This is a genomic window from Halomonas stenophila (assembly GCF_014192275.1).
Classification (GTDB): domain Bacteria; phylum Pseudomonadota; class Gammaproteobacteria; order Pseudomonadales; family Halomonadaceae; genus Halomonas; species Halomonas stenophila.
On sequence record NZ_JACHXR010000003.1, the window covers coordinates 198105 to 253720 of the forward strand.

At 68.9% G+C, this 55616-nt stretch carries 53 protein-coding genes and 1 tRNA gene (1 of these 54 only partly in view); 25 read left to right on the forward strand and 29 right to left on the reverse strand.

The window, feature by feature from the left end; genetic code table 11:
- Window positions 1–53: 53 nt before the first annotated feature.
- Window positions 54–269 carry a PA3496 family putative envelope integrity protein gene (locus tag FHR97_RS07445; RefSeq protein WP_183383138.1) on the reverse strand — a complete coding sequence of 72 codons (216 nt, stop codon included), beginning with the start codon at window positions 267–269 and terminating at the stop codon, window positions 54–56.
- 235 nt (window positions 270–504) lie between these two features.
- On the opposite strand from FHR97_RS07445, the gene hexR reads away from it, so the two are divergent.
- From hexR to FHR97_RS07460, 3 genes are all read left to right on the forward strand, one after another.
- A complete protein-coding gene (hexR, locus tag FHR97_RS07450; protein ID WP_183383139.1) occupies window positions 505–1368 on the forward strand; it encodes a transcriptional regulator HexR in 864 nt (287 codons plus the stop codon).
- Between the two features lie 67 nt (window positions 1369–1435).
- On the forward strand, window positions 1436–3640 hold the full coding sequence (gene uvrD / locus FHR97_RS07455) for a DNA helicase II (protein ID WP_183383140.1): 2205 nt from the start codon (window positions 1436–1438) through the stop codon (window positions 3638–3640).
- Window positions 3641–3757: 117 nt separating this feature from the next.
- Window positions 3758–4843 carry a TRAP transporter substrate-binding protein gene (locus tag FHR97_RS07460; RefSeq protein WP_183383141.1) on the forward strand — a complete coding sequence of 362 codons (1086 nt, stop codon included), beginning with the start codon at window positions 3758–3760 and terminating at the stop codon, window positions 4841–4843.
- Window positions 4844–4893: 50 nt separating this feature from the next.
- On the opposite strand, the gene FHR97_RS07465 is transcribed toward FHR97_RS07460, so the two are convergent.
- Window positions 4894–5301 carry an acyl-CoA thioesterase gene (locus FHR97_RS07465; protein WP_183383142.1) on the reverse strand — a complete coding sequence of 136 codons (408 nt, stop codon included), beginning with the start codon at window positions 5299–5301 and terminating at the stop codon, window positions 4894–4896.
- A gap of 175 nt (window positions 5302–5476) precedes the next feature.
- Here FHR97_RS07465 and FHR97_RS07470 point away from each other — a divergent pair, with 175 nt between their 5' ends.
- The 6 genes from FHR97_RS07470 (at window position 5477) to cysZ (ending at window position 11705) form a co-directional block, all read left to right on the forward strand.
- Window positions 5477–6421, forward strand: a complete 945-nt coding sequence (locus tag FHR97_RS07470) for a phosphate ABC transporter substrate-binding protein (protein ID WP_183383144.1) — start codon at window positions 5477–5479, stop codon at window positions 6419–6421.
- Window positions 6422–6489: 68 nt separating this feature from the next.
- Window positions 6490–7707: an ABC transporter permease subunit gene (locus tag FHR97_RS07475; RefSeq protein ID WP_183383145.1), complete on the forward strand. Its 1218-nt coding sequence runs from the start codon at window positions 6490–6492 to the stop codon at window positions 7705–7707.
- Window positions 7704–9266 carry a phosphate ABC transporter permease PstA gene (gene pstA, locus FHR97_RS07480; protein ID WP_183383146.1) on the forward strand — a complete coding sequence of 521 codons (1563 nt, stop codon included), beginning with the start codon at window positions 7704–7706 and terminating at the stop codon, window positions 9264–9266. Before FHR97_RS07475 ends, pstA begins: the two co-directional genes overlap by 4 nt.
- Window positions 9267–9308: 42 nt before the next feature.
- Complete coding sequence (gene pstB, locus FHR97_RS07485; protein ID WP_183383147.1) at window positions 9309–10121, forward strand: phosphate ABC transporter ATP-binding protein PstB; 813 nt, start codon at window positions 9309–9311, stop codon at window positions 10119–10121.
- Between the two features lie 25 nt (window positions 10122–10146).
- On the forward strand, window positions 10147–10872 hold the full coding sequence (gene phoU / locus FHR97_RS07490) for a phosphate signaling complex protein PhoU (RefSeq protein ID WP_183383148.1): 726 nt from the start codon (window positions 10147–10149) through the stop codon (window positions 10870–10872).
- Between the two features lie 83 nt (window positions 10873–10955).
- The gene (gene cysZ, locus FHR97_RS07495) at window positions 10956–11705 is read left to right on the forward strand and encodes a sulfate transporter CysZ (RefSeq protein ID WP_183383149.1); all 750 of its coding nucleotides are present in this window, start codon (window positions 10956–10958) and stop codon (window positions 11703–11705) included.
- 28 nt (window positions 11706–11733) lie between these two features.
- On the opposite strand, the gene phoR is transcribed toward cysZ, so the two are convergent.
- The 4 genes from phoR to FHR97_RS07515 form a co-directional block, all read right to left on the reverse strand.
- Window positions 11734–13053, reverse strand: a complete 1320-nt coding sequence (gene phoR / locus FHR97_RS07500; RefSeq protein WP_183383151.1) for a phosphate regulon sensor histidine kinase PhoR — start codon at window positions 13051–13053, stop codon at window positions 11734–11736.
- A gap of 1 nt (window position 13054) precedes the next feature.
- Complete coding sequence (gene phoB, locus FHR97_RS07505; protein WP_183383152.1) at window positions 13055–13744, reverse strand: phosphate regulon transcriptional regulator PhoB; 690 nt, start codon at window positions 13742–13744, stop codon at window positions 13055–13057.
- A gap of 93 nt (window positions 13745–13837) precedes the next feature.
- A complete protein-coding gene (gene ubiA / locus FHR97_RS07510; protein WP_183383367.1) occupies window positions 13838–14731 on the reverse strand; it encodes a 4-hydroxybenzoate octaprenyltransferase in 894 nt (297 codons plus the stop codon).
- 72 nt (window positions 14732–14803) lie between these two features.
- Complete coding sequence (locus FHR97_RS07515; protein WP_183383368.1) at window positions 14804–15280, reverse strand: chorismate--pyruvate lyase family protein; 477 nt, start codon at window positions 15278–15280, stop codon at window positions 14804–14806.
- A gap of 162 nt (window positions 15281–15442) precedes the next feature.
- On the opposite strand from FHR97_RS07515, the gene FHR97_RS07520 reads away from it, so the two are divergent.
- The 3 genes from FHR97_RS07520 to FHR97_RS07530 all read left to right on the forward strand — a co-directional run bounded on the left by FHR97_RS07520 (window position 15443) and on the right by FHR97_RS07530 (window position 17506).
- Window positions 15443–16603, forward strand: a complete 1161-nt coding sequence (locus tag FHR97_RS07520) for an NAD(P)/FAD-dependent oxidoreductase (RefSeq protein ID WP_183383153.1) — start codon at window positions 15443–15445, stop codon at window positions 16601–16603.
- 179 nt (window positions 16604–16782) lie between these two features.
- A complete protein-coding gene (locus FHR97_RS07525) occupies window positions 16783–17058 on the forward strand; it encodes an HU family DNA-binding protein (protein WP_183383155.1) in 276 nt (91 codons plus the stop codon).
- Window positions 17059–17149: 91 nt separating this feature from the next.
- A complete protein-coding gene (locus FHR97_RS07530) occupies window positions 17150–17506 on the forward strand; it encodes a hypothetical protein (protein WP_183383157.1) in 357 nt (118 codons plus the stop codon).
- 143 nt (window positions 17507–17649) lie between these two features.
- Here FHR97_RS07530 and recG read toward each other — a convergent pair whose 3' ends face one another.
- Together recG and FHR97_RS07540 are read right to left on the reverse strand one after the other, a co-directional pair.
- The gene (gene recG, locus FHR97_RS07535; RefSeq protein ID WP_183383158.1) at window positions 17650–19731 is read right to left on the reverse strand and encodes an ATP-dependent DNA helicase RecG; all 2082 of its coding nucleotides are present in this window, start codon (window positions 19729–19731) and stop codon (window positions 17650–17652) included.
- A complete protein-coding gene (locus FHR97_RS07540) occupies window positions 19728–20648 on the reverse strand; it encodes a hydrogen peroxide-inducible genes activator (RefSeq protein WP_183383159.1) in 921 nt (306 codons plus the stop codon). The genes recG and FHR97_RS07540 overlap by 4 nt, the downstream gene beginning before the upstream one ends.
- Before the next feature lie 94 nt (window positions 20649–20742).
- On the opposite strand from FHR97_RS07540, the gene FHR97_RS07545 reads away from it, so the two are divergent.
- The gene (locus FHR97_RS07545) at window positions 20743–21615 is read left to right on the forward strand and encodes an NAD-dependent epimerase/dehydratase family protein (protein WP_183383160.1); all 873 of its coding nucleotides are present in this window, start codon (window positions 20743–20745) and stop codon (window positions 21613–21615) included.
- A 30-nt stretch (window positions 21616–21645) separates the two neighbouring features.
- Here the strand turns inward: FHR97_RS07545 and FHR97_RS07550 are convergent, their stop codons facing one another.
- The 12 genes from FHR97_RS07550 to FHR97_RS07605 all read right to left on the reverse strand — a co-directional run bounded on the left by FHR97_RS07550 (window position 21646) and on the right by FHR97_RS07605 (window position 34924).
- Window positions 21646–22152: an acyloxyacyl hydrolase gene (locus FHR97_RS07550; protein WP_183383161.1), complete on the reverse strand. Its 507-nt coding sequence runs from the start codon at window positions 22150–22152 to the stop codon at window positions 21646–21648.
- Window positions 22149–22706: an RNA 2',3'-cyclic phosphodiesterase gene (gene thpR / locus FHR97_RS07555; RefSeq protein WP_246403831.1), complete on the reverse strand. Its 558-nt coding sequence runs from the start codon at window positions 22704–22706 to the stop codon at window positions 22149–22151. The genes FHR97_RS07550 and thpR overlap by 4 nt, the downstream gene beginning before the upstream one ends.
- Window positions 22707–22864: 158 nt before the next feature.
- Window positions 22865–23254: a RidA family protein gene (locus tag FHR97_RS07560; protein WP_183383163.1), complete on the reverse strand. Its 390-nt coding sequence runs from the start codon at window positions 23252–23254 to the stop codon at window positions 22865–22867.
- An 86-nt stretch (window positions 23255–23340) separates the two neighbouring features.
- Entirely contained in the window at window positions 23341–25473 is a 2133-nt protein-coding gene (locus FHR97_RS07565) for a RelA/SpoT family protein (protein ID WP_183383165.1), read from the reverse strand.
- Window positions 25474–25539: 66 nt separating this feature from the next.
- Window positions 25540–25803: a DNA-directed RNA polymerase subunit omega gene (rpoZ, locus tag FHR97_RS07570; protein ID WP_126482171.1), complete on the reverse strand. Its 264-nt coding sequence runs from the start codon at window positions 25801–25803 to the stop codon at window positions 25540–25542.
- Window positions 25804–25888: 85 nt separating this feature from the next.
- On the reverse strand, window positions 25889–26521 hold the full coding sequence (gene gmk / locus FHR97_RS07575) for a guanylate kinase (RefSeq protein WP_183383166.1): 633 nt from the start codon (window positions 26519–26521) through the stop codon (window positions 25889–25891).
- A 78-nt stretch (window positions 26522–26599) separates the two neighbouring features.
- Window positions 26600–27796, reverse strand: a complete 1197-nt coding sequence (locus tag FHR97_RS07580; RefSeq protein WP_183383167.1) for an MFS transporter — start codon at window positions 27794–27796, stop codon at window positions 26600–26602.
- A 192-nt stretch (window positions 27797–27988) separates the two neighbouring features.
- On the reverse strand, window positions 27989–28981 hold the full coding sequence (gene glsB, locus FHR97_RS07585) for a glutaminase B (protein WP_183383169.1): 993 nt from the start codon (window positions 28979–28981) through the stop codon (window positions 27989–27991).
- A gap of 51 nt (window positions 28982–29032) precedes the next feature.
- The gene (locus tag FHR97_RS07590) at window positions 29033–30499 is read right to left on the reverse strand and encodes an alanine/glycine:cation symporter family protein (RefSeq protein ID WP_183383170.1); all 1467 of its coding nucleotides are present in this window, start codon (window positions 30497–30499) and stop codon (window positions 29033–29035) included.
- A gap of 336 nt (window positions 30500–30835) precedes the next feature.
- Window positions 30836–32269, reverse strand: a complete 1434-nt coding sequence (locus FHR97_RS07595) for a sigma-54-dependent transcriptional regulator (protein ID WP_183383172.1) — start codon at window positions 32267–32269, stop codon at window positions 30836–30838.
- Window positions 32266–34053, reverse strand: a complete 1788-nt coding sequence (locus FHR97_RS07600) for a transporter substrate-binding domain-containing protein (protein ID WP_183383173.1) — start codon at window positions 34051–34053, stop codon at window positions 32266–32268. The genes FHR97_RS07595 and FHR97_RS07600 overlap by 4 nt, the downstream gene beginning before the upstream one ends.
- Window positions 34054–34060: 7 nt before the next feature.
- A complete protein-coding gene (locus tag FHR97_RS07605; protein WP_183383175.1) occupies window positions 34061–34924 on the reverse strand; it encodes a YicC/YloC family endoribonuclease in 864 nt (287 codons plus the stop codon).
- Window positions 34925–35034: 110 nt separating this feature from the next.
- Between FHR97_RS07605 and rph the strand changes: the two genes are divergently transcribed.
- Window positions 35035–35772 carry a ribonuclease PH gene (gene rph / locus FHR97_RS07610; RefSeq protein WP_183383176.1) on the forward strand — a complete coding sequence of 246 codons (738 nt, stop codon included), beginning with the start codon at window positions 35035–35037 and terminating at the stop codon, window positions 35770–35772.
- A gap of 95 nt (window positions 35773–35867) precedes the next feature.
- Here rph and FHR97_RS07615 read toward each other — a convergent pair whose 3' ends face one another.
- Window positions 35868–36635, reverse strand: coding sequence for an exodeoxyribonuclease III (locus FHR97_RS07615; protein ID WP_183383177.1), 768 nt, complete (start codon window positions 36633–36635; stop codon window positions 35868–35870).
- A gap of 106 nt (window positions 36636–36741) precedes the next feature.
- Here FHR97_RS07615 and pyrE point away from each other — a divergent pair, with 106 nt between their 5' ends.
- The 3 genes from pyrE to rep all read left to right on the forward strand — a co-directional run bounded on the left by pyrE (window position 36742) and on the right by rep (window position 40149).
- Window positions 36742–37419: an orotate phosphoribosyltransferase gene (pyrE, locus tag FHR97_RS07620; RefSeq protein ID WP_183383370.1), complete on the forward strand. Its 678-nt coding sequence runs from the start codon at window positions 36742–36744 to the stop codon at window positions 37417–37419.
- Window positions 37420–37525: 106 nt separating this feature from the next.
- On the forward strand, window positions 37526–38083 hold the full coding sequence (gene trmL, locus FHR97_RS07625; RefSeq protein WP_246403841.1) for a tRNA (uridine(34)/cytosine(34)/5-carboxymethylaminomethyluridine(34)-2'-O)-methyltransferase TrmL: 558 nt from the start codon (window positions 37526–37528) through the stop codon (window positions 38081–38083).
- Entirely contained in the window at window positions 38080–40149 is a 2070-nt protein-coding gene (rep, locus tag FHR97_RS07630; protein WP_183383179.1) for a DNA helicase Rep, read from the forward strand. Before trmL ends, rep begins: the two co-directional genes overlap by 4 nt.
- Window positions 40150–40283: 134 nt before the next feature.
- Here rep and FHR97_RS07635 read toward each other — a convergent pair whose 3' ends face one another.
- Window positions 40284–41099 (reverse strand): c-type cytochrome, encoded by an 816-nt coding sequence (locus FHR97_RS07635; RefSeq protein WP_343065566.1) that lies wholly within the window; start codon window positions 41097–41099, stop codon window positions 40284–40286.
- 247 nt (window positions 41100–41346) lie between these two features.
- On the opposite strand from FHR97_RS07635, the gene FHR97_RS07640 reads away from it, so the two are divergent.
- Window positions 41347–41423, forward strand: a tRNA-Arg gene (locus tag FHR97_RS07640).
- Window positions 41424–41549: 126 nt separating this feature from the next.
- Here the strand turns inward: FHR97_RS07640 and FHR97_RS07645 are convergent.
- Window positions 41550–43136: an EAL domain-containing protein gene (locus FHR97_RS07645; protein ID WP_183383181.1), complete on the reverse strand. Its 1587-nt coding sequence runs from the start codon at window positions 43134–43136 to the stop codon at window positions 41550–41552.
- A gap of 450 nt (window positions 43137–43586) precedes the next feature.
- On the opposite strand from FHR97_RS07645, the gene FHR97_RS07650 reads away from it, so the two are divergent.
- Both FHR97_RS07650 and FHR97_RS07655 read left to right on the forward strand, forming a co-directional pair.
- Window positions 43587–43964, forward strand: a complete 378-nt coding sequence (locus FHR97_RS07650; RefSeq protein ID WP_183383182.1) for a DUF488 family protein, N3 subclade — start codon at window positions 43587–43589, stop codon at window positions 43962–43964.
- Between the two features lie 269 nt (window positions 43965–44233).
- Window positions 44234–46009, forward strand: a complete 1776-nt coding sequence (locus FHR97_RS07655; protein ID WP_183383184.1) for a formate--tetrahydrofolate ligase — start codon at window positions 44234–44236, stop codon at window positions 46007–46009.
- Between the two features lie 77 nt (window positions 46010–46086).
- Here the strand turns inward: FHR97_RS07655 and FHR97_RS07660 are convergent, their stop codons facing one another.
- From FHR97_RS07660 to FHR97_RS07680, 5 genes are all read right to left on the reverse strand, one after another.
- The gene (locus FHR97_RS07660; RefSeq protein WP_343065567.1) at window positions 46087–46767 is read right to left on the reverse strand and encodes a histidine phosphatase family protein; all 681 of its coding nucleotides are present in this window, start codon (window positions 46765–46767) and stop codon (window positions 46087–46089) included.
- Between the two features lie 27 nt (window positions 46768–46794).
- Window positions 46795–47346, reverse strand: coding sequence for a hypothetical protein (locus FHR97_RS07665; protein WP_246403843.1), 552 nt, complete (start codon window positions 47344–47346; stop codon window positions 46795–46797).
- An 87-nt stretch (window positions 47347–47433) separates the two neighbouring features.
- Window positions 47434–48204 (reverse strand): molybdopterin-binding protein, encoded by a 771-nt coding sequence (locus FHR97_RS07670; protein ID WP_183383185.1) that lies wholly within the window; start codon window positions 48202–48204, stop codon window positions 47434–47436.
- On the reverse strand, window positions 48188–49045 hold the full coding sequence (locus tag FHR97_RS07675) for a cytochrome b/b6 domain-containing protein (protein ID WP_183383186.1): 858 nt from the start codon (window positions 49043–49045) through the stop codon (window positions 48188–48190). Before FHR97_RS07675 ends, FHR97_RS07670 begins: the two co-directional genes overlap by 17 nt.
- An 86-nt stretch (window positions 49046–49131) precedes the next feature.
- On the reverse strand, window positions 49132–49389 hold the full coding sequence (locus tag FHR97_RS07680; protein ID WP_183383188.1) for a hypothetical protein: 258 nt from the start codon (window positions 49387–49389) through the stop codon (window positions 49132–49134).
- A 187-nt stretch (window positions 49390–49576) separates the two neighbouring features.
- Between FHR97_RS07680 and FHR97_RS07685 the strand changes: the two genes are divergently transcribed.
- Together FHR97_RS07685 and FHR97_RS07690 are read left to right on the forward strand one after the other, a co-directional pair.
- Entirely contained in the window at window positions 49577–50314 is a 738-nt protein-coding gene (locus tag FHR97_RS07685) for a response regulator transcription factor (protein ID WP_183383190.1), read from the forward strand.
- Entirely contained in the window at window positions 50311–51804 is a 1494-nt protein-coding gene (locus FHR97_RS07690) for a sensor histidine kinase (RefSeq protein ID WP_183383191.1), read from the forward strand. Before FHR97_RS07685 ends, FHR97_RS07690 begins: the two co-directional genes overlap by 4 nt.
- On the opposite strand, the gene FHR97_RS07695 is transcribed toward FHR97_RS07690, so the two are convergent.
- Complete coding sequence (locus FHR97_RS07695) at window positions 51780–52256, reverse strand: Rrf2 family transcriptional regulator (RefSeq protein WP_183383193.1); 477 nt, start codon at window positions 52254–52256, stop codon at window positions 51780–51782. The two genes, FHR97_RS07690 and FHR97_RS07695, sit on opposite strands and share 25 nt — an antisense overlap.
- A 289-nt stretch (window positions 52257–52545) precedes the next feature.
- Here FHR97_RS07695 and hemN point away from each other — a divergent pair, with 289 nt between their 5' ends.
- From hemN to ubiT, 3 genes are all read left to right on the forward strand, one after another.
- The gene (gene hemN, locus FHR97_RS07700; RefSeq protein WP_183383195.1) at window positions 52546–53931 is read left to right on the forward strand and encodes an oxygen-independent coproporphyrinogen III oxidase; all 1386 of its coding nucleotides are present in this window, start codon (window positions 52546–52548) and stop codon (window positions 53929–53931) included.
- 387 nt (window positions 53932–54318) lie between these two features.
- Window positions 54319–55089 carry a hypothetical protein gene (locus FHR97_RS07705; protein ID WP_183383197.1) on the forward strand — a complete coding sequence of 257 codons (771 nt, stop codon included), beginning with the start codon at window positions 54319–54321 and terminating at the stop codon, window positions 55087–55089.
- A 272-nt stretch (window positions 55090–55361) separates the two neighbouring features.
- Window positions 55362–55616 carry the 5' portion of a ubiquinone anaerobic biosynthesis accessory factor UbiT gene (ubiT, locus tag FHR97_RS07710; RefSeq protein ID WP_183383199.1) on the forward strand. 219 nt of this gene lie beyond the right edge of the window, so 255 of the gene's 474 nt are visible here — the first part of the coding sequence; the start codon lies at window positions 55362–55364; its stop codon lies beyond the right edge, outside the window.

A 55616-nucleotide genomic window follows, 5' to 3' on the forward strand; every position in this document is an offset into this window, starting at 1 on the left:
CCCGCTGCGGCGGGGCTCTGCATGTCCGGGGGAGCGGGCCGGGGCGGTCGAGATCAGTGCATCTCGTCCTCGCTCGCCTCGTCCTCCGGCAGGTCGGCGATGTCCTGGCTGAGGCGCTTGAACTCCTCATGGAGCTCGATGCCCCGCCGGGCCCGGAGGTTGCGCTGCGCCGCGGTGCGGGAGCGCTGTTCGTGTTCGGCGACTTCCATGCTCATGAAGATGTCGAGAAGCTCGCTCTTGACGGAGGTTAACCGTTCGACATTGCGCATGATCCACTCTCCAAAAGATTCCGCGACACTGCAATTCTTACTATACCGTACTTGACAGAATGATGACCGTCAGGGCCCAACGCTGCCCGGCGCCGGCCGCCGGGTCTGGCCCGGGAGGCGAGGGCACGCGAGAGTCCCCCTCGGGGGCCGCTTGGGGCATAATGGGGTCCATAACCCGCGGAGTCGCGTGGCGCGTCGAGCGAGCGCCCCGTGACTCGCCGACCAGGAGTGCCGCGTGAGCCTTGGCCTGTTCGATGAGATGAGACGCCGCATGGAGCATTTCCGTCGCTCCGAGCAGAAGGTGGCGCGTTTCGTGCTGCGCAACCCCGACGAAGTGATCCACATGCGCATCGTCGACCTGGCCACCGAGGCCAAGGTCAGCGAGCCCACGGTGGTGCGCTTCTGCCGGGCCCTGGGCTGCAATGGCTTCCAGGACTTCAAGCTCAAGTTGGCGCAGATGCTGGCCACCGGGAGCCAGTTCGCCCAGTTCTCCATGAACGACAGCGACTCGGTGGCCGAATTCTCCCACAGCATCTTCGACTCCACCGTCGGCACCCTGCTGTCGGTGCGGGACCGGCTGGACAACGAGGCGCTGAGCAAGGCGATCAACGCCCTGGGCATGGCCAACCGGGTGGAGTTCTACGGGTTCGGCGCCTCCGGTGCGGTGGCCTTCGATGCCCAGCACAAGTTCTTCCGCCTGCAGATCTCCACGGCGGCCTACGCCGACCCGCACATGCAGAACATGTCGGCGGCGACCCTCAAGGATGGCGACGTGGTGGTGGCCATCTCCCAGACCGGGCGGACCCGGGCCCTGGTGGCCAGCGTACGCATGGCCAGGGAGGCCGGTGCCACGGTGATCGGACTCTGCCCCAGCGGCTCGCCGCTGGCCGGCGAGGTCACCCTGCCGCTGTACATCGACGTCCACGAGGACACCGAGATCTACACGCCGATGAGCTCGCGCATCGCCCACCTGGTGCTGATCGACGTGCTGGCGGTCGGCGTGGCCAAGGCCCGTGGCCCGAAGCTCGCCGAGCAGCTCAAGGCGGTGAAGAAGAGCCTCAACCCGCTGCGCTTCCCCGAGCAGGAAGGCAAGCCCTGACCCGTCTCCGCCGGGCGCGATATGGTAAGCTGTCGGCCCATTTTCCAAGCAGCGATGCCTTCCCGCTATGGACGACGTCACGGCGATTCTCGACCACATGAACCCGGCCCAGCGCGAGGCCGTCAGCGCCCCCCAGGGCAACATGCTGGTACTGGCCGGCGCCGGGTCGGGCAAGACCCGGGTGCTGGTGCACCGCATCGCCTGGCTGATGCAGGCCGAGGGACTCTCGCCCTATGCCGTGCTGGCGGTGACCTTCACCAACAAGGCCGCCCGGGAGATGCGCACCCGCCTGGAGGCCCTGCTGGGCATCTCGCTGCGCAACGTCTGGGTCGGCACCTTCCACTCCATCGGCCATCGCCTGCTGCGCACCCACTGGCAGGACGCCCGCCTGCCCCAGCACTTCCAGATCATCGACAGCGACGACCAGCTTCGCCTGGTCAAGCGCCTGCTGAAGGATCATCGCATCGACGACGAGCGCTTCCCGCCGCGCCAGGTGCAGTCCTTCATCTCCGGCTGCAAGGAGGAGGGCCTGCGCCCCCATCAGGTGGATGCCCATGGCGACGCCTACCTGGGCCAGATGGTCGAGCTCTACGAGCGCTACCAGCTGACCTGCGAGCGCGGCGGCCTGGTCGACTTCGGCGAGCTGCTGCTCAGGAGCCTCGAGCTGCTGCGTGACAACCCGGCGCTGCTGGCCCATTACCAGGAGCGCTTCGCCCATGTGCTGGTCGACGAGTTCCAGGACACCAATACCCTGCAGTACGCCTGGCTCAAGCTGCTCACCGGCCTGCGCACGCCGATGACCGTGGTCGGTGACGATGACCAGTCCATCTACGGCTGGCGCGGCGCACGGATCGAGAACATCCGCCGCTTCGAGCAGGAGTTTCCGGCGACCCGCACGGTACGCCTGGAGCAGAACTACCGCTCCACCAGTGCCATCCTCGATGCCGCCAACGCCCTGATCCGCCATAACGCCGAGCGCATGGGCAAGGAGCTGTGGACCGCCGGCGAGCGGGGCGAGCCGATCTCGGTCTACAGCGGCTTCAATGACCTCGACGAGTCGCGCTTCATCGTCGACACCATCCGCGAGAAGGTCGAGGAGGGCATCAACCGCCGCGAGATCGCCATCCTCTATCGCTCCAATGCCCAGTCCCGGGTGCTCGAGGAGACGCTGATCCGCCAGGGCGTGCCCTATCGGATCTATGGGGGGCAGCGCTTCTACGAGCGCCTGGAGATCAAGAACGCCCTGGCCTACCTGCGCCTGCTGCTCAATCGCGATGATGATGCCTCGCTGGAGCGGGTGATCAATGTCCCGGCCCGGGGCATCGGTACCCGCACCGTGGAGGTGCTGCGGGAGCGGGCACGACAGGCCGGCGTGTCGCTCTGGCAGGCGCTGCACGACGCCCAGCTGGACGGGGCCCTCAGGGGCCGGGCCGCCACCTCGGTGAAGGCCTTCGCCGACCTCATCGAGCGCCTCGACAACCAGACCGCGGGCCTGGCGCTCCACGAGATCATCGACCATGTCAACGAGCGCTCCGGCCTGGTGGAGCACCATCGCAACGAGCGGGGCGAGAAGGGCCAGGCCCGGGTCGAGAACCTCGAGGAGCTGGTCACCGCCGCCAAGGCCTTCACCCAGGGCGAGGCCCTCGATCCGGTGGAGGCCGGCGAGGGTGCGGCGGCCCTGGAGGCCTTCCTCGCCGAGGCGGCGCTGAATGCCGGCGACCATGAGGCGGACGAGTTCGAGGATTGCGTGCAGTTGATGACCCTGCACTCGGCCAAGGGCCTGGAGTTCCCGGTGGTGTTCGTCGCCGGCGTCGAGGAGGGGCTCTTCCCCCACAAGATGTCCCTGGAGGAACCCGGTCGCCTCGAGGAGGAGCGCCGGCTGTGCTATGTGGGCCTGACCCGGGCGATGCGCAAGCTCTATCTCACCCACGCCGAGCTGCGTCGGCTGCACGGCAAGGAGACCTTCCAGCGGCCGTCGCGCTTCCTGCGCGAGCTGCCCGAGGAATTCCTCGAGGAGGTGCGCCTGCGTGGCCAGATCTCGCGCCCGGTCACCGCCTCGCGCCCCACACCGAGCCGGCGTCAGGACGCCGTCGACGGGGGCGGCGACCTGCCGTCGCTGTCGCTGGGCCAGCGGGTCAGCCACCCGATCTTCGGCGAGGGGGTGATCCTCAATGCCGAGGGGGAGGGCGAGCGGGCTCGGGTCCAGGTCAGCTTCCAGGGCGAGGGGGACAAGTGGCTGGTATTGGGCTTCGCCAAGCTCACGCCGCTATAGGTGCGCCGGGAGACGCCGGGTCGCTTGCCGCTGAATTCGGCTTTCACGCATACTGCCGAAGGAACAGGCGTGCCCCTCGGCGCGCCGTACAACGATCATCGAGGAGTCGCGCCCGCCATGGAACGTCGCCATTTTCTCAAGACCGTCGGGGCCGGCACCGCCGGTGTCGTCGCCGCGCCCTTCGTTTCCACCGCCGGTGCCCAGGAGCCCATCACCTGGAACATGGTGACCTCCTGGCCCAAGAACTTCCCGGCGCTGGGCACCGGCGCCAACGAACTCGCCGAACGCATCGAGCGGATGTCCGGAGGCCGCATGCGCGTGCGGGTCCACGGCGCCGGCGAGATGGTCCCGGCCCTGGAGGTCTTCGACGCGGTGTCCGGCGGGACCGCCGAGATGGGCCATTCCGCGTCCTACTACTGGCGCGGCAAGGTCGCCGCCGCCCAGTTCTTCACCGCGGTGCCCTTCGGCATGACCACCACCGAGACCAATGCCTGGCTCTACCATGGCGGCGGCCAGGCGTTGTGGGATGAGCTCTACGCCGAGCACAACCTCAAGCCCTTCGCGGTGGGCAATACCGGCACCCAGATGGCCGGCTGGTTCAAGAAGGAGATCGACTCCCTGGAGGACATGCAGGGACTCAAGCTGCGGCTGCCGGGGCTGGCCGGCGAGGCGATGAGCGGCATCGGCGTGACCACCCTGACCATCCCGGGCAGCGAGATCTTCACCTCCATGCAGACCGGGGTGCTGGATGCCGCCGACTGGGTCGGCCCCTACAACGACCTGGCCTTCGGCCTGCACCAGGTGGCGGAGTACTACTACACCTCGGCCTGGAACGAGCCCAGCGCCATCCTCGAGGGCACCGTCAACCTGGAGGCCTGGAAGGCCCTCCCGGACGACCTGAAGGCCGTGGTGAGCGAGGCGGCCCGGGCCTCCAACCTGGCGATGATCAGCGAGTACGCCTATCGCAATGCCGAGGCGCTGCGGACCCTGGTCGACGAGCACGGCGTGAAGCTGCGCGCCTTCCCCGATGAGGTTATGGCGGCGCTGCACGACTCGTCGCAGCGGGTCCTTCGCCAGCAGGTCGAGAGCGACGAGGCGTCGCGCCGCGTATACGAGGCCTATCGCGACTTCCAGCAGAAGGTCAGGCCCTTCACCGACGTCGGCGAGTTCGCCTACCTCAAGGCGCGGGACCGCCTGGCCTGAGCCAGCCGAGGCCTTGCCGCAGCGCAGGACGGAAAGGAGGGGCGGGCGGCTCAGCCGTCCTGACGCACCGCGCGGATTCGGCCGTTGTCGTCCAGCGCGACCATCACGAAGCGTGCCTCGGTCACCTTGTGCAGTTCATCGGGGTCGCGTTCGTGGGGGGCGCGGCTCCACACCTCCACATCGATCTTGATCGAGCTGTGGCCGATCTCGCGGACTTCGGTGAAGATGTTGACCATGGAGCCCACGCGCACCGGGCACAGGAAGTCCATGGCCTCGATGGCCACGGTGGCCGTGCGGCCGAGCGCCTCGCGGCCGGCGGCCAGCTCGGCGGCCTGATCCATGTGGCCGACCAGCCAGCCGCCGGGGATGTCGCCATGGAAGTTGGTGTCCTGGCGGCTCGCCACCAGCTTGAGCGTCAACTGGCCACGGGGCGCCGGGATATCGTCGAGATCGGTCATCGGGGTGAGCTTTCCTGGCTTGTTGTTGTGAGCGGTGTCAGGCAGCGGGGGCGGGAGGGTGCCGCTGGCCCCTGGATCGGCAACTCATGATAAACGGCATGGCCCCGGGGGCTCCACCTTTGCCACATCATGCCACGCGACGCGAGCCTTCGCGCCTGGTTCCCCTGGAGGACGCATGACTCGGGCCTATCGCTCCCCATCATTCTGGGCCGCGCTCTTGATCGTGGCCGCGCTGTTCGCCGCCCCTGCGGAGGCGGAGCATCGCATCGGGACCCTGGATACCGTCGGCTCGGACACCATGGCAGGACTGATGCTGCGCTGGGGCGAGCGCCTCGCCCGGCGGCACCCGGGAATGCGGGTCCAGTTGCAGGCCAGCGGTTCGGCCAGCGCACCGACGGCCCTGACCGCGGGCACCACCCTGGTGGGCCCCATGTCCCGCCCCATGACCGAGGCCGAACACCAGGCCTTCGTGGCGCGCTATGGCTATCCGCCCCGGGAAGTGGTGGTGGCCAGGGACGCCCTGGTGGTGGTGGTGCATCGGCACAATCCGCTGTCGAGTCTCTCTCGGCAACAGCTCGACGCCGTCTTCTCGGAGACCTATCGTTGCGGGGCCGAGGGCGGCCTTCGTCGCTGGGCGGCGCTGGGGCTCGAGGTGCCGTCCGGTCGCATCGTGCTGCACGGACGCAACGCCGTCTCCGGCACCCATGACCTGTTCCGCCGGGAGGCCCTGTGCGGCGGCCGTTTCCGGCCCTCGGTCAACGAGCACCCCGGGTCGGCCGCCGTGGTGGCGGCCGTGGCCGCGGACCCCCAGGCCATCGGCTATGCCGGCCTCAATCACCTGATGCCCAGCGTCCGGCCGATCCCCCTGCGGGATGCCGAGGGCGTCCAACGGGCCCCCGAGCCGAGCGCGGTGCGCCGCGGCGACTACCCGCTGGCCCGGGACCTGCGCCTCTACGTGAACCTGCCGCCGGGAGAGTCCCTGCCGGCCGCCGAGCAGGCCTTCATCGAGCTGGTGCTGTCCGCCGAGGGGCAGGCGATCGTCGAGGAACTCGGCTTCGTCTCGCTGCCTGGGGCCGTGCTGTCGCGACAACGGCGCCGGCTGGGGCTCGAGGCGGAATAGCGTTGTCACTCGATTGTCATGACAATGTCGTATTTTTCCGCTAGCCCACTCATCCCGGCAGTGACTCCATGACGCCATCCCCCTCCACCTCGCCCATGCGACAGCGCCTGCGCCAGGGGCGCGACCGCCTGGCCACCGCCCTGATCACCGCCGGGGGGATCGGCGTGATCGCCGCGGTGATGGGCATCGCGGTCTTCCTGGTGGTCGAGGTGGTGCCGCTGTTCTGGCCCGCCGAGCCCACCGGGATCCGCCTCGAGGCACTGTGGCTGCCCCAGGACGTGGCGGGGCTGGACGCCCCGGCGTACCGCTGGCAGCCTTCGCTGGCCGACGATAGCGGTCCCCTGTTCAGCTTGCCCCCCCTGGTCTGGGGCACCCTGGAAGCGGCCGCCTGGTCGCTGGTGATCGCCGTGCCGCTGGCCCTGGGCGCCGCGGCCCATTCGGCGCTGTTCATGTCGCGTCGCCTGCGGGCCCGCCTGCGGCCCACCCTGGAACTGATGGAGGCCCTGCCCGGCGTGGTCATCGGCTTCGTCGCCGGCCTGGCTCTGGCGCCCTGGCTGGAACGACACCTGGGCCTGGCCCTGGCGCTGTTGCTGCTGTTGCCGACCGGCCTGCTGCTGGCCGGTGGCTTGTGGCGACAGCTGCCGGCCAGGCTGCAGCGACGCCTGCCGTTGGGCTGGGCGGCCCTGTGGCTGATGCCCTGGCTGGTGCTGACCTGGGGCCTGGCCCACTGGCTGGGACCACGCCTCGAGACCCTCTGGTTCGGCGGCGACCTGCGGGCCTGGCTGGAGGTCACCCTGGGGCTGGACTATGCCAACCGCAATGCGGTGATCGTCGGCATGGCCATGGGCTTCGCGGTCGTGCCCAGCATCTATGCCCTGGCCGAGGATGCCCTCTCCGGGGTGCCGAGAAGCCTCGCCGAGGGGGCCCAGGCCCTGGGCGCGACCCGTTGGCAGACCCTGTGGCGGGTCATGCTGCCGGCGGCCAGCCCCGGGGTGCTCTCGGCGGTGATGATCGGCGCCGGCCGGGCGGTGGGCGAGACCATGATCGTGCTGATGGCCAGCGGCAACACCGCCCTGATGACGGCCAATCCCCTGGATGGCCTGCGTTCCATGGCGGCCAGCATCGCCATCGAGCTGCCGGAGGCCGCGCCGGGAGGCACCCACTATCGCCTGCTGCTGCTGGCGGCCTTGCTGCTCTTCGCCTTCACCTTCCTGGTGAATACCCTGGCCGAGGTGGTCCGGACCCGGCTGCACCGTCGCTATCGTCGCCTGGGAGGCCCGTCATGAGAGGGTGGCATCGCAAGACGGGGCGCGCTCGCCTGCCCCGCGGGGAGGGGCCCTGGGCCTGGCTGTCCGCCGGCAGCGTGTCGCTGTCGCTGCTGCTGCTGGCCCTGCTGCTGGGGCTGCTGGCGAGCCGTGGGCTGGGCCACTTCTGGCCCGGGGATGTCGCCCTGGTCACCCTGCAGGACGGTCGACAGCTGGCCGGCCGGGAGGTGAGGGAGCAACCCCTGCCCGATGGCAGCGGTCATGAGCGGCTCTATCGCACCGGCAACCGCGACCTGGACGGGGAGATCTGGGACTGGGTGGCCCTGGCCGCGATCCGGGAGGTGAGCCATCCGCCGGAGCTGCTGGTGCTGGAGCGTCGGCGCTGGAGCGAGTTCATCGGCCGGCTGGTGGCCCTCGAGCCCGAGGCGGGCCCCCGCCTCGAGGGCGAGGCAGCCTGGTCGGCCCTGACGGACCGCCTGGCGGAGCTCGAGGCGGGCCGCGAGGCGATACGCGAGCTGCGCGAGCGGACCATCCTGCCGCTGGTGCGTCGCCTGGAGCGTGAGGGCAAGAGCGCCGAGGCCACGCGGGCGCTGGCGGCGGCCGAGGCCCGGGTCGCCGAGCTGCGCGCCTCCCTGGGCGGGGCCCGCCTGGTGCTGGAGAGCGTGTCCGGGGAGCGGCTGATCCAGTCCCTGGACGAGATCGTTCGGGCCCGGCGTCCCAACGCCATGTCCGGTCTCGACAAGCTCGTCGCCTGGGGCGAGAGGGTGTGGCGTTTCCTCTCCGAGGGGCCGCGGGTGGGCAACGTCGAGGATGGTGTCTGGCCGGCGATCTTCGGCACCATCCTCATGGTGCTGCTGATGTCGGTGGTGGTCACGCCCTTCGGGGTACTGGCGGCGGTCTACCTCAACGAGGTGGCTCACCAGGGGCGCCTGACCCGGCTGGTGCGCATCGGCGTGCGCAACCTCGCCGGGGTGCCCTCCATCGTCTACGGCGTGTTCGGCCTGGGGGTGTTCGTCTACGGCATCGGCGGACGACTGGACCAGTGGTTCTTCGAGGCATCGTTGCCCTCGCCGACCTTCGGCACCGGCGGCCTGTTGTGGGCGTCGCTGACCCTGGCGCTGCTGACCCTGCCGGTGGTCATCGTGGCCACCGAGGAGGGACTGGCGCGCATTCCCCACCGCCAGCGGGAGGGTGCCCTGGCGCTGGGGGCGACGCGCCTGGAGATGCTGAGCCGGGTGGTGCTGCCGATGGCGATGCCGGCGATGCTCACCGGGATGATCCTGGCGGTGGCTCGGGCCGCCGGCGAGGTGGCGCCGCTGATGCTGGTGGGAGTGGCCAAGCTGGCGCCCCAGGTGCCGCTGGATGGCGACTTCCCCTACCTGCATCTTGAACGGAAGTTCATGCATCTGGGGTACCATATCTTCGATGCGGCCTTCCACGGCAACGACGTTCAGGCGGCATTGCCGATAGCATATGGCACGGCGCTGCTGCTGGTGCTGGTCATTCTGGTGCTTAACCTGACTGCAATATTTCTGCGTCACCATCTGAGATCGCGCCACGGTACTCTCTCGTCGTATTAAGCTCGTCGTATCGAGATGTTGCCGTCGCTGCAAGGAGCCTTGATGCCAGTCATGCGGGAAGTGCGCTCCACCAGGGGAGCTTTCATCGACTTCGCCCCCGAGGCCACCAGCCTGGAGATTCGCGGCTTCGGCTTGCGCTATGGCGACAAGCCGGCCCTCAACGACCTGACCCTGCGGGTGCCGCGGCATCGGGTCACGGCCTTCATCGGGCCCTCGGGCTGCGGCAAGTCGACCCTGCTGCGGGCCCTCAATCGCCTGCACGACCTCAACGAGGAGGTCGTGCAGGCGGGCGAGATCCGCCTCGAGGGACAGGATATCCATGCGCCCGAGGTGGCGGTGGCGGAGCTGCGTCGACGGGTGGGGATGGTCTTCCAGGCGCCCAACCCCTTCCCCATGTCGATCTACGACAACGTGGCCTTCGGACTGCGCCTGCAGGGCGGGCTGCGCAAGCGACGCCGCGACGACATCGTCGAGTGGGCGCTGCGCTCCGCGGCCCTGTGGGACGAGGTGAAGGACCGGCTGCGGGCCTCCGCCTGGTCGCTGTCGGGGGGCCAGCAGCAGCGCCTGGTGATCGCCCGCACCCTGGCGGTGGGGCCGGAGGTGCTGCTGCTCGACGAGCCGGCCTCGGCCCTGGACCCCATCTCGACCCTCAAGGTCGAGGAGCTGATCCGCAACCTGAAGGCGAGCCTGACCCTGGTGCTGGTCACCCACAACATGCAGCAGGCGGCGCGGGTCTCGGACTATACCGCCTTCCTGCAGGACGGCGAGCTGGTGGAGTATGCTCCCACCGATACCCTCTTCACCAACCCGCGCCTCGCGCGCACCGAGAATTACATCACCGGACGCATGGCCTGACGCCCTGCGCCCCCAGGAGAGTCTCATGGACATCACCAGCGATATCCACAGCCAGCATATCTCGCGGCAGTTCAATCATGAGCTCGAGGAGCTCAAGACCCACCTGATGGCCATGGGCGGCCTGGTCGAGAAGCAGGTGCAGGATGCCGTCCGGGCCCTGCTCGACGGGGACTCCACCCTGGCCCGTCAGGTGGTCGACAACGACCGTGCCGTCAACGACATGCAGATCAAGATCGACGACGAGTGCACGCGTGTGCTGGCCCGTCGCCAGCCCGCGGCCTCGGACCTGCGCCTGGTGCTGGCGGTGATTCGCGCCGCCTCCGACCTGGAGCGCATCGGCGACGAGGCCAGCAAGATCGCCCGCAACGCCGGGGAGCTGGTGGAGAGCAACAATGGCACCCGCGGCTTCGTCGAAGTGCGCATCATCAGCGAGCACGTGCGCAAGATGGTGCGTGATGCCCTGACCGCCTTCGCCCGCTTCGACACCGAGCTGGCGCTCAAGGTGGTGCAGGAGGACGACCAGGTCGACAGCGAGTATCAGAGCGCGATGCGTTCCTTGATGACCTTCATGATGGAGGATGCCCGGGCGATCTCGCCGGTGCTCGGCATCATGTGGATCCTGCGGGCCCTGGAGCGGATCGGTGACCACGCCAACAACCTGGCCGAGTATGTGGTCTATCTGGTCAAGGGACTCGACATCCGCCACACGGACCCGGATGATCTCGACGAGGACGTGCTCGGCGAGGGTTGAACCACGCCCGACGCCCGCTGTCCCTGGATGGGCCGTCGCCCCTGGCGACGGCCCCTTTCGTCGTGATGGAGGAAATGACACCGATGCTGGATGCCTTCACGGCGCTGTCCCGGGGGACCCGACTGGTCTACTCCCGGGGGCTGCGTCGCTACGTGTTCCTGCCGATTCTCGCCAACCTGGTGGTCTACGCCGGCATGCTGGCCTACGTGCTGGCGCATTTCGGCGGCTGGCTGGACGGCTGGATGGCCATGGTGCCGACCTGGCTCGACTGGCTCAGCTGGCTGATCTGGCCGCTGTTCCTGCTCAGCCTGGTGGTGATCGTGTTCTTCACCTTCACCCTGGTGACCCACCTGATCGCCGCGCCCTTCTATGGTTTCCTGGCGGAGAAGGTCGAACGCGAGGTGACCGGCCGGGCGCCGCTGGACGATCGCGGCTTCCTGCGCGCCGGCGTCGATGCCCTGGGGCGCGAGCTGGTCAAGCTGGGCTACATCCTGCCGCGCATGGCGGTGCTCTTCGTGATCAGCTGGATCCCGGTGGTGAACCTGGTCGCGCCGCTGCTCTGGGCGCTGTTCTCGGCCTGGACCATGGCCATCACCTACCTCGACTACCCCATGGACAACAACCAGGTGAGCTTCCGCGACATGCGACGCCGCCTCGCCGCGCGGCGCTGGCCGACGCTCAGCTACGGCGGCTGGGTGATGCTGATCACCTTTCTGCCCCTGGCCAATCTGTTCCTGCTGCCCGGCGCGGTGGCCGCCGCGGTGCTGATGTGGGATCGCCACTACCGCGACCTCGCGCCGCTTGGCCAGGCGGCACCGCCCCGGGCACGCTGAGGCCTGCTCAGGGTGCCGACCCGCCCGTTCAGGCGCGCTGCGAGGCCGGCTGTGGCTGGCCATCGACCAGCCGGGCGGCGGGAAACAGGCAACGGAAGGTGGCACCCTCGCCGGGGCGGGAGTCGATCACGAGGCGGGCGTCGTGGCGCAGCAGCACGTGCTTGACGATGGCTAGTCCCAGGCCGGTGCCGCCGGTGGCGGTGCTGCGCCCCTTGTCGACGCGGTAGAAGCGCTCGGTGAGGCGCGGGATGTGCAGCGGGTCGATGCCCTCGCCGTCGTCCTCCACCTCCAGGCAGGCACCCTCGCCCCAGGCCCGCCAGCGCAGCACGATCCGGCTGCCCTCGCCGGCGTAGCGCACGGCATTGAAGGCCAGGTTGGAGACGGCACTGTGGAGCTCCTTCTCCGAGCCCTGCAGCCCACGGGGGTCCTCGATGGCCACCTCGAGGTGGTGACGCCCGGCGGAGAGCGCCTCGGCATCGCGGCGCACGGCCTCCAGCAGGGTGGCGGGGTCGAGACGGGTGTCGTCCTGGCCGCCCCGGTCGATCTCCAGGCGCGAGAGCAGCAGCAGGTCGTTGACCAGGTTCTGCATCCGCGTGGTCTGGCTCTGCATCTGGGCGAGGCCTCGTCCCAGGCGCGGCGGCAGCTGGTCGGCCATGTCGCCATAGGTCTCGAGATAGCCCGCCAGCACCGTCAGCGGGGTACGCAGCTCGTGGGAGACGTTGGCCACGAAGTCGCGGCGCATCTGCTCCAGGCGGTGGAGCCGGGTGATGTCGCGGGCCATCAGCAGGCGTTCGTCGTCGCCGTAGAGGGTGATCTGGAACTGCAGGATCATCTGCTCGTCGATCGGCGACGAGAGGGTCAGGGGCTCGCGATAGTCCCGGGCGTGCAGGTAGTCGACGAAGCGCGGATCGCGCAGCAGGTTGGTGATGTGCTGGCCGCGGTCATGGGCCGGTTGCAGGCCCAGCATGCGCTCGGCGGCGCTGTTCCACCATTCCATGTCGCCGTGGCGGTCGAGCATCACCACGCTGTCGCGCATCGCCTCCGAGGATTCCTGGATGCGCCGCAGGGTGTCGCGCAGCCGCCGCTGGGTGATGCGCTGGCCCTTCTGGTAGCGGTAGAGGCGGTCGAACAGCTCGCCCCACAGACCGGAGGCCGCCGGCGGCTCGTCATGGGGACGGTGCGTCAGCCACTGCTGGAGGGCATGCAGCTGGAGCAGCTGGTAGCCGAGGTAGAACGCCAGCGCCACCGCGACGCCGGCCCCGATGGCCGAGAAGGGCCAGCCGACCAGGCCGCCGGCGAGCACCAGGGCCGCCAGCCGCCACAATTCCCGTCGCCACAGCCGCGTCACGTCAGCCCTTGGCAGAGAAGCGGTAGCCCGTGCCGCGCACGGTCTGGATCAACTGCTGGTGGGGCTCGCCCAGGGCCTTGCGCAGGCGGCGGATGTGCACGTCGACGGTGCGTTCCTCGACGTAGACGTTGCCGCCCCAGACCTGGTCGAGCAGCTGCCCCCGGGTGTAGGCGCGCTCCTGGTGGGTCATGAAGAACTGCAGCAGCCGGTACTCGGTGGGGCCGATCTCCAGGGACTGGCCGTCGACGCTGACCCGGTGGCTCACCGGGTCGAGCATCAGGCCGTCGACCTCCACCGGGTCCTCCACGCCGCGGGGAGTGGCCCGGCGCAGCACGGCCTTGAGGCGGGCCACCAGCTCCCGGGGCGAGAACGGCTTGGTGATGTAGTCGTCCGCCCCGGACTCGAGCCCCTGAATCTTGTTGTCCTCCTCGCCCTTGGCGGTGAGCATGATGATCGGCAGCTCGGCGGTGCTCTCCTCGCGCTTCAGGCGCCGAGCGAGTTCGATGCCGCTGGTGCCGGGCATCATCCAGTCGAGCAGTACCAGGTCGGGCTGGTGGTCGACGACCATGGCATGGGCGCTCTGGGCATTGTCCGCCTCGAGGACGCGATAGTCGGCCATCTCCAGCGCCACGGCGATCATCTCGCGGATCGGTGCTTCATCATCGACGATCAGTACGGTCTTGGCGGTCATCCCGGGGCCTCATGGTCAGGTCAATGACGGGTCGATGACGATGACAGCATGTCCTTGTGACAATACCGTGACAGTACCGGCCTGTCGCCCCCTTCAGCCGCCCTGTCCCGGCCACAGGCTGAGGCCGATGCCGGCGAAGACCAGCAGCCCCGACCAGTGGTTGTTGAGGAAGGCCTGGAAGCAGCGCTCGCGTTCGCGAAGGCGAATCAACCGCTGCTGGTGCACGAAGGTGGCCGCCATGGCAGCGAGGCCCAGCCAGAAGAAGCCCCCCAGGCCGAGGCGCAGTCCGACCCAGGCCAGCAGGCCCAGAGTCACGCCCTGCAGCACAGCGATCATCAGCCGATCGGCACGGCCGAACAGCACCGCCGTGGACTTGATGCCGATCTTCAGGTCGTCATCCCGGTCGACCATGGCGTATTCGGTGTCGTAGGCCACCGTCCAGGCCAGGTTGGCGGCGAACAGCAGCCAGGCCTCCACGGGAACCCGGCCGAGCACTGCCCCGAAGGCCATGGGGATGGCCCAGGAGAAGGCCGCCCCCAGCACCACCTGGGGCAGGTGCGTGTAGCGCTTCATGAAGGGGTAGACGGCGGCGAGCGCCACCCCCACCAGGGACAGCATCACGGTGAACAGGTTGGTGAACCACACCAGCACGAAGGCGGTCATGACCAGGAGCGCGAACAGCCCCTGGGCCTCGCCCTCGGCGATGCGGCCGTTGGCCAGGGGGCGGTCCCGGGTGCGCTTGACGTGGCCGTCGAAGTGGCGGTCGGCGTAGTCGTTGATCACGCAGCCCGCGGCGCGCATCAGGTAGACGCCGGCCACGAAGATCAGCAGCAGCCTGCGCTCGGGGAGGCCGGCCGCGGCCACCCACAGCGCCCACAGGGTGGGCCACATCAGCAGCCAGGTGCCGATGGGGCGGTCGAGACGGGTCAGCTGCAGGAAGTCGGGGAGCCGGGCCAGCCCCCTGGGGCGCATCAGGGTACGGTCCATCAGGGTCTCTCGCATGGGTCGATCGGGGCCGGTGCCAGGGGCGGAGCGCCTCCCGACACGCGCCGCTCAAGCCTACCGTGAAGGCAGGGCGAGGTCATCCACCATGGCCTCCAGGAAGAATTCCTGCACCAGCACGGCGAAGCCGCCATGACGGAACACCGAGCGGCGTCCCCAGGGGCCAGTGACGGGGTGGAAGGGGGCGGGGTCGGCGCTGACCTCGATGGGGCCGCGCTCCAGGTCGGGCTGGCGGAACAGCCAGTGGCCCAGCGAGCGCTCGCCAAGCCGCTCGAGCCGCCGGCCGTGTGGCTGGTCCAGCGGCGCCACCGAGCGGGCGATCACCCAGGGGCGGTCGTCCAGGGTCAGCGCCACCTCGCGTAGCCAGGCCCGCCGGCCCAGCGGCAGGCCCAGGGCCAGGGCCTCGTCGCGGCGTGGCCGGCCGAGGCCCTGGCCGAGCAGGCGGACCCGGAAGCGCCAGGGGCGGCCGGCCTCGGTCAGGCGGCTGGTGAGGGAATCGCGGGAGGCGACCCAGTGCCACCAGGCGGGGCTCATGGCCGGGCGTGCCGCCGCCAGGGGGCGCCATCGGGGGGCGAGTGCCGGGCCGTGATCCACCGCTCTACTCCGCGTCCAATCCAAAGGGCGGCTAGTGTACCATGGCTCGCCGATACGCTATCCCGTGGCGGGCCGCCGCGCCCGCTCCCAGCGAGGAACTCCATGACCGCTCCCCTGACCATCATCGGCTCCGGCATGGCCGGCCTCGGTCTGGCACGCCAGGTGCGTGCCGGCCAGGCCGAGCGGCCGATCACCCTGATCACCGCCGATGGCGGTGACGACTACTCCAAGCCACTGCTCTCCACCGGCTTCGCCAAGCGTCTGCCCCCCGCACGCCTGGCCAGTCGCTCCGCCCTCGAGGTGGCCGACCAGCTGGGGGTGGTGATGCGCACCCATAGTCGGGTCGAGGCCCTGGATCCGGACGCGCGGACCCTGACGCTCGGGGCCGAGCGTCTGCCCTATGGGGAGCTGGTGTTGGCCACCGGGGCCGCGCCGGTCGCCCCCTTCGCGATTCCCGAGGCCGTGGCGGAGCGGGTCTTCACCATCAACGATCTCGACGACTACCGGGGCTTCCATGGGGCGCTGGATGCCCTGGGGCGGCCGGCACGGATCGCCATCGTCGGCATCGGTCTGGTCGGTTGCGAGTTCGCCAACGACCTGGCCGCCGGCGGCCACGCGGTCGAGCTGGTCGCCCCGGAGCCGGCGCCCCTGCCACGGCTGCTGCCGGAACCCCTGGGTCATGCCCTGGGCGAGGCCTTCGTCGCGGCCGGCATCCGGCTGCATACGGGGCGCACCGTGCGCAAGCTGATGGACCGCGGCAGCCGCGTGGGGCTGGGGCTGGACGATGGCGCTAGCCTGGAGGCCGACCTGGTGCTGGTGGCCACCGGCCTGCGGCCGCGCAGCGAGCTGGCTGCGGCCGCCGGGCTCGAGGTCGGCCCGGCGGGCATCCACACCGACCGCCTGCTGGCCACCTCGGCCCCCGGCATCTTCGCCCTGGGCGATGTGGCCTGCGTCGATGGCCTCAATGCCATGTATGTCCAGCCGCTGCAGGCCGGCGCCAAGGCCCTGGCCAGGACCCTGACCGGCACGCCCACGCCCGTGCGCTATGGTCCCTGGCCGGTGCTGGTCAAGACGCCACTGCTGCCGGTGGTGTCGCTGCCCCCCACCGTGCCACCCGCCCGCTGGCGCCTCGAGGGGGAGGGACAGGACCTGACCGCCTTCGCCGAGGACGAGGACGGTCGTTTGATAGGATTCGCGTTGACAGGCGGCTGCGTACGTCGGAAAGTCGAACTGGCGCGGGCTGCACCGCCGTTGCTAGGCTAGTGACGTCAACGACGGCACCCCGGGTCGCCGGCCGCCGGGTCGCCAGAGATCCCGTTGCACAGTGGCGTCATTCGCATGTCGCTCCCCAGGCCGCATGCGAGGGAGGCAGTCACGGATGTTCCGTGAAGAACAACGAGCCGGTGGGATCACCGGTAGCTCATCGAAACCAGGAGGGCTGTATGCGCAAACCAGAACTCGCCGCGGCGATCGCCGAGCGTGCCGATCTATCCAAGGACAAGGCCAGCCAGGTTCTGAATGTCATCCTCGACGAGATCACGGGCAGTGTCTCCGATGGCAAGGATGTCTCGCTGATCGGCTTCGGTACCTTCACCGTGCGCGAGCGGGCCGCTCGCACCGGCAAGAACCCCCAGACCGGTAAGCCGCTGACCATCCCGGCCAGCAAGACCGTGGCCTTCAAGCCGGGCAAGGGCCTCAAGGATGCTGTCGCCCAGTAAGGCCTGCTGACCCCGCCTGCGGCCCGCCCCATGGCGGGCCGCGGACGTTCTGCCCGCTTTCCTCCTGATGACCTTTCCCGGATGGGCGCCGATGAAGCTGCGATTGATGCTGTGGGTACTGGGCGTGCTGCTCAAGCGGGCACTGCGCCGCAAGGCGCGGTTCCGTGACCGACTGGCCGAGATGCGCAGCCTCGACTGGGGAATCGCCACGGAGGACCTGGCCATCGCCCGCTACTACCGCATGTCGCCCGGTGGCATCGAGACGGGACCTGGCCTGCCGGTGGATCTCGATCTGGAGCTGCGCTTCGAGGACACCGGCGCGGCCGTGCGGGTGCTCGGGAAACCCACCCAGAAGGCCTTCCTCGACGGCATGATGGCCGGCAAGGTGCGCCTGGTCGGCGATACCGGCGACCTGCAGAAGCTGCAGAGCCTGCTCAAGCACCTTTAGAAAGCTTGAAGCTTGAAGATCGCCGCTTCGCGGCTGGAAGCTTGAAGAAAAGGCTTGATCGCGCCGTGCGTAGGATGAGCCTGTGTTCCAGCTTCCAGCTTCCAGCTTCCAGCTTCCAGCTTCCAGCTTCCAGCTTCCAGCTGTCAGACCTGCCCGTAACGTCCCGCTTCCTCGCCCAGCCAGCGGCGGATCAGCGGGCGGCTAGCCTCCGGCCGGCTGGCCAGCAGCGCCTCGGCCAGCGGCGAGACCGAGGGCAGCAGGTCGGCATCGCGCTCCAGGTCGGCGATCTTCATGGCGGCCAGTCCCGTCTGGCGGGTGCCCAGCACCTCGCCGGGGCCACGGATCGCCAGGTCCTGCTCGGCGATGCGAAAGCCGTCCGTGGTCTCGCGCATCACGGTCAGTCGGCGCCGCGAGTGATCCGACAGGGGTGGATGGTAGAGCAGCACGCAGAAGCTCGCGGTGGCGCCGCGGCCGACCCGGCCCCGCAGTTGGTGCAGCTGCGACAGGCCGAGGCGCTCGGGGTTCTCGATGATCATCAGGCTGGCGTTGGGGACATCGACGCCGACCTCGATCACCGTGGTGGCCACCAGCAGGTCCAGCTCGCCGGCCTTGAAGGCGTCCATGACCTCGGCCTTCTCGGCGGCCTTCATGCGGCCATGGACCAGGCCGATGGCGAGCTCGGGGAGGGCCTCCCCCAGCTCGTCGCGGGTGGCCTCCGCCGCCTGGCACTGCAGGGCCTCGGACTCCTCGATCAGGGTGCACACCCAATAGGCCTGGCGACCCTCGGCACAGGCATGGCGGATCCGGGCCACCACCTCGGGGCGGCGCTCGTCGGGCACCACCGCCGTGGTCACCGGGGTGCGGCCGGGGGGCAGCTCGTCGATGACCGAGACGTCCAGGTCCGCATAGGCGCTCATCGCCAGGGTGCGCGGGATGGGGGTGGCGGTCATCACCAGCTGATGAGGGGTCAGGCCGCCGGCCTCGCCCTTCTCGCGCAGCGCCAGGCGCTGGTGGACGCCGAAGCGGTGCTGCTCGTCGATGATCGCCAGGCCGAGGCGCTGGAAGTGCACGTCGCCCTGGAACAGCGCATGGGTCCCCACCACCATCTGCGCCCGACCGTCGAGGATCGCCGCCTTGGTATCCAGCCGGGCTTTGCCCTTGAGCTTGCCGGCCAGCCAGGCCACCTCGATGCCGAGCGGCGCGAACCAGCGCTGGAAGGCGCGGTAGTGCTGTTCGGCGAGGAGTTCGGTGGGCGCCATCATGGCCGCCTGGCAGCCGCCGGCGATGGCCGACAGCGCCGCCATGGCGGCCACCACCGTCTTGCCCGAGCCGACGTCGCCCTGCACGAGGCGCAGCATGGGCATCTCGCCGGCGAGGTCGGCGCGGATCTCGTCGAGCACCCGACGCTGGGCGGCGGTCAGCGAGAAGGGCAACTGGGTGAGGAAGCGGGCCTGCAGCCCGCGTCCATCGGGCAGCGGCGGGGCGCCGTCTTCCTGGATGCGCAGGCGCACCTCCCGCAGGCTCAGCTGGTGAGCCAGCAGCTCCTCCAGGGCCAGGCGCCGGGTGGCGGGGTGGTGGCCCTCGGCGAGGATCCCGGGGTCGACCTCCGGCGGGGGATGGTGCAGCACGCTCAGGCAGTGATGGAGCTCGGGCAGGGCGAAGCGCTGGCGCAGTGCCTCGGGCAGCCATTCCGGCAGGGCCTCGGGGGCGGCGTCCAGCCGCGCCAGGGCCTGGTCGATCAGGGCCCTCAGCCGGGTCTGGTGCAGGCCCTCGGTGGTCGGGTAGATGGGGGTCAGGTGATCCTCCACCGGTGGCGCCCCCTCGCCCAGCAACCGATATTCCGGGTGATAGAGCTCGAGCCCGGTGGCGCCGGCCCGGGCCTCTCCGAAGGCGCGCACCCGTCCCCCGGGGCGGAACTGCTGCTGCTGGGCCGGCGAGAAGTGGAAGAAGCGCAGGCTGAGGATGCCGGAGCCGTCGCGCAGGCGCACCAGCAGGCTGCGTCGCCGGCCGCGCACCACCTCGGCGGCCATCACCTCGCCCTCCACCACGGCCTCGCCACCGGCGCGCAGGGTGGCGATGGGCGTGACATGGGTGCGGTCCTGGTAGCGCAGCGGAAGATGGAACAGCAGGTCGGTCACGGTCTCGATGCGCAGCCGGGACAGTTTCAGGGCCAGCGCCTCGCCGACGCCCTTGAGGTCCGTGACGGGGGCGTCGAGGCCACTCATGCCGGGGACGGCTCGGCGGCGCGACAGCGCTGGATGGCCTCGGTCACCGCATCGATGGCCTGGGGACGGGGGAAGCTCGCGCGCCAGGCGATGGCCACGGTCCGCGCGGGGGCCGGCGCGGAGAAGGGACGGCTGACCAGCAGGCCGCTCTCGTAGTGACCGGTGCCGATGGCCGAACGCGGCAGCACGGTGATGCCGAGGCGCGAGGCCACCATGTGGCGGATCGTCTCCAGCGAACCGCCCTCGGCGGTGAGGGTGTTGTGGGGGCTGTTGAGCTTGTGGCTGATGGCCGGGCAGGCCTCGAGGATCTGGTCGCGAAAGCAGTGCCCCTCGCCGAGCAGCAGCAGGCGCTCCTCGAGGAGGTTCTCCTTGTCGATGCTCTTGCGGCTGGCCCAGGGGTGGTCGGCCGGCACCAGCACCTCGAAGGCCTCCTCGTAGAGCGGCTTGGTCACCACATCGGTCTCGGTGAAGGGCAGTGCCACGATGATGGCGTCGAGCTCGCCGCTGCGCAGCTTGCGCCGCAGGTCGCCGGTGAAGCCCTCTTCGATATACAGCGGCATCTGGGGCGCCCCCCGGGTGAGCTCCGGCACCAGGTGGGGAAACAGGTAGGGGCCGATGGTGTAGATGGCGCCGATACGCAGCGGGCTCGCCAGCTGGTCACGTCCGGCGGTGGCCAGCTCCTTGATCACGCTGCTCTGTTCCAGCACGCGCTGAGCCTGCTCGACGATCTTCTCGCCCAGCGGCGTGACCTGGACGGTGGACTTGGAGCGCTCGAACAGCGCCACCCCCAGCTCCTCCTCGAGCTTCTTCACCGCCACCGAGAGGGTGGGCTGGGACACGAAGCACCGCTCGGCGGCGCGGCCGAAATGGCGCTCCTGGGCCAGGGTTACGATGTAGCGGAGTTCTGTTAGAGTCATCTTGGTGCCGGGGCATCCTCTCTTGTGCGTCACGGGCCCCACGATAAGGGCACCCTCATACGATAGGGACTTTTTATCAGGGGGCGAAGGAAAGGTGAAGAACACGACGCTGATTCTGGGCTGTGGTGATATCGGAACGACGCTGGGCCGCGAGCTGCTGGCGGCCGGCCATCGCGTCGTCGGCGTGCGGCGCCATGCCGGCAAGCTGGCCGACACCGGCATCGAGGGCCGCGCCGCGGATCTGGGCGATCCTGCGGCGCTCGCCGAGTTGCCGGATGCCGACCTGCTGGTCTACGTGGTCAGTGCGGACCACTTCGATGAGGACGCCTATCGGGCGGCCTACCCGGATGGCCTCAAGGCGGTGCTGGCGGAGTATGCCGGCCGCCGCCAGGCGCCGAAGCATGTCTTCTTCGTCTCCTCCACCAGCGTCTATGCCCAGCAGGACGGCGAGGTCGTGGACGAGACCAGCCCCGCCGACTCCGCCGGCTTCTCGGGCCAGCTGATGCGCGAGGCCGAGCAGGCGCTGATCGAGCACGCCTTGCCGGGCACCGTGGTGCGCTTCTCGGGCATCTACGGCCCCGGCCGCGACCGGCTGATTCGCCAGGTCGGCGAGGGACGCATCGCCGCGGCCACCCCGGCCATGTACTCCAACCGCATCCATCGCGATGACTGCGCCGGCGTGCTGGCCCACCTGATCGGCCGGGCGCTGGCCGGCGAGTCGCTCCATGAGCTCTACCTGGCCAGCGACTGCGAGCCCACGCCGCTCCACGAGGTGATGACCTGGCTGGCCAGGCAACTCAAGGTCGAGGCCACCGAGACCATCCAGTCGCCGCTGCGCCGCCGGGCCAGCAAGCGCTGCGACAATGCCCGCCTGCTCGAGAGCGGCTATCGCTTCCGCTACCCCAGTTTTCGCGAGGGCTACGCCCAGGTGCTGCGCGAGGGCGGCTTTCTGCAGCCGACCACCTGATCCGCACCGTGATGGCGGCGGGGGACGTGGTCAGAGTGACTGGCGGTAGCTTAGCGAGTAGACCTCGAAGCCGTTGTTGGGCAGGTCGAGACCGGCGTTGGAGTAGTGGCTGGCGCTGACGCCCAGCTCACCGCCCTGACCGAGCCGGATTCCGGCCGCCACTCGGTCCTCGAACTGGAAGGAGGTGGACAGGTCCCGGTCCTCGAGCCGCGTCTCGACGAACAGCGCACCCCCCACCCCGACCTCGATGTAGGCCCGGCCGCCAGCACAGCTATAGCGCAGGGCCGGGGTCAGTCGCCAGGCGAGGTTGTCCTGCCGATGGTCGCCGGGCAGCCACAGCAGCCCGGTGGCCAGGCGCAGGCCCAGGGCCGGATGCCACTGGCTCAGGTCATGCATCCAGTCGAGGTTCACGCTCAGCGACGGGGTGCCCTCGCTGGTGGTGCCGAGTTCGAGGCTGGGGGCGGCGCCGGCCGGCGGGATGCCGAGACAGGCGGCGAGGGCGGCGGTGGTCGCGAAGCGGGGGAGCCGGCGCGTCATGGCATCTCCTCGGGCGGGGCGGTCCGCGCGAGGGGCCGATAGTGGCTTCCCTGTTGCGTTACGACCGACTGTATTAGCTCTACCCGAGTATAGTCCCATGTCATGGCGATGCGCGGCAGATCGGGGCCGAGCGGCCGCCGGGCCTGGCGCAGCAGGGTGATGTGCGGGGCGAAGCGGTCGGGCCGTCCGGTGATGCCCATCGCCTCGAGGCCGTCCCAGAGTTGGCGCTGCAGGTCTCTCAGGGCCGCTTCCCCCTCGGCCCCGCCGACCCAGACGATCCCCGGGCGGTGGAAGCGACCCCAGGCATCCAGCCGCCAGCTCCCCGGCAGGATCGAGAAGCGCGCCAACCAGTCGCCGATCGCCGTGGCCCGGGGCTCCGGCTGCTCGCCGAGGAAGGCCAGCGTCAGGTGCAGGCTGTCATCGGGCATGCGTCGCCCGCCGCAGCGGGCCTGGGCCCGCTCGGCGAGCTCGCCGAGCCGCCGGCGCAGGGCCGGCGGCGGCACCAGGGCCAGGAAGAGGCGCATGGAATCGATGCCTTGTCCGTCAGACAGCATGCCCAAATCCTCAAAAGCTATGGGGCCGGCGGCAAGGTGCAGCGAGGGTCCTACGCCATGGATGGCGTCGGAAGCGCCCAGGGACGGGTTCACAGCGCCCTCGCGAAAGCTTGTCGCCGGCCGGTGCCTCCTGCCCGGCCGGGCTTGGGAAGGAGATATCAGTCGCCAATGACCAGCACGGCTTCCGCCTCCACCTGGCTGCCCTTGGGCAGCGCCTTGACGCCGACGGCGGCACGGGCGGGATAGGGCGCCTGGAAGAACTCCTCCATCACCTGGTTGACGATGGCGAACTTGTCCAGGTCCACCAGGTAGAGGTTGAGCTTGACCACGTCCTGCAGGGTGCCGGCGGCCTCCTCGCAGACCGCCTTCAGGTTGGTGAACACCTGGTGGGCCTGGGCCTCGAAGTCGTCGGAGACGAGCTCCATGGTCGCCGGGTCCAGCGGGATCTGGCCGGACAGGTAGACGGTATTGCCGGCCTTGATGGCCTGGGAGTAGGGGCCGATGGCGGCGGGTGCCTGGTCGGTGTTGATGACGGCCTTGTTGCTCATGGTGTGCTCCGTGTGTTGTTTGCGGTGAGGTGCAGCCAATGACAGACCCCGCCCGCCGCGACCGCGACGGGCGGGGTCGGGATGCTTCAATTGCCCAGGCGAGTGATCCTGCCGACATGCGACAGGTTGCGCAGGCGCTTGATGATGCGGGCCAGGTGTACGCGATTGCGCACGGCCAGGGTCAGGTTGACGATCGACAGCCGGGCGTCGCGCTCCTCGATGCCGATGCGCTCGATGTTGGCGTCGGCATCGGTGACCAGGCTTGCCAGCTCGGCGACCAGGCCGCGGCGGCTCTCGATCTCCAGGCGCAGCGGCACGGGGAAGTCCTCGTCGGCCTGGTCGGACCACTCCAGGGCGAACAGCTTGTCCGGGTCGCTCTTGAGTTCGGCCAAGTTGCGGCACTCGTCCCGGTGCACCACGATGCCCTTGCCGGCCGAGAGGTGGCCGATGACCGGGTCGCCGGGCAGCGGATGGCAGCAGCGGGCGAACTTGATCACCATGCCCTCGGCGCCGCTGATCAGGATGGGGCCCTGGGCCTGGCGCTCGCTGCGGGACGGCACCGGCTCGCCATGCTGGAGGTCGACCAGCCGGCGCGACACCACATGAGCGACTCGGGTGCCGAGCCCGATGGACTCCAGCAGGGCATCCTCGCTCTTGAGCTCGAGTTCGTCGAGCAGCACGTCCAGCGGTTTCGCCGGCAGCTCCTCGAGGCTGGTCTCGAACTCGGCGAGGGCCTTATTGAGCAGCCGGCGGCCCAGCTGGACGGCCTCGGTGTGCTGCTGGTGCTTGAGGGCATGACGGATCGCCGAGCGCGCCTTGGCGGTGACCACCACGTTGAGCCAGGCCAGGTTGGGCCGGGCCCCCGGGGCGGTGATGATCTCCAGGGTCTGGCCGCTCTGCAGGCGAGTGGAGAGGGGGGCCAGGTGACGGTCGATGCGACAGGCGATGCAGCTGTTGCCGATATCGGTGTGCACGCTGTAGGCGAAGTCGATCACCGTGGCGCCCTGGGGCAACTCCATGATGTCGCCCTTGGGCGTGAAGACGTAGATGTCGTCGGGGAAGAGGTCGTTCTTGACGTGCTCGATGAACTCCAGCGAGTCCCCGGCGTGGCGCTGCATCTCCAGCAGGCCCTTGACCCAGGCCCGGGCCCGGGCGTGGCTGCCCTCGGCGATGGGGTGCTCGGTCTGGCCGGCCTTGTAGAGCCAGTGGGCGGCGATGCCGTTGTTGGCCATGGCCTCCATCTCGCGGGTGCGGATCTGCACCTCGATGGGCATGCCGCCGCTGCCGAACAGGGTGGTGTGCAGGCTCTGGTAGCCGTTGGCCTTGGGAATGGCGATATAGTCCTTGAAGCGGCCCGGGACCGGCTTGTACAGGTTGTGGACCACCCCGAGGATGCGGTAGCAGCTGTCGACGTCCTCGGTGATGATGCGAAAGCCGAAGACATCCATGATCTCGGCGAAGGACTTCCGCTGGTCGCGCATCTTGCGGTAGATCGACAGCAGATGCTTCTGGCGGCCCACCACCGAGCCGTTCAGGCCCTCGTCGTCGAGGCTCTTCTGCAGGCTGTTCTGGACCTGGCGGATGGTCGAGCGGCGATGTCCCCGGGCGCTGGCCACGGCGCGCTTGATGCGCTCGGCGCGCATCGGGTGCAGGGCCTGGAAGGACAGGTCCTCGAGTTCGACGCGGATGGTGTTGATGCCCAGCCGGCTGGCGATCCGGGCGTAGATCTCCAGGGTCTCGCGGGCGATGCGACGCTTCTTCTCCGGGCGCAGGGCACCCAGGGTGCGCATGTTGTGCAGCCGGTCGGCCAGCTTGACGATGATCACCCGGATGTCCCGGGACATCGCCAGGACCATCTTCTGGAAGTTCTCGGCCTGGGCGACGGCCTTGTCCTCGAAGGTGATCTGGGTCAGCTTGGAGACGCCGTCGACCAGCTCGGCCACCGGCTTGCCGAACTGCTCGCCGAGGGCCTCCTTGGCCACCCCGGTATCCTCGATCACGTCGTGCAGCATGGCCGCCATCAGGCTCTGGTGGTCCATGTGCATGTTGGCGAGGATGTTCGCCACCGCCAGGGGGTGGGTGACGTAGGGCTCGCCGGAACGCCGGCGCTGGCCGTCGTGAGCCTGCTCGGCGTAGTAGAAGGCACGCTTGACCTGCTGGATCTCGTCCTGGGGAAGGTAGCCGCCGAGACGGTCGGCCAGGTCATCGATGGTGAACATGCGGCGCGCCCTGAAGGTTTCGTGATGGCCCTGGGGGAGGCATCGGCGGGACTCCGGTGGGGCGGATCACTCCTCGGCGGGGATGCCCGGCTCGGCCTCGGGGCGGGGGCGGATCGGCGCGGCCTCGACGGGTTCATCCAGCACGCTGGAATCGACCAGGCCCTCGGCGATCTCGCGCAGCGCCATGACGGTGGGCTTGTCGTTTTCCCAGGGCAGCAGGGCATCGCGGGAACCGCGGGCCAGCTGACGGGCACGCTGGGTGGAGATCATCACCAGCTTGAAGCGGTTTTCGACGTTTTCCAGACAATCTTCGACGGTGACTCGCGCCATGGAGGCCTTCCTGAATGCTGACGGGCGAAGCCCCGGCCGACGTCACTGCGCCCCGGGGATTCCACCAATGAATAGATGGGATAGATTACTCGACCCCCGGCTCCCCTGACAAGAGCGCCGCCAGCAGCGGCCCGTGGCGCGCCTGGACGCGCTCGAGGGTCAGGCGGCGGGCGATGACCAGGGACTGCAGCTCGCGCAGGGCGGTGGTGAAGTCGTCGTTGATCACCAGGTAGTCGTACTCGTCGTGATGGGACATCTCGCTGACCGCCTCGCGCATGCGCTCGGCGATCACCGCATGCTCGTCGGTGCCGCGGCCGGCCAGGCGATGCTCCAGTTCCTCCCGGGAGGGCGGCAGGATGAAGATCGACACCGCGTCGGGCAGTTGCGCGCGGACCTGGCGGGCGCCCTGCCAGTCGATCTCGAGGATCACGTCCTGGCCGGCGGCGAGCAGGGCCTGCACCGCCCGGCGCGAGGTGCCGTAGTAGTTGTCGAACACCCGGGCGTGCTCGAAGAACTCCCCCCGCTCGATCAGCGACTCGAAGGCCGCCTTGTCGACGAAGTGGTAGTTCACGCCGTCGACCTCGCCGTCGCGGCGCGGCCGGGTGGTGTGCGACACCGAGACCTGGATGCCGTCGAGGCTTTCGATCAGCTCGCGCACCAGGCTGGTCTTGCCGGCGCCGGAGGGAGCGGAGACGATGAAGAGCGTACCTTGGGGCATGGTGGATCCTGCGGAGTTGACGGCTGCGGGAAGGCGCGAAGTATCGCACACTTGGCGGCGTCGCCCCAGCACCCGCCGTCAGGCCACGGCCAGCGTCGCTCGGCGACGCTCCCGATAGCGTCCGGTGAAGAACATCAGCAGCCCGCCGAGGGCCAGCACGGCGCCGACCAGACCACTCGATGACCAGGGCGCGCCGCCCTTGATCACCACCGCCGCCAGCCAGGCGCCCAGGGCGTTGGCGCAGTTGAAGGCGGCATGGTTCATCGAGGCGGCCATGGTCTGGGCGTCGCCGGCGACGTCCATCAGTCGCGTCTGCAGCGCCGGCCCCAGGGCCATGCTGGTCCCCACCAGGCCGACGAACAGCAGCCCGCTGATCAAATGGTCGGCGGCGAAGAAGAAGCCGCCCTGCACCAGTAGACACCACAGCAGGATGCGCGGGATCGCCTTGAGCAGGTTCTTGTCGGCGAGGCGCGCGCCGATCAGGTTGCCGAGGATGGTGCCGACACCGAAGATCGCCAGCACCCAGGGGCCCACCGACTCGGCCATGCCGGCCTGGGTCGAGAGGGTGGGGACCACATAGCTGAACACCGCGAACATGCCGCCGAAGCCGATACTGGCCACCCCGAGGGTGAACAGCACCCGTTGCTTGACCAGCGCCGAGAGCTCCCGCCGGGGGCTGGCGTCCGGGTTGTGGGGTTGGCTGGGGACCCAGAGGCGGATCAGCACGGCGGTGGTCAGGGCGATCGCGCCCACGCCGAGGAAGGCGCTCTGCCAACCCAGCCACTGGCCGGCCCAGGTGGCGAGCGGGGCCCCGACCAGGATGGCGCTGGTCAGGCCCAGCATCACCCGGCTCACCGCCCGGGCGCGCTGCTCGATGGGGACCGCGGCCGCCGCCACCAGGGCGGCGACGCCGAAGTAGGCGCCATGGGGCAGGCCGGCGAGGAAACGCAGGCCGACGAAGGGCCAGAACGAGGTGGCCAGGGCGCTGGCGATGTTGCCGACGGCGAAGACCAGCATCAGCGCGATGAGCAGGGCGCGGCGCGGCACCCGGGCGGCCAGGGCCGAGATCAGCGGGGCGCCGACCACCACGCCCAGCGCATAGCTGGAGATGGCGTAGCCGACATCGGCGGCGGCGACCTGGAGATCGCCGGCGACCCGCTCCAGCAGGCCCATGATCACGAACTCGCTGGTGCCGATGCCGAAGCCGCCCAGGGCCAAGGCGAGCTCGGCCAGGCGGGGGTTGCGCGCCGCGGCGCTGGGTGTGGCGGACGCCATGGCGGCTCCTCCCCTGGACAGGCGCTCCCCATGGGGCTCGGGAGCGAGGAAAATGACTTAAACTTTAAGACAAAAGGATAAGGAATTTCCGCCCTTTCTGCGAGGAGTCATGCGTTTTGTTATGTAATATAACTACATTGCCGTGAGAGTTGCCCCACCGATCGGAAAGGCAATGTCATGGTGGGGGACGGTTCAAGACACCGATGCCGGGGCGAGCCGGCCGGCCTCCTGGGACCAGCGACCGAGCCCCTCGCTGATCCGTTCCAGGGCGTACTGGGCGGCCACCGAGTTGCCGCTGGCGTCGAGCGCCGGCGACCAGGCGCAGATCGACAGCCGGCCGGGGACGATGGCGACGATGCCGCCACCCACGCCGCTCTTGGCCGGGAGTCCCACGCGATAGGCGAAGTCGCCCGCGGCATCGTACATCCCGGAGGTGAACATCAGGGCATTGATGCGCTGCGCCATGGCCGGCGGCACGAAGCGTTCGCCCGTGGTCAGCGCACGGCCATCGGCCGCCAGGTAGTTCAGGGCAATGGCGAGGTCGGCACAGCTCATGCGCAGCGCACAGCAGGCGAAATAGGCCTCCAGGACCTCGTCGACCTCGTTGTCGAGGTTGCCGAAGGCCTTCATCAGGTAGGCGGCGGCGGCGTTGCGGGCGCGATGCTGCCATTCCGAGGCCAGGACCTGCCGGTCGATCAGGATGCCAGCGTTGCCGGACAGCGTCCTGGCGATGTCCCGGAGGTGCTTCGACGGGGTGGCGAAGGCGCCGACCAGGTGGTCGGCGACCACGATGGCCCCGGCATTGATGAAGGGGTTGCGGGGCTTGCCGCGCTCCGTCTCCAGCTGCATCAGGGAGTTGAACGGCATGCCCGAGGGGTTGAGGCCGACGCGCTGCCACAGGGCATCCCCGTGGGTGCGCAGCGCCAGGCTGAGCAGCAGCACCTTCGACAGGCTCTGGATCGAGAAGGGCATCTCGGCGTCGCCGGCCGTGTAGAGTTGCCCGTCGTTGGTGCAGACGGCGAGTCCGAACCGCTCGGGGTCCTGGTCCGCGAGGGCCGGGATATAGTCGGCGACCCGGCCCGTGCCGAGCCGCGACCTGGCGCGGTCGGCGATCTCGTCCACCCAGGCCTGAAGCGCCGGCGAGCCGCCGGGCCGCGGGCGGGCGGCGTGGGAAGGAGTGGTCATTCGGGGACCTCGACAGGCGAAAGGGCCCGGTTGAGCCGGGCCCGGGTCGGTTCATCGGGAGGCCGGTGCGGCCGCCGCGGCCCGCTGGGCCCGCTCGCGATCCTCGGGCTCGATCTCCCAGGCGGCCGGAACCACGTTCAGGTCGGCGAACCTGGCGGCGTCGAAGATCGGCTGTTTCACCCCGTCCTGGATCTGGCCGTCGAAGTCGCGCATGAAGCGCAGCCCCGGCTTGAACAGCAGGATCAGGGCGATGAGGTTGGCCAGGGCCAGCAGGCCCATGGTGGTGTCGGCGAAGGCGAAGATGGTGCCCAGGTCGGTCGTCGCCCCCCAGGTGCACAGGCCGATGATGGCGAGGCGGAAGGCATTGAACAGCGTGCGGTTGCGGTGGCTGAAGAAGTCGAGGCTGTTCTCGCCCAGGTAGTAGTTGTAGAGGATGGTGCTGAAGCCGAACAGCAGCAGCGCGATGCTGACGAAGCTGCGGCCCCACTCCCCCACATGGTCGGCCAGGGAGGCCTGGGTCAGGGCAATGCCGTCGATCCCGGCGCCGGCGGCCGGGTCATAGGCCCCGCCGAGCAGGATGATGAAGGCGGTGGCGGAACAGATGATCAGGGTGTCGATGAACACCGAGAACGCCTGGACGATGCCCTGGTTGACCGGGTGCGGTACATAGGCGACGGCGGCGACGTTCGGCGCGCTGCCCAGGCCGGCCTCGTTGGAGAACAGGCCGCGCTTGACTCCCATCAGGATCGCCGCGCCGATGCCGCCGCCGATGGCCGGCTCGAGGCCGAAGGCGCTGTTGACAATCAGCGCGATGACGTCGGGCAGTCGGGTGACGTTCAGGCCCAGCACGACCAGGGCGATCAGCAGGTAGCCCCCCGCCATCACCGGGACCAGCACCTCGGTGACCCGCGCGATGCGCTTGACGCCGCCGAAGATGATCAGGCCGACGACCACGGCGAGGCCGATGCCGGTGACGTGGACCGGGATGCCGAAGGCATCGCCGAAGGAGGTGGCCACGGCATAGGACTGCAGGGCGGTGAAGGCGAAGCCGAAGGTCAGCAGCAGCAGCACCGAGTAGAGGCCGGCCAGCCAGGTCCAGCGGCGGCCGAGCCCCCGGGCGATGTAGCGCGCCGGGCCGCCGCGAAAGGTGCCGTCGGGCTCGGCGGTCTTGTAGGCCTGGGCCAGGGTGCATTCGAGGAAGCTGGTGGCCATGCCCATCAGGCCGACCACCCACATCCAGAACACGGCCCCCGGGCCGCCGAGGGTGATGGCCACGGCCACGCCGGCGATGTTGCCGCCGCCGACGCGACCGGCCACCGACAGCAGCAGGGCCTGGAAGGAGCTCAGGTGGCCGTGCTGGTCCCGCTTGAAGGCCTGGCTGGCGCCGAGGATGCGGAACATGCGGCCGAAGTAGCGGAACTGGACGCAGCGCGAGGCCACCGTGAAGCCGATCCCGACGGCAACCAGCAAGGCGATCAGCACCTTGCCCCACAGCAGGTCATTGATCAGATCCAGCATCCGACACCTCCCGGCTGCGCGCTCTCGGTGGTGCGGGATGTGCTCGCGGCCAGGGCGGCCGCCTTCGTTGTTGTTGGCATCGGTCGTCGAACCTCTTGCTCTTGGAATTGGGGTGGCTCCCGCCGGGGAGCCACCCACTCCAGAGCAAGGCGCGTGCCAGTCGGGTGGTTATGATTTAGGTGGCTGAATTTAAAGGTATTTCTTGTGATGTGGGTGGCGGTGAGCGGCCGCGAAGGGGTATAACCTCGGTGCGGGCCAAGCCATGAAGGCGTTTGTAATTAGCTGAAATTCAAGGAATCATAGAAGGCTATAACCTGGGTTATGTCACCGGGGAGGTTATAGGGGTTCCAGCCCCGTCCCGCGCATCTTCTTCAGCCGCTTGCTCAGCGCCGGCTGGGAGATGCCCAGCAGGCGCGAGGCGATGGACTGGTTGCCCTCGGCCCGGCGCATGGCCTCGCGCACCAGCAGGTCGGCCACCTCGTGCAGCGTCGGCAGGGGCGCGTCCGGGGTGAACACCGCGCCTTCGACCGGGCTGTTGTCCGCTGGCGCCGGGTGCGCCTGCGTCGGGTCGATGGCCCGCTTGAACACCTCCATGGACAGCGTCCGGGAACGGTGGACGCTCATGGCGTCATAGGCCATGGCGCGCAGTTCCCGCACGTTGCCGGGGAAGTCGTAGTTGGCCAGCAGCACCGGCAGCTCGGGGGGATAGGTCGGCCGGGACTTGCCGAGGTCGTCGGCGGCCTCGGCGAGGAAGTGGTCCAGCAGCAGCGGGATGTCCCCCTTGCGCCGACGCAGCGGTGGGATCTGGACCTGGTGGGTGCGCAGCCGGTAGTAGAGGTCCTTGCGGAAGGTCCCCTCCCGCTGGCGCGCGTCGAGGTCATGGTGGGTGGCCACCACGATCCGGGCTCGCATCCGCTTGGGGCGGTCGCTGCCCAGGGGGTAGTACTCCCCTTCCTGCAGCAGTCGCAGCAGCTTGACCTGGGAGGCCGGACTCAGGTCGCCGATCTCGTCGAGGAAGAGGGTACCGTCCGCCGCCTGCTCGATCATGCCGGCGCGGGCCTGGTCGGCACCGGTGAAGGCGCCGCGCTGGTGGCCGAACAGGGTGTCGGCGAAGACATTGTCGTCGAGCCCCGCCGCGTTGACGCAGACCAGCGGGCCGCGGCGGCCGCTCAGCGCATGGGCCGCCCGGGCGATCAGTTCCTTGCCGACCCCGCTCTCCCCACCGATCAGCAGCGGCTGGCCGCTCGGCGCCACCGACTCGAGGTACTGGAAGACCGAGCGCATGGCCTTGTCGTCGGTGATGCTATCGGCGAAGGCCTCGGGACGTTCCAGGGTGTCGTTGAGGAAGCGCCGACGCAGCTCCAGATTCTCCTGGCGCAGCTCCTGCAGACGGATGGCGCGCTTGATGCCCTCGATCAGCCGGTCCTGCTCGTCGGTCTTGACGAAGTAATCGAAGGCGCCGTGCTTGATGCACTCGACGGCGGTCGCCACCTGGTTCAGGCCGCTGATCACGATCACCCCGACGTCGGGGTGCTCCTCGACGATGCGCCTCAGCAGCTCCTCGCCCGACAGGTGGGGCATGGTGAGGTCCAGGGTCACCAGGCCGATGTTCTCCCGGGCCAGGATGTCCATCACCTCGCGGCTGTCCTGGCAGCGGTGGAGGTGGTTGATGCCGCCGCTGCGCTCCAGGGTAATGCTCAGGCTGCGCAGGAAGGAGGGTTCGTCATCGACCAGCAGGAGGCCGAAGGCGGGATAGAGGTTCATGCTCATCGGTCAGCTTGCGTCCAGGTGGTGTCGGTCGTCGGCACGTCGTCGCGTACCGGGGCCGCGGGCAGCGTCAGGGTGACGGTGGTGCCCTCGCCGGGTCGGGAATCGAAGGCGAGCTGGCCCTGGTGCTCGCGGACGATGCCGGCGGAGACCGACAGCCCCAGGCCGGTGCCGCCGCACTCGCGCCGGGTGGTGAAGAAGGGGTCGGTCAGCCGGGAGAGCACCTCGGGAGCGATGCCCCGCCCCTCGTCGCGCACCTCCAGGGTCACGGTCCCGTCACCGGGAAGGTGGCGGGTCGTCAGGCGGATGCCCTGGTCGCGACCCTCCAGGGCCTGGCAGGCGTTCAGCACCAGGTTGATCACCACCTGTTCGATGCGCTGGCCGTTGCCCTGCACGGCTGGCAGGGCCTCGGCGTAGCGCGTCTCGAACCGGTCGGTGGCCTTGCGGATCGAGTTGTCGACCAGGCGCACGGCGGTGCTCGCCACCTCGTTGAGGTCGAGGCGTTCGCCGAGATCGGCACTGCCCTGCCGGGCGAAGTCCTTGAGGTCGCCGACGATTCGCTTGATCCGTTGGGTGCCCTCCAGCATCTCGTCGAGCATGGCGGGGATCTCGTCGCGCATCCGTGAGTAGGGCAGCCCGCCGAGCGGGAAGTCGCCGTGCTGGCGATAGTGCGCCTCGAGAATGGGGCGGGCATCGTCGTAGGCCTCCCCCAGCACCGGCAGGTTGAGCAGCAGCAGGCCGCTGGGGTTGTTGATCTCGTGGGCGACGCCGGAGACCAGGACGCCGAGCGAGGACATCTTGTCGGCCTGGATCAGTTGCTGCTGCTGTTGGCGCAGTTCCTCGGTTCGGCTCGCCACCTCGCGCTTGAGCAGGCGGTTCCAGATCACGATGCCGCCCAGGATCAGCAGCAGCAGCGCCGAGGCGATGGCCCCGATCAGGCCGAGCCGCTTCCACGGCAGGCCCTCCCCCTGCTCCAGCGGACCCAGCCACTTGTCGTAGATGGCCTGGTGACGGCCGGTGTTCTTGAGGATCGCCAGGCCCTCGCTGAACTGGGCCAGCACGTCGGCATTGCCCTCCTTCACCGCATAGCCGTAGCGCAGCGAGAAGGGGCGGGCGACCGGCACCAGGTTGGTCAGCCCCAGCTCGCGGCTGAGGTACAGCGCCGGGAGATTGGCCACCAGGGCGTAGTCGTGCTGGCCGGCGGCCAGCGAGCGCAGCGCGTCGGCATGCGTGTCGGTGGGGAACAGCTCGGCCCCCACCTCTCGCTCGATCAGCAGATCCTGCATGATATCGCCGCGCTGCACGATCACCTCCTTGCCGCGCAACTCCTCCAGGCGTGCCACGGGCGGCGTGCCGCGGCGGGCGAAGATCGACTGGTGGACGATGGCGTGAGGGGGCGCGAAGTCATAGTGCTCGGCGCGGGACTCGGAGTAGGACATGCCCTGCAGCACGTCGATCTCGCCGTTCTCCAGCTGGCGGCGCATCTCGCTCCAGGGCCCCAGTTCGATGCGTACCTCGATGCCCATCACCTCGGCGATGGCCCGGGTCAGCTCGACGTTGTAGCCGGCGGGGCGACCGTCCTCGTCGAGGAACTCGTAGGGCGGGTGGTAGTGGTCGCCGCCGATCACGATTACCCGGCCGGCGTTGTCGGGGGCCACGCCGGCACTCGGCTGTCCCCAGCCGGTCGCGGGCGCCGCGACGAGGCCGGCGAGCACCAGGATTGCCGCCAGCCAGGCCATCAGGCGGGGCACGCCAGGGAAGGGAGATGCGCTCGACGTCACGGTCATGCGCGTCCTACTCGATGTTCTGGATCTGCTCGCGCATCTGCTCGATCAGCACCTTGAGCTCCACGGCGCAGCGGGTCGACTCGGCGACCACCGATTTCGACGACAGGGTATTGGCCTCGCGGTTGAGCTCCTGCATCAGGAAGTCCAGGCGCCGGCCGATCGGGCCCTTCTGCTTGAGCTGGCGTTCCACCTCGAGGACATGGGTCTCCAGGCGATCGAGCTCCTCGGCCACGTCGGCCTTCTGGGCCAGCAGTACCAGCTCGGCCTCCAGTCGCTGGGGGTCGAGCTCGGTGCGCATGGCCTCGAGGCGCTCGAGCAGCTGGCTGCGCTGGCGCTCGAGGATCTCCGGCAACAGCCGACGGACCTCGGCCACCTGGACGCGGATGGCCGCGAGACGCTCGCGGATCAGGGTGGCGAGCTGCTCGCCCTCCCGGGCGCGCCCGGCGACCAGGTCGTCCAGGGCGGCGCCGAACAGCGTCCTGGCCTCGGCCTTGATGGCCTCCATGTCCGGCCCCGGCGTCTCCAGCACGCCGGGGTGGTCGAGCAGCGCCAGGGCATCGGGCATGGCGGCCGTGGGAACGGTCTGGCGAACCTCGCCGAGGGCGGCGGCCAGGGCTTCCAGGCGCGGGCGGTTGACGGCCAGGCCGTTGTCGCCATCGGCGGGATCGAAGCGCAGCTGGCACTCCACCTTGCCCCGGGCCAGGCGACCACGCAGGGCGTCGCGGAAGACGGGTTCCAGGTCGCGAAGGGCCTCGGGCAGGCGGAAATGGGGTTCGAGATAGCGCTGGTTGACCGAGCGCAGCTCCAACTGCAGCCGGCCCCAGTCGGCGTCGCGGTCCTGCCGCGAAAAGGCCGTCATGCTGTGGACCATCGGGGGACTCCTGATGCGCAGGCGATTGGTCAGGCAGTGTAAACGATTCTGTCGGCAGACCGTGTAGAATGGCGGCCAATCCATCCATCCCCGACTTCGAGAGAGGTGCCATGTCCTCGGACATCCGGCGTCCCAGCGGACGCGCCCCCCACCAGCCCCGCGACATTCGCCTGACCCGCGATTACACCCGTCATGCCGAGGGATCGGTGCTGGTGGAATTCGGTGACACCCGCGTGCTGTGCAACGCCAGCGTCGAGGCCGGCGTGCCGCGCTGGCTGCGTGGCAAGAAGCAGGGCTGGGTCACCGCCGAGTACGGGATGCTGCCCCGGGCGACCCACACCCGCGGCGGCCGCGAGGCCACGCGGGGCAAGCAGGGCGGCCGGACGCTGGAGATCCAGCGGCTGATCGGCCGCTCGCTGCGGGCCGTGGTGAACCTCAAGAAGCTCGGCGAGTTCACCATCACCGTGGACTGCGACGTCATCCAGGCCGATGGCGGCACCCGCACCGCGGCCATCACCGGTGGCTGCGTGGCGCTGATCGATGCCATCCGTTACCTGCAGCGCGAGAAGCTGATCAAGGGCGATCCCTTCCATCAGCTGGTCAGCTCGGTCTCGGTGGGCCTGTTCAAGGGGGTGGCGGTGGTCGACCTGGACTACCCGGAGGATTCGAGCGCCGACACCGACATGAACGTGGTGATGGCCGAGGGCGGCGGGTTGATCGAGGTGCAGGGCACCGCCGAGGCCGGCACCTACAGCCGCGAGGAGCTCGATGCCATGCTCGATCTGGCCGAGCGGGCCGGCGAGTCGCTGTTCGCCCATCAGCGCGAGGCGCTGGGCATTCGCGCCTGAGGTATACGTTCTTCAGCGTTGCCCTAACGCAACACGCCGGCGCTAGGCCGGCGTGTTGCGTTGCCGCGGGGGCAACGGCGACGAAGGGAAGGCGATCAAAGCGTCAGGTCGTACTCGACGATCAGCGGCGCGTACTCGGAGAAGGTCGCGTCGTAATCGATCCAGGCATCCACCACGTGGCGGCGGAAGTTGGGGCCGACCAGCTGGTAGTCGATGCGCCAGCCTTCCTGGCGCTCCCGGGACTGGTCCTGGTCCAGCGCCGGCCACCAGGTGTACTCGCCGGCATCGCGGTTGATCTCGCGGAAGGTGTCGATGAAGCCGGTCGGGCCGAGCACCTGGTCCATCCAGGCGCGCTCCTCGGGCTTGAAGCCGGGAGTGGTCTGATTGTCGGCCCAGTTCTCGAGGTCGATGGTCTTGTGGGCGATGTGCCAGGTGCCACAGATGATGTACTCGCGGCGCTTGCGGGCCATCTTGGCCAGGTATTCCTGATACTGGGCCATGAAGCTCTGCTTGGCGGCCGGGTCGCTGCCATCGGGCATCAGGAAGCTGGCGATGCTGAAGCGGTCGTAGTCGGCCTGCAGGAAGCGCCCCTCATGGTCGCACTGCGGGAAACCCAGGCCGTACATGATCGCCTTGGGGATCTTGCGGCAATACAGGCCGACGCCCGAGACGCCGTCCTGCTCGGCATCGAGGAAGTAGCCCTCGTAGCCTTCCGGGTAGAGGATGCTGTCGTCGAGCTCGAAACTCTTGGCCTTGAGGTTCTGCACGCAGACGACGTCGGCATCCTGGTTGGCCAGCCAGTCGAGGAAGCCCCGACCGACGGCCTCGCGGATGCCGTTGACATTGATGGTGGCGATTTTCATACATGGTCCCTTTTGCGTCGCGCGTGTATGATACCCGACGTTTCGACGTTTGGGTAAATGGCGTCAGTCGATAAACGTGATAGGAGGCTCCGTGGCGGATCAGCGAGTGGCATCGTCCCTGCAACCCTACCAGCAGGCATTCATCGAGTTCGCCATCGAGCAGGGCGTGCTGCGCTTCGGCGAGTTCACCCTGAAGTCCGGCCGGGTCAGTCCCTATTTCTTCAATGCCGGCCTGTTCAAGACCGGCCGCGCCCTGGCGGCGCTGGGCCGCTTCTACGCCCAGGCCATCGCCGACAGCGGCATCGAGGCCGACGTCCTGTTCGGTCCGGCCTACAAGGGCATCCCCCTGGCCGCCACCACCGCGGTGGCCCTGGCCGACCATCATGACCGCGACCTGCCCTATGCGTTCAACCGCAAGGAGGCGAAGGCGCACGGCGAGGGCGGCAACATCGTCGGCGCCACGCTTTCCGGGCGTATCCTGATCGTCGACGACGTCATCACCGCCGGCACCGCCATCCGCGAGGTGATGGGGCTGATCGACGCCGCCGGTGCCAGCGCCGCCGGGGTGGTGGTGGCCCTGGACCGCCAGGAGCGCGGCGGCGACGACGCCGACCCGCGCAGCGCCATCCAGCAGGTCGAGGCGGCCTATGGCATGCCGGTGATCAGCATCGTCACCCTGGACATGGTGCTCGAGTACCTCGAGGTGCATGCCGGCGACGCGTTGCGCGGCCATGCCGAGGCCATCCGCGCCTATCGCGACCGCTACGGCGTGGCCGGGCGCTGAGCGGCCCCTGCGCCCGGGAGGCGTCCAGGCCTCATCGCCGAGCCGGTTTCTCGGGCCCCGTTCGGGGCCCGAGTGCGTTGTCGGCCTAGCATATCAGGAGTCGTTGATGCTCGACGTGGTGCTCTACCAGCCCGAGATCCCGCCCAACACCGGCAACCTGATCCGGCTGTGCGCCAACACCGGCTTCCGGCTGCACCTGATCGAGCCGCTGGGCTTCACCCTGGACGACAAGCGCCTGCGCCGTGCCGGCCTCGACTACCACGAGTGGGCCCGGGTGCGGGTGCACCGCGACTGGGCGGCCTTTCTCGCCGCCGTGGCGCCTGGCCGGGTCTTCGCCGTCTCGACCCGCGGGCGCACCGGCTACCACACCCCGACCTACCGCGAGGGCGATGCCCTGGTCTTCGGCCCCGAGACCCGCGGCCTGCCCCAGGCGCTGCTCGATGCCCTGCCCGAGGCGCAGCGCCTGCGCATTCCCATGCTTCCCGAGAGCCGCAGCCTGAACCTCTCCAATGCCTGTGCGGTGGTGGTCTTCGAGGCCTGGCGCCAGCTCGACTTCGTGGGGGCCGGCCATCCGGGGGCCGGCCATCCGGGGGCCGGCCATCCGGGGGCCGACCATCCAGCTATCGGCAGTGAGCCCGCCGCCGAACCGAGGGAGTTCGAATGACCCCCAGCATCGCCAGTCGCCTCGCCAAGCTCAACCCCCGCCAGCAGGAGGCCGTGCGCGCCATCGACGGGCCCTGCCTGGTGCTGGCCGGCGCCGGCTCCGGCAAGACCAGTGTGATCACCACCAAGATCGCCTACCTGGTGCAGGAGTGCGGCATGAGCGCCCGACGCATCGCTGCGGTGACCTTCACCAACAAGGCCGCCCGGGAGATGAAGGAGCGGGTGGGGCAGATGCTCCAGGGGCGCGAGGGCCACGGCCTCACCGTCTCCACCTTCCATACTCTGGGGCTCAACATCATCCGCGGCGAGCTCAAGGCGCTGGGCTACAAGCCCGGCTTCTCGCTGTTCGACCCCGAGGACGCCAAGGCCCTGCTGCGCGACCTGATGAACAAGGACGCCCAGGTCGATGCCGAGGCGATCAACCAGGTCCAGGCCGCCATCTCCAACTGGAAGAACGACCTGGTACTGCCGGGGCAGGCGCTGTCGCATGCCGCCGACGACGGCGAGCAGTTCGCCGCGCGGGTGTACGAGGCCTATGTGCGCCACCTCAAGGCCTACAACGCGGTGGACTTCGACGATCTCATCCTGTTGCCGGTGACCCTGCTGCGCGACGATCCCGAGGCGCTGGCCCGCTGGCGGCGCAAGATCCACTACATGCTGGTGGACGAGTACCAGGACACCAACGTCAGTCAGTACCAGTTGGTGCGCATGCTGATGGGCGAGCGCCAGACCTTCACGGTGGTGGGCGACGACGACCAGTCGATCTATGCCTGGCGCGGCGCGCGCCCCGAGAACCTGGTGACCCTGGGCGAGGACTTCCCGCGGCTCAACGTCATCAAGCTCGAACAGAACTACCGCTCCACCGGCACCATCCTGCGTGCCGCCAATACCCTGATCGGTAACAACCCTCATGTCTACGAGAAGACCCTGTGGTCGAACATGGGCCAGGGCGAGGCGATCCGCGTGGTGGTCAACCGTCACGAGGAGGCCGAGGCCGAGCGGGTGGCCAGCGAGATCCTCACCCGGCGCATCAAGGAGCGGGCCGAGTGGCGCGACTTCGCGGTGCTCTACCGCGGCAACTTCCAGGCGCGGTTGCTCGAGCTCAAGCTGCAGCACTACCAGGTGCCCTACAAGCTCTCCGGGGGCACCTCCTTCTTCTCGCGGGGCGAGATCAAGGACGCCATGGCCTACCTGCGGCTGCTGATCAACCCGGCCGATGACAACGCCTTCCTGCGCATCGTCAACGTGCCGCGCCGCGAGATCGGTCCCGGCACCCTGGAGAAGCTGGCCAACTACGCCACCGATCGCGGCACCTCGCTGTTCGCCGCCTGCCACGAGCTGGGGCTGGCCGAGCAGCTGCCCACGCGGGCGGTCGAGCGCCTGGGGCGCTTCACCCACTTCATCGATGGCGTGCGCCGGCGCATGGACGGCGGCGATGCCCTCGCCGCGATCCGCGAGATGCTGCGCGACATGGACTACGAGGCCTGGCTCTACCAGAACGCCAGCGCCCCGACCATCGCCGAACGGCGCATGGCCAATGTCTGGACGCTGATCGACCAGCTCGAGAAGTCGATGCAGGCCGACCCCGAGGACAGGGCGGAGGAAGCCACCGCGAGCACCGCGACCGAGACCGACGACGTCGAGTCGGCCATCTCGCGGCTGGTGCTGCGCGATATCCTCGAGCAGCAGGCCGAGGAGGACGACTCCGACCGCGTCCAGCTGCTGACCATGCACGCCTCCAAGGGCCTCGAGTTCCCGCATGTCTACCTGATGGGGCTCGAGGAGGAGCTGCTGCCACACCGCAACGCCATCGAGGTGGGGACCGTGGAGGAGGAGCGTCGCCTGGCCTACGTGGGGATCACCCGGGCACGGCGCACCCTGACCCTGACCCTGGCCCGCCAGCGCAAGGCCTATGGCGAGCTGATGGACTGCACGCCGAGCCGCTTCCTCGACGAGCTGCCCGAGGACGCGCTGGAGTGGGAGGGACGCGCCGACCGCGAGGACCCGGAGAAGAAGCAGGCCCGCGGCCAGGACGCCATCGCCGGACTGCGTTCGCTGTTGGGATGATCCTGGAGTCGAGGGTCGAGGGTCGAGGGTCGAGGGTCGAGGGTCGAGGGTCGAGGGTCGAGGGTCGAGGGTCGGTAGAAAGCAAGTGGGGCGCCGAGAGGTGCCCCTTCGTCTCGCAGGGTGTGCCGCCGGCCTTATTCGGCCTGGTTTACCATATAGTCGACGATGGCCTTGACCTCGTCGTCGGAGGCGCTGCTGCCACCCTTGGGCGGCATGGCGCCCTTGCCGTTGATGGCGCTCTGGTAGAGGGTCTCGACACCCTGGTCGATACGCGGCCCCCAGGCCTCGGCGTTGCCCAGCTTCGGTGCGCCGGCGGCACCGGAGTCGTGGCAGGCGGCGCAGCCGGAGCTTCCATAGAGGGCTTCGCCGTCCAGGTCGCTGTCGGCTTCGGCGGTGGCTTCCTCTCCGGTGGCCTCTTCGGCCGGCGCTTCCTGCTCCGCCGTGGCGGCGTCATCGGTCGGCGCGTCGTCCTCGGCGGCCGCGTCGCCGCCGCCGCTGGCCTCGGCGGGCACCTCCATCACCGGTTCGACCAGGTAGGCCACGGCGGCCTGGACTTCCGCGTCGGAGAGGTTGGGGTTGCCGCCGCGGGCCGGCATGGCGTTGAAGCCGTTGATGGCGTGGCTCACCAGGGTCTCGAAGCCCTGGCCGGTGCGCTCGCTCCAGGCGGCCTCGTCGCCGCGCTTCGGCGCACCCGCGGCGCCGGTGTCGTGACAGGCCATGCAGACGCTGTTGTAGATGCTCTCGCCGTCGGCGCTGCCGGAGGAGGTGCTGTCGTCGCCGCTGCTGGCCGCCATGGCGGTGCCGCAGTCTTCGCCCTGCACGCACAGCTCGCCCACCGGTTCCAGGCGTTCGGCGATGGCATCCTGGTCCACGTCCTCCTGGGCGAGCGCCATGCCCGTGGTCAGGCCGAGGGTGGCCAGGCACCCCATGATCAGCTTGCTGGATTTCACTCTCACCACCTCTTGACGGTCTTGTCATCGAATCACGGTCGGCATCACGACAGCCGGAGGACGCCATGACGCGCACAATGGGCGCCAGTATAGCCGTATCGCCAACCGCTGGAAAATGCGGGAGATCATGCGCCGGGGCATGGGCGGGGCACGTCGGGAGGAGGCCGTGGCCGCTGGCGGCTGGACAGCGAAAGGGCAGCACGGTAGGATGTTGCTCGCCTCGTGGTCATCGACCGCCAGGCCCCGCGCGCCCTTAGCTCAGCTGGATAGAGCGTCGCCCTCCGGAGGCGAAGGTCAAAGGTTCGAATCCTTTAGGGCGCGCCAAAGAATTCAAGGGCTTACGGTTATCCGTAGGCCCTTTTCTTTGGTTCCTCGCACAAACAGCCCCTTCGATTCCCGCGAACCGGGGAGATCTACGGGAAGATCGGCGCGGTTCCGCTGATATCAAGCCTAGTCATGATCCCGGTCTCTTGAATGGCGTTGGCACCAGGCGTGGTATTCAGTGGCGGGGAGGGCCGGTGAATAGAGGAAGCCCTGTGCATGATCGCAGCCGAGGCTACGCAAAATGGCTGCCTGCTCCACCGTCTCCACACCTTCGGCGGTCACCACCAGGTCAAGAGCGTGGCCCACGTCGATCATGCAGGCCATCAGCTTGCGTGCACGCTCGTCTCGCTCCAGATGGGAGACGAAGACACGATCGATCTTGAGCCCCGTGATCGGCAGGTGCTGTAAGTACTCGAACGAGGAGAAGCCTGTGCCGAAGTCATCGATACTCACGCCGATGCCGATATCACGAATGCGTTGTATGGCGCTGCGTGCTACCTCCAGGTCACCGATCAAGGCGCTTTCCGTGATTTCCACTTCCAGTCGTCCGGGGCACACACCAGCGTGTTCGACGAGTTCCAGGAGTAGATCATGGAGTTCTTCATTGTGCAGGTCATGCACCGAGACATTGATGCTGATGGCCCCCTCGCTCCCGTCATGGATGGCAAAGGCACCGGCGGCTTTAGCGACGAAGTTGGTGACAGGGCCGATCAGCGAGGTATTTTCCACCTTGGGCATGAACTGGCCTGGCGGGATCAGCCTACCATTCTCGCCTCGCCAGCGGATCAACCCTTCACATCCACAGACCTTGCCATCAGCCAGTCGAATCTTGGGTTGGTAATGCAGCTCGAACTCCCTTGCGGCCAACCCGTCCCGGACCCGAGCAATCAGCTTGAGCGACTCCAGGGTGCGCCGGTCGAAGGAGGGATTGAAATGTGTATGGCCATGTCTTTGCCGCATAGTGGCCAGTAGCGCGATGCGGGCCTCTCGGAGTAGTTCTCTAGCCCCCGTCGTGCCGTCTCGCGCGATGGCACTGCCCATGGCTAACTGGACGCGTACCGGCACCTGCTGAATTAACAGGCTGTCCTCGCCGACATCCATCAGTCTCTGGCTGATATGGCCGAGATCACCCGGCCCGACATCCTTCAATATCAGCGCAAGCTCATCAAGACTCAGACGGTACGCCTTGCCGCCACCGCGAATCACCCGACTCAGCCGTTCGCCCATCGCGAAGAGAAGCTCGTCTGCGGCGTCCATGCCCAGGGCTTCGACGACGTCCGTCATATCGGTGATCTTCACCTTTATCACCCCGGTCTGTGAGACCTTGCTCACCGGTTGCGACAGACAGTGGTCAAGATCCTCGTTGAGCGCGACCTGGTTGGGGAGTCCCGACTGGGGATCGGTACGGGCGATGACCCGATGTTCATTTGCCGAACGTCGGCGTAGATGGAACAACCAGCCGGCCAGGCCGCCCAAAAGCAGATAGAATACCAGACGTGTCAGGTAGTTGGCGGTGGTTTGCTCGATGCCCAGGACGGCATCCTGTGGCATGGTCGCCATCATGGCGCCTGCGAGCAAGGCCGCGATCAGCCCGCCTGGCGTGGTGTACCAGGACGCCGCGACGAGTACCGGGATCAGCATCAAGTAGGGGTAGGCGTAGGCGGTGCCTCCGGTGGCATAGACGATCGCTGAGCCTGCGATCAGCAGTAGCACCACGACGCCGCAGCACGTGATATGGCGACTGCCGATGATCCGTAGGGCCCGTCGCGGCCATGCCGTCGATCTCACGCTATCGCTTGACCCCATCTCCTTGGCCTCCACGTGGATAACCTTGATCCTGTATTAGGGTATACCAATTCGACATGCTTCAGAGGGCATGACGAGGAACGGCTCCGGATGCAATCCATTGGTCGATCCAGGAGCCCGGTGAGCGTAGCGTCGATGCCGTCCGTCGTCTGATATGGACAGTGAGGGAATCCTCGACGATAGTGGGCCGAAAGTGGAGACATTTCCAGCAGGCCTCGGCGATGCGCCCAGTGGTGAGTCTCCCGTGTGTCGCCCGCCCGAGGGCAAGCCAACGGTCGCGACCCCTTGCCGACTCGCTGGCGGGGATTCATCCGAAACCGGATCATTGGTCTCGAAGAGACAGCATGAGAGGTTGCCGTGAGCATTGTTCTCAAGCGTGCCTTTGAACCTGCCAGGGCTCAGGATGGTTACCGCGTTCTGGTGGACGGGCTGTGGCCCAGAGGGGTGACGAAGCTGGAAGCCAGGATCGACGAGTGGCCAAAGGAGATCGCTCCAAGCAAGGCACTTCGCCAGGCGTTTCATCAGGGAGAGATTGGCTGGGGGAGCTTTCGCCGTCGTTATCTTGCCGAGCTCAAGGCGCATCGCGAAACCATGCGCCCACTGGCCAGGCGTGCCCAGAGACAGCGTGTGACGCTCGTGTTTTCCGCCAAGGACGAACGCCACAATAATGCCGTGATACTCAAGCAGTATCTCTCGATGCTGAACGGTCGCGCTGGCCTTGCCCCTTCTCGTTGAAGATGCCCTTCATCGAGTGAGAACGACCCTGCCACGAGCTTGCGCCCCTGAGGCCGTCCTGTTCCGGACGTGCCCGATCACGTCCCCGGCAGGCTTTTGCCGGCCCCGGTGTCCGTATCGGCTATGCCGGTGTCGTACCGAGGATGTCGCCCTCGGGCAGGGAGTTCCACGCTTCTTCTAGTTTCGCCCGATCCGCGAGGCTGCGGAGAATCGGGCGGGGCATCAGGCCGTGATTTCCCACCGGCGACGGTGTAGCGAGGAGGGGCGAGATGACCGACTATCTCCCGTTGAGACACGACAAGCCCCTCTGCGGGGAGGGCGTGGCCCTCGAGGCCGCCCCCGGGCCCTCTCCCGACGATGGTCTTCCGCCGCCGGGGGCGCCGGATATCGCCATCGCCCGGGCGGCCACGCCCTGGCCCATCGGCGAGGTGGCCGCCCGGCTCGGCATCGAGCCCCGGCAGCTGCTGCCCTATGGCCATGACAAGGCCAAGCTCTCCCACGACTTCACCGATGCCCTGGTGGGGCGTCCGCCGGGCAAGCTGGTGCTGGTCACCGCCATCACCCCGACCCCGGCCGGCGAGGGCAAGACGACCACCACCGTGGGGCTGGGCGACGGCCTCAGCCGGCTCGGGCACAAGGCCGCGGTGTGTCTGCGCGAGCCCTCCCTCGGGCCCTGCTTCGGCATGAAGGGAGGCGCGGCGGGGGGCGGGCGCTCCCAGGTGATTCCCATGGAGGACATCAACCTGCACTTCACCGGCGATTTCCATGCCGTCACCAGCGCCCACAACCTGCTGGCCGCCCTGATCGACAACCACCTGCAATGGGGCAATGCCCTGGATATCGATCCTCGGCGCATCTCCTGGAAGCGGGTGATGGACATCAACGACCGCGCCCTCCGGCACCTGACCATCGGCCTGGGAGGCCCGGCCCACGGCGTACCGCGGGAAGCGGGCTTCGATATCACCGCCGCCTCGGAAATCATGGCGATCCTCTGCCTGTCCGCCGACCTGGCCGACCTGCAGCGCCGACTGGGCGAGATCATCGTCGCACGGCGTCGCAATGGTAGCCCGGTGCGTGCCCGGGACCTGGAGGCCGAAGGCGCCATGGCGGTGCTGCTCAAGGAGGCCCTGGCCCCCAACCTCGTCCAGACCCTGGAGCATACCCCAGCCTTCATCCATGGCGGCCCCTTCGCCAACATTGCCCATGGCTGCAACTCCCTGATGGCGACCCGCAGTGCCCTGTCCCTGGCCGATATCGTGGTCACCGAGGCGGGCTTCGGTGCCGATCTGGGCGCCGAGAAGTTCTTCAACATCAAGTGCCGGCAGGCCGGGTTGACGCCCAGTGCGGTGGTGGTGGTCGCCACCCTGAGGGCCCTGAAGCTGCATGGAGGCGTCGAGCGGGATGCCCTCGGGCTGCCGGACCCCGAGGCGGTGCGTCGCGGGGCGCGCAACCTGAGCCGGCATGTGGCGAACCTGCGCCATTTCGGGGTGCCCGTGCTGGTGGCGGTCAACCACTTCGCGCAGGATGATGACCAGGAGCACCAAGCCCTGCAGGCCGCCTGCGATGAGCTGGGCGTCGAGCGGGTGGTCAGTCGCCACTGGGCGGAGGGCTCCCGGGGCAGCGAGGCTCTGGCGGAGCGGGTGGCGGCCATGGTGGAGGCACCTACGCCCAGCCTGGCGCTGACCTACGAGGATGACGCCAGCCTCGAGGACAAGGTCAGGGCCGTCGCCCAGCGTCTCTACGGGGCGGCGGATATCGGCCTGGAGCCCAGGGCGCGACGGCAGTTGGAGGAATACGAGGCGCTCGGTTACGGCCACCTGCCGGTGTGCATCGCCAAGACCCAGTACAGCTTCGCCGCCGACCCGGCGCTCACCGGCCTCGCCGAGGGGCACGTGCTGCCGGTGCGCGAGGCCGAGCTGGCCGCCGGTGCCGGCTTCGTCGTGGTGATCTGCGGCGATATCATGCGCATGCCCGGCATGCCGCGTCAGCCGGCATCCTCCGGCATCCGGCTCGATCCGGGGGGCGAGATCGAGGGCCTGTCCTGAGGTCTTTCCATGGGACGAGGCTGGTCTCCTGACGCGTGACCAGCTCCTGAACGGCGAGAAGGCCGCCTCCGTCGGCATCACCGGCGGGGGCGTAGCCGTGTCCGGCTTGCATGTTCAACGCAGACCAGAGCGGTGAGGCTCGCCGGCGCCAGGGGCGGGCGGTCACGATGCTCGCCCAGGGGCCGACCCTCGAGGCTGGTGAGCAGGATCTGCAGCGGATCGCCGTGGCCGACCAGCAGGATGGTCTCGTCTCGGCAGCGGGCCTCGAGGGCGTCGATCACGGCGCGCATGCGCGCCGCGACCCACTCGACACTCTCCACCCCATGGAGCCGATGGGCAGGGTCCCGCGCATCCTGGGCCCAGACCTCGCCGTAACGCGAGTCGGGCTGGCCCTCCAGGATCCCGAAGTGGCGTTCCCGCAGGCGCGGCTCGGCCTGGGGGTGGAGCCCGAAATGGCCCGCCACGCGCTCGGCGGTGTCCCGGGTGCGCAGGAAGTCCGAGTACAGGATGCGGGTCGGGGCGGGGGCCGGCCACTCGGCCAGCAGGGCCGCGAGCTGGTCCTGCCCCTGCCGGGACAGCCCATAGTGCGCGAGGCCCCGTGCCGGCGTGCTGATGATGATGCCCCGGGCGTTGGCCTCGCTGTGGCCATGGCGCATCAGCAGGTAGCGGTTGTTCCGCCGCGGCGGCGCGTCGACGTCGTCGTTGGTCATCGGCTTGTCATCTTTCCCGAAGTGCTCGACGGTTTTTCCATGCGGCATGGCCGGTCCCGTTGCAACCGGGAGACGTCAGTCGGCGCGGCCTTCGCAGAGACGTTGCATGCGGGTCAGTGCCCCTCGGGCGCCCTCGAGGCTGAACACCAGGAACCAGTAATCCTGCTCGGCGCGGTGAAGGCGCAGGCGCAGGAGTTCGCCGGCGGCCATCTCCGCCAGCAGGGCCTCGGTATCGGGAACGGTGAAGCGCGCGTAGAAGCCGCTGTTGCCGCGCTCGGTGATAAAGGCGGCCTGGCCGGTATGCACGCGGCCATCATCGACCAGCAGGTCCGCCGGGACGCGGTTCACCGTGGCACTCTCGGCCTGGACCTCGTCCAGCTCCACGCGCATCTCCAGCCACGGCCGGCCGCAGGCTCCGGGGCTGGCATTGACGCTGAACACGGTGTCGCTGTAGCTGCGCTGCTCCAGGGCCCGGACGTGATGCTGCTCGCCCAGCGTCAGGCGCAGCGAGTGCCAGTCGCCATGGTGCTCGACGGCGTCGATGTTGTAGCGGCCGGCCTGGGCGGGGGCGGTGACGGCCAGGGCCAGAAGGCCCGACAGCAGGCGGCGAAGGACGGTCGGTGACATGGTGGATCCCGGGGAACTGGACCCCGGGAGGCTAGCATATCCGTCCCGCCGTGTGCCGCCGCCGCGTTCGGCTAGACAGCCTGCCGCTCAGATCCCCGCCCACCAGCGGTAGCCACGGTCCTCCCAGTAGCCGCCCCGGCCACGGCCGAGATGCGCGAAGCTCGTTACCAGTTCGATACGCATGACATACTTGGCCATCTTGTAGCCCAGCTGGCGCTCGGCGCGCAGGCGCAGGGGCGCGCCGTTGGCGATGGGCAGGTCGCCGCCGTTGAGGCCGTAGGCCAGCAGGGTCTGCGGGTGGTAGGCCTCGCGCAGGTCGAGGCTCTCGTAGTAGCGGTCGCCGCCCCGGTAGCGATCGGCGCAGTGGAAGACCACGAAGCGCGCCTCGTCGCGCACCCCCACCCGGGCCAGCAACTCGCCGAGCACCACCCCGGTCCACTCGCCGATGCAGCTCCAGCCCTCCACGCAGTCGTGGCGGGTGATCTGGGTGCGCGCCGGCATCCTCCGGAGCTCGGCGAGGGAGAAGGCCTGGGGTCGCTCGACCAGGCCGTCGACCTCGAGGCGCCAGTCGCGGAAGTCGCCAGCCGCCAGGCGCAGGTAGTCGATCTCCCGGGGCATGGTCGTGCCGTTGGGGCGGAAGGTCGGGGCGATGTCCTCGGGGGCGTACTCCCGGGCCAGCGCCTCCCGGGCGGCCAGCAGGCGATGGGCCCGCTGGGTCAGGCCCTCGCTGGCGGCGAACAGGCGCTGCATGGCGTCGCTGCGCGAGAGCCGGTCGCAGCCCGCCAGCATCAGCGTGCCGCCGGCCAGCAGGCCGCGGGTCAGGAAGCGTCGGCGGCCGGGGTCATCGGGATGCGTCATCGCGCGTCTCCTCTTCCGGGGGGAGGGCATAGCGCCCGGTGATCATCGAGCGCAGGTTGTTGCCGACGCCGGAGACCAGCACCAGCAGCAGATGCACCACGAAGAAGGCCAGCAGGGCGGCGGCGGCCAGGAAGTGCAGGGTGCGGGCGCTCTGCCGGCCGCCGAAGAGATCCAGCAGCCAGGGCCAGGCGGCATCCAGGGTCGGTGACATGGTCAGGCCGGTGAGCACCACCAGCGGGGCGAGGACGAACAGCACCCCCAGGTAGGCCAGCTTCTGCAGCAGGTTGTAGTGGCGCGCCTCCTCCCCCCGCGGGAAGCGCAGCCGCAGGTGCTCGACCACGACATGGCCGAGACGCGGCCATTCGTCGCGTCGCGGCAGCAGGCGCCGGCGCAGCTGGCCGCTGGCCACCAGGTAGACCAGGTAGGCCGCAAGCATCGGGGCGAAGATCCAGCCGGCGAGGAAGTGCCACTGGCGACCCATGGCCAGCCAGCGCGGGCCGGGCAGTGTCGCCCAGGCGGGGAAGGCGCGCCGCTCGCGATCGGCGCGCGGTCCCGAGACGCCCAGCACGCCGGTGGTGTCGAAGCGGTATCCGCCGATACGGGTGATGCCGCGCAGGGAGCCGTCATCGGCGCGCTCGGCGCCGATCGACAGCGCCGGGGCGTCGAAAGTGGAATCCTTGCCCCAGTACAGGGCCGGATGGGCATTGAAGATCTGCAGGCCGCTCATCAGCAGGATCGCCAGGCAGATGGCGTTGATCCAGTGCCACAGCCGGGTGAACGTCGAGTGCCGCTTGATCACCGTCGGCCGGGGAGCATGGCGTGTGGCGCCGAAGAATCGCATGGGGTGGGCCCTCCCGAAGAGGCGAGGCGGAGCGGGAAGGCATGACCGGCCGGAACGTCATCCGTCCGGTCATGCGGCGGCGAGCATCACATCTCGCCGTCGTCTTCCATCATCGATTCCTCGTCCTCCATCATCATCTCGTCGTCGCCTTCCGACTTCATGGCATCGTCCCCGCTCATGGCGTCTTCCTCGCCCATGGCCTCGCCGGACATGGCATCCTGTTCCATGCTTCCGCCCTCCTGCATGGCGTCCGCATGGTGGTCCGCCAGGGCGGCGCTCGGCAGCAGCAGGGCCCCGAGCAGGATGGCGAACAGGGTGGTCCTGGGCTGGGTCGGCTTGAACATCTCGCACCTCCGGTGATGGTCTGGCCGCCGGCGACATGCCGTGTCGGCACCTGTCACGCTAGCCAGCCCCCCGGGGGGATTCATCACGAAATCATCACGAACGGGGGGCTGGCGTGAAGGTTTCGTGATGCAGCCAGCGGCGGGGGGCTCTAGAGTAGAGACCGAACCCCTCTTCGGAGCCCGTTCCATGCCCTACCGGATCCTCTGCGTCGAGGACAATCCCGAGATCGGCAAGCTGCTCGGCGAGCGGCTCGTCGAGGCCGGCCATCGCTGTGACTGGGTCACCGATGGCGAGGCGGCCCTGGTGGCCCTGGAGGACGTGGCGCCGGGCAGCGCCTATGACCTGGTGATGCTCGACCTGATGCTGCCGGGGATCGACGGCCTGGAGGTGTGTCGCCGGTTGCGGCGGCGCGACAGCCGGACCCCGGTGCTGATGGTGACCGCCAAGGCCGCGATCCGCGATGTGGTGGTGGGGCTCGAGCTCGGGGCCGACGACTATGTCACCAAGCCCTTCCACATGCCGATCCTGATGGCCCGGGTTCAGGCCCTGTTGCGCCGGGGGCAGCGCCAGGCGGAGGGGGAGGACGGCATCGTCGAGACCCCGCCGCTGGTCTGCGGGGGGTTGGTCATCGATGCCGACCAGCATCGGGTCACCCTCGACGGCCAGCCGGTGCAGCTCACCGGCAAGGAATTCGCGCTGCTGTCGCTGTTCGCCCGCCACCCCGGTCACGGCTTCACCCGCGGCGAGCTGCTGGATCGGGTCTGGGGCGAGGAGTTCGACGGTTATGACCATACCGTGAACACCCATATCAACCGCCTGCGCAAGAAGATCGAGGCCGACCCGGCGCGACCGCGCTTCATCCAGACCGTCTGGGGCGTGGGCTATCGCTTCGTCGACCCGGCGGCGGAGGACGAGGAGGCATGAGCGGCCTGCTGCGGCGCGTCGGGCGTCTGGGGCGCAGCCTCTATGCGCGCATCGCCGTGGTCTACCTGACCAGCCTGCTGCTGCTGTCGGTGGCCGCCGCCTGGATCGCCATCAGCCAGTTCGACCAGCTGGGGCGCGAGCTCCAGCAGCGCCAGGCGATCGGCCTGGCCGGCGACCTCGCCCGCGTCATGCGCCCGGGCCTGCAGGCCGGCGCCGACAGTGACGCCGCCCGGGAGATCGCCCGGCACATCGCCTCGATCAACCCCACGCTGTCACTGTACGTGCTCGACGCCGGGGGAACGGTGATCGCCGACCTCACCGCGTCGGCCTGTGGCCTGGGGCGCCGGGTGGAGCGTGACGCCCTGGAGGCCCTGCTCGGCGAGGATCCCATGCTGCCGGTGCTGGCCGCCTCGCCCTGCGGCGGGCGGCCCGGGGTCTTCTCCGTGGCGCGGATCACCCATGGCGAGGCCCGGCGGCCCGGCTACCTCTACGCCGACCTGAACAGCGCCAGCCACGCCTCGATGGTCGCCATGCTGCGCACCAGCTCGATCACCCGCACCCTGGTCGCCGCCGGCCTGCTGGCGCTGCTGATCTCCGGCGTCTTCGGCCTGGTCTGGTTCGCCCTGCTGACGCGGCGCTTCTCGCAGCTGACCACGGCGGTGCAGCGCTTCGCCGAGGGCGACTACGGCGAGCGCGTCGCCGTGCCCCGGGACGACGAGATCGGCCGCCTGGCGGGGGCCTTCAACGACATGGCGGGGACCATCGAGGCCCAGCTCGCGGCACTGCGCGAGACCGATCGCCAGCGCCGCGAGCTGGTCGCCAACCTGTCCCATGACTTTCGCACCCCGCTGACCTCGCTGCGCGGCTATGCCGAGCAGCTGCTGGCGCGCGAGGAGGCGTCTCCCGGGGAGCGACGACGGGCGCTGGGCGCGATCCTCGACAACGCCGATCGCCTGACGCGGCTGGCCCAGCAGCTGTCGACCCAGGCCCGGCTCGATGCCTACGACCGGCCGCTGCAGTGCGAGCCGTTCTCGCTGGTGGAACTCGCCCACGACATCGTCGGCAAGTTCCAGCACCAGGCCCGTCAGTCGGGCGTCGCCCTCGAGGTGGACGGGGCTCCCTCGCTGCCCTGGGTCGAGGCGGATCTCGGCCTGATCGACCGTGCCCTGTCGAACCTGGTGGAGAACGCCCTGCATGCGACCCCCGCCGGAGGGCGGGTGCGGCTCGAGCTCGAGGCGCTGGCCGAGGGCGTCAGGCTGGCGGTGGTCGACAGCGGGATCGGCATCGCCGCCGAGGAGGTGCCGCTGGTGACCCAGCGCTTCTATCGCACCCGGGGCAGCCCGGCGCGGGGCGAGGGCTCGGGGCTGGGGCTGTCCATCGTGCGCGAGATCTGCGAGCGCCACGGCACCACCCTGGCCATCGACAGCCGCCAGGGCGTGGGCACCCGGGTCAGCCTGGTGTTGCCCTATGTGCTAGCGTCAAGGGCCTGAGCGGCCGGCGGGGCCGGATCCTCGATCTGCAGCAGCTGGATCAGTCCGCTGCGCTGGGGGCCCAGCATGTCGGCCAGGGTGTAGCGATCGAGCACGGCGAGGAAGGCCCCCAGGGCCTCGGCGAGGATCGGCTTGAGCCGGCAGGAGGGGGTGATCACGCACTCGTTGTCGTCGCCGAAGCACTCCACCAGGCCGAGGTCGCGTTCGGTGTCGCGCACCAGCTCACCCAGGGTGATGGACTCCGGCGCCCGCTTCAGCAGCAGCCCGCCATGCTTGCCGCGAATGGCCGTGATATAGCCGCGATGATTCAGTTCCTGGACCACCTTCATCAGGTGGTTGCGGGAGATGGCGAAGCGATCGGCGATCTCGGTGATGGTCGAGCGCTCCTCGCCCTTGACGGCGAGGTAGATCAGCACGCGCAGCGAGTAGTCGGTATAGCGGGTCAGGTGCATGTGGCTTCCTGGTCGACGGGCGGCGAGGCGAGCCCGGCGGGTGAATCGTAGAGTGTCGCTGCCGACTCTACCACCGTGGCGGCGTTGACGCCCCGACGCGTGGCGACCGGGGCAGCGATGATAAGCAATATTATAGAGGCTTTTTTCGCGTTCCCCGCAGCGACTACCTCCAATTGACCTGGGTCAGCTACCTCGAGAAGGGTACCGACGCCCGTCGACGCCGGTGTCATACTGGCGCCCATCCGGTGGCGATCCGGCCGCCCAGGCTTTCCCGAGGCACCGAACGACCATGCACGACACGTTGCCCTTCCACCGTTCCCTGGTCGAGAAGTACGACCGGCCGGGGCCGCGCTACACCTCCTATCCCACGGCACCGCAGTTCCATGCGGCCTTCGCCGAGGACGATTATCGTGCCGCCGCCGAGCGCAGCAACCTTCTCGCCGAGCCCAAGCCGTTGTCGGTCTATGTGCACATTCCCTTCTGCGAAAGCCTCTGCTACTACTGCGCCTGCAACAAGATCATCACCCACAACCGCGAGCGGGCCGCGACCTACCTGGCTTGGCTCAAGCGCGAGATCGCCCTGCAGGCCGCTCTGTTCGACGACACCCGGCGCATGACCCAGCTGCACCTGGGGGGCGGCACCCCGACCTACCTGAGCAACGACCAGCTTGGCGAGCTGATGGCCGCTCTCGACGAGGCCTTCCACTTCGCCGCGCCCGAGGCGCGGGAGTTCTCCCTCGAGGTGGACCCGCGGACGGTGACGCCGGCGCAGGTGCATGAGCTCCGCGCGTTGGGCTTCAATCGCCTGAGCTTCGGCGTGCAGGACTTCGATCCCGACGTCCAGCGAGCGGTGAACCGGGTGCAGGGCGAGGCCCAGGTGGTCGGCCTGGTCGAGGCGGCCCGCGAGGCCGGCTTCCAGTCGGTGAGCGTCGACCTGATCTATGGCCTGCCGCTGCAGACGGTGGCGAGCTTCGACACGACCCTGGACAAGATCATCGCCCTGCGACCGGATCGCATCGCCGCCTACAGCTATGCTCACCTGCCGGAGCTGTTCAAGGCCCAGCGGCTGATCCGCCCCGAGGACATGCCGCCGCCGGAGCGCAAGCTCGAGCTGCTGGAGCTGATCATCCGCCGCCTCACCGAGGCCGGCTACGTCTATATCGGCATGGACCACTTCGCCCTGCCCGAGGACGAGCTCTCCCTGGCCAGGGAAAACGGCACCCTGCAGCGCAACTTCCAGGGCTACTCCACCCACGCCGACTGCGACATGATCGGCCTGGGCATCACCGCGATCGGCAAGGTCGGCGACAGCTACAGCCAAAACGTCAAGGAGACCGCCCGGTACCAGGCGCGCCTGGAGGCCGGACGCCTGCCGGTGATGCGCGGCTATCGGCTCAGCGACGATGACCGGCTGCGCCGCGACGTGATCAATGCCTTGATGTGTCACGGGCGAATCGATGTCGCCGCGATCGAGGCCGACCACGGCATCGCCTTCCGGACCTATTTCGCCGGGGCCCTGGACGCGCTGGCCGAGATGCGGGCGGATGGCCTGATCACCCTCACCGAGCAGGCTATCGAGGTGCTGCCCGCCGGGCGCCTGATGATGCGCAATGTCGCCATGGCCTTCGATGCCTACCTGGCCTGTAGCGAAGGGCGCCACTCGCGCACTGTCTAGCCTGCTTGCCTCGCCGACTCGCCCATGGCGCGGGCCCTCGCCCGCCAGGGAGCCTGGCGGGCGCTGCCGTGCCCGTCGTCGTGCCCGGTATCAGTTTCCTGCTTCTTCGCGCTGATCCTTTCCTGCTTCTGGTGGGGGAGAATATTCAGGGGTTCTTCCGATGGTGCAGCTCGCCGTCGAGAACGATGCTGAAATTGTATGTAACAAAATGTTTATTTGTGTGCGTTCGTCCGATCAATCAGCGGTATGGGAGCAAGGGAGGGGGTAGCTATGCAACGCTTCAAGTTGGCTGCCTTGGTGATCGCGATGGGGTGTGTGTCGGCGGCCGGGGCCCTGGCCCAGTCGGCCTCGGGTACCGGTATGGGCCCCGCCTTGTCCGAGGATGAGATGGCGGGTGTCGCGAACGATACCCTGACCCCCGGGACGACCGGGGAGGAAGGACTGTCGGACCAGGAACTGGCGGAACTCCTGGACGACCTGCCCCCGACCGCGGCCGGTGGTGGAGGCGGGGGCTGTGGTGCCGGCTTCCTGGAAGGATGCGATGGGTTTCGCTTCTTGAGCGCTGTCGCGCTGGGGCCACCCGGCAGCGATGACAGCGCCGATGACGGCAGCGGTGACGATGGCGGTGATGACGCCGGCGACAGTGATGGTGACGGGGATTCCGATGGCGGGGGCTCCGATGGCGGGGGCTCTGATGGCGGGGGCTCCGATGGCGGGGGCTCTGATGGTGGGGGCTCTGATGGCGGGGGCTCCGATGGCGGGGGCTCTGATGGCGGGGGCTCCGATGGCGGGGGCTCCGATGGCGGCGGTGGCCCCGGTGGTGATGACGGCGGGGGTTCCGATGGTGGTGGTGATGGCGGCGGTGCCACCGGTGGCGGTGACGGCAGCGATTTCGGCTCCGGTGGCGGCGACGGTGGCTCCGCGGGTGATGGCGGCGGCGCCGGCGGCTCGGGGGGTGGCAGCGGCGGCGATGCCGGTGGTGGTGACGGCGGCGGCTCCGACGGTGGTTCTGACTCCGGTGGCGGAGATGGCGGCTCCGCGGGAGGTAGTGGCGGTGCCGGTGGCACCGGCAGCGGCTCCGGCGGCGGCGGCCTGGGAGGCGGTGGCCTGGGAGGCCGCGGCGGCGGCTTCGGCGGTGGTTTCGGGGGTGATCGCTGAGTCCCGTCGTCTGCTCCGTACTCCAAGTCCTGAAACGCGCCCGGCATCCGCCGGGCGCGTTTTGTTTCGGGGGCGCGGCATCGCGCGCAGTCGTCGTCGGCAGCAGGGGGCGAGTCTCCACTGGAACTAGATGCTGTGTATGGAGTCGTGAATTGAGCTATATATGGTAGATAGGCGTTGGCCTGGCGAGTCGGTCGTGGCTTGATGCAGGTCACGGCAGCCGCGGGCCACGATGTCTAGGATGGGCGATCGGTCGTCACAGGAGAGTTGCCATGCCGTTCCCCTCGCTGCCCCTTCCACCTGCGCCGCGTCGGCTGGTGCCGGCCATCGCACCGAGGATGCCCGTTGCGCTCCAGCGGCCCCTCGTCGAGTCTCTGCTCAATCGCACCTTCGCCGAGTCACTGGCCGAAGGGGAGTTCGATGCCCTGGCGGGGCGACGGGTCAGTCTGGTCATCGCCGATCTGGGCCTGATCCTCACCCTGAGCTTGTCGGAGCGGCGACTGGTGCGCTGCGAGGCGCCCGGCGAG

Excerpts from the sequence above, each read along its gene's own strand:
- FHR97_RS07445 (WP_183383138.1), bottom strand. The coding sequence starts at position 269 with ATGCGCAATGTCGAACGGTTAACCTCCGTCAAGAGCGAGCTTCTCGAC.
- uvrD (WP_183383140.1), top strand. The coding sequence starts at position 1,436 with ATGGACGACGTCACGGCGATTCTCGACCACATGAACCCGGCCCAGCGC.
- FHR97_RS07460 (WP_183383141.1), top strand. The coding sequence starts at position 3,758 with ATGGAACGTCGCCATTTTCTCAAGACCGTCGGGGCCGGCACCGCCGGT.
- FHR97_RS07465 (WP_183383142.1), bottom strand. The coding sequence starts at position 5,301 with ATGACCGATCTCGACGATATCCCGGCGCCCCGTGGCCAGTTGACGCTC.
- FHR97_RS07470 (WP_183383144.1), top strand. The coding sequence starts at position 5,477 with ATGACTCGGGCCTATCGCTCCCCATCATTCTGGGCCGCGCTCTTGATC.
- FHR97_RS07475 (WP_183383145.1), top strand. The coding sequence starts at position 6,490 with ATGACGCCATCCCCCTCCACCTCGCCCATGCGACAGCGCCTGCGCCAG.
- pstA (WP_183383146.1), top strand. The coding sequence starts at position 7,704 with ATGAGAGGGTGGCATCGCAAGACGGGGCGCGCTCGCCTGCCCCGCGGG.
- pstB (WP_183383147.1), top strand. The coding sequence starts at position 9,309 with ATGCCAGTCATGCGGGAAGTGCGCTCCACCAGGGGAGCTTTCATCGAC.
- phoU (WP_183383148.1), top strand. The coding sequence starts at position 10,147 with ATGGACATCACCAGCGATATCCACAGCCAGCATATCTCGCGGCAGTTC.
- cysZ (WP_183383149.1), top strand. The coding sequence starts at position 10,956 with ATGCTGGATGCCTTCACGGCGCTGTCCCGGGGGACCCGACTGGTCTAC.
- phoB (WP_183383152.1), bottom strand. The coding sequence starts at position 13,744 with ATGACCGCCAAGACCGTACTGATCGTCGATGATGAAGCACCGATCCGC.
- ubiA (WP_183383367.1), bottom strand. The coding sequence starts at position 14,731 with ATGGACCGTACCCTGATGCGCCCCAGGGGGCTGGCCCGGCTCCCCGAC.
- FHR97_RS07515 (WP_183383368.1), bottom strand. The coding sequence starts at position 15,280 with ATGAGCCCCGCCTGGTGGCACTGGGTCGCCTCCCGCGATTCCCTCACC.
- FHR97_RS07520 (WP_183383153.1), top strand. The coding sequence starts at position 15,443 with ATGACCGCTCCCCTGACCATCATCGGCTCCGGCATGGCCGGCCTCGGT.
- FHR97_RS07525 (WP_183383155.1), top strand. The coding sequence starts at position 16,783 with ATGCGCAAACCAGAACTCGCCGCGGCGATCGCCGAGCGTGCCGATCTA.
- FHR97_RS07530 (WP_183383157.1), top strand. The coding sequence starts at position 17,150 with ATGAAGCTGCGATTGATGCTGTGGGTACTGGGCGTGCTGCTCAAGCGG.
- recG (WP_183383158.1), bottom strand. The coding sequence starts at position 19,731 with ATGAGTGGCCTCGACGCCCCCGTCACGGACCTCAAGGGCGTCGGCGAG.
- FHR97_RS07540 (WP_183383159.1), bottom strand. The coding sequence starts at position 20,648 with ATGACTCTAACAGAACTCCGCTACATCGTAACCCTGGCCCAGGAGCGC.
- FHR97_RS07550 (WP_183383161.1), bottom strand. The coding sequence starts at position 22,152 with ATGACGCGCCGGCTCCCCCGCTTCGCGACCACCGCCGCCCTCGCCGCC.
- thpR (WP_246403831.1), bottom strand. The coding sequence starts at position 22,706 with ATGCTGTCTGACGGACAAGGCATCGATTCCATGCGCCTCTTCCTGGCC.
- FHR97_RS07560 (WP_183383163.1), bottom strand. The coding sequence starts at position 23,254 with ATGAGCAACAAGGCCGTCATCAACACCGACCAGGCACCCGCCGCCATC.
- FHR97_RS07565 (WP_183383165.1), bottom strand. The coding sequence starts at position 25,473 with ATGTTCACCATCGATGACCTGGCCGACCGTCTCGGCGGCTACCTTCCC.
- rpoZ (WP_126482171.1), bottom strand. The coding sequence starts at position 25,803 with ATGGCGCGAGTCACCGTCGAAGATTGTCTGGAAAACGTCGAAAACCGC.
- gmk (WP_183383166.1), bottom strand. The coding sequence starts at position 26,521 with ATGCCCCAAGGTACGCTCTTCATCGTCTCCGCTCCCTCCGGCGCCGGC.
- FHR97_RS07580 (WP_183383167.1), bottom strand. The coding sequence starts at position 27,796 with ATGGCGTCCGCCACACCCAGCGCCGCGGCGCGCAACCCCCGCCTGGCC.
- glsB (WP_183383169.1), bottom strand. The coding sequence starts at position 28,981 with ATGACCACTCCTTCCCACGCCGCCCGCCCGCGGCCCGGCGGCTCGCCG.
- FHR97_RS07590 (WP_183383170.1), bottom strand. The coding sequence starts at position 30,499 with ATGCTGGATCTGATCAATGACCTGCTGTGGGGCAAGGTGCTGATCGCC.
- FHR97_RS07595 (WP_183383172.1), bottom strand. The coding sequence starts at position 32,269 with ATGAGCATGAACCTCTATCCCGCCTTCGGCCTCCTGCTGGTCGATGAC.
- FHR97_RS07600 (WP_183383173.1), bottom strand. The coding sequence starts at position 34,053 with ATGACCGTGACGTCGAGCGCATCTCCCTTCCCTGGCGTGCCCCGCCTG.
- FHR97_RS07605 (WP_183383175.1), bottom strand. The coding sequence starts at position 34,924 with ATGGTCCACAGCATGACGGCCTTTTCGCGGCAGGACCGCGACGCCGAC.
- rph (WP_183383176.1), top strand. The coding sequence starts at position 35,035 with ATGTCCTCGGACATCCGGCGTCCCAGCGGACGCGCCCCCCACCAGCCC.
- FHR97_RS07615 (WP_183383177.1), bottom strand. The coding sequence starts at position 36,635 with ATGAAAATCGCCACCATCAATGTCAACGGCATCCGCGAGGCCGTCGGT.
- trmL (WP_246403841.1), top strand. The coding sequence starts at position 37,526 with ATGCTCGACGTGGTGCTCTACCAGCCCGAGATCCCGCCCAACACCGGC.
- rep (WP_183383179.1), top strand. The coding sequence starts at position 38,080 with ATGACCCCCAGCATCGCCAGTCGCCTCGCCAAGCTCAACCCCCGCCAG.
- FHR97_RS07655 (WP_183383184.1), top strand. The coding sequence starts at position 44,234 with ATGACCGACTATCTCCCGTTGAGACACGACAAGCCCCTCTGCGGGGAG.
- FHR97_RS07660 (WP_343065567.1), bottom strand. The coding sequence starts at position 46,767 with ATGCCGCATGGAAAAACCGTCGAGCACTTCGGGAAAGATGACAAGCCG.
- FHR97_RS07665 (WP_246403843.1), bottom strand. The coding sequence starts at position 47,346 with ATGTCACCGACCGTCCTTCGCCGCCTGCTGTCGGGCCTTCTGGCCCTG.
- FHR97_RS07670 (WP_183383185.1), bottom strand. The coding sequence starts at position 48,204 with ATGACGCATCCCGATGACCCCGGCCGCCGACGCTTCCTGACCCGCGGC.
- FHR97_RS07675 (WP_183383186.1), bottom strand. The coding sequence starts at position 49,045 with ATGCGATTCTTCGGCGCCACACGCCATGCTCCCCGGCCGACGGTGATC.
- FHR97_RS07680 (WP_183383188.1), bottom strand. The coding sequence starts at position 49,389 with ATGTTCAAGCCGACCCAGCCCAGGACCACCCTGTTCGCCATCCTGCTC.
- FHR97_RS07685 (WP_183383190.1), top strand. The coding sequence starts at position 49,577 with ATGCCCTACCGGATCCTCTGCGTCGAGGACAATCCCGAGATCGGCAAG.
- FHR97_RS07690 (WP_183383191.1), top strand. The coding sequence starts at position 50,311 with ATGAGCGGCCTGCTGCGGCGCGTCGGGCGTCTGGGGCGCAGCCTCTAT.
- FHR97_RS07695 (WP_183383193.1), bottom strand. The coding sequence starts at position 52,256 with ATGCACCTGACCCGCTATACCGACTACTCGCTGCGCGTGCTGATCTAC.
- hemN (WP_183383195.1), top strand. The coding sequence starts at position 52,546 with ATGCACGACACGTTGCCCTTCCACCGTTCCCTGGTCGAGAAGTACGAC.
- FHR97_RS07705 (WP_183383197.1), top strand. The coding sequence starts at position 54,319 with ATGGCGGGTGTCGCGAACGATACCCTGACCCCCGGGACGACCGGGGAG.